41 protein-coding genes (1 of these 41 only partly in view) are annotated in these 48,677 nt (G+C 69.9%); 24 read left to right on the top strand and 17 right to left on the bottom strand.

The features are described from left to right. The first annotated feature begins 607 nt into the window (after positions 1-607). Complete coding sequence (locus tag FNH24_RS14455) at positions 608-2,428, top strand: hypothetical protein (RefSeq protein WP_152362897.1); 1,821 nt, start codon at positions 608-610, stop codon at positions 2,426-2,428. 36 nt (positions 2,429-2,464) lie between these two features. Here the strand turns inward: FNH24_RS14455 and FNH24_RS14450 are convergent, their stop codons facing one another. The 3 genes from FNH24_RS14450 to speD are packed head-to-tail and all read right to left on the bottom strand — an operon-like array spanning position 2,465 to position 4,895. Continuing rightward, the gene (locus tag FNH24_RS14450) at positions 2,465-3,622 is read right to left on the bottom strand and encodes a type III PLP-dependent enzyme (protein ID WP_152362896.1); all 1,158 of its coding nucleotides are present in this window, start codon (positions 3,620-3,622) and stop codon (positions 2,465-2,467) included. Then, entirely contained in the window at positions 3,619-4,524 is a 906-nt protein-coding gene (speE, locus tag FNH24_RS14445; protein WP_161606136.1) for a polyamine aminopropyltransferase, read from the bottom strand. The genes FNH24_RS14450 and speE overlap by 4 nt, the downstream gene beginning before the upstream one ends. Next, entirely contained in the window at positions 4,521-4,895 is a 375-nt protein-coding gene (speD, locus tag FNH24_RS31460; RefSeq protein ID WP_161606135.1) for an adenosylmethionine decarboxylase, read from the bottom strand. Before speD ends, speE begins: the two co-directional genes overlap by 4 nt. A gap of 161 nt (positions 4,896-5,056) precedes the next feature. Between speD and FNH24_RS14440 the strand changes: the two genes are divergently transcribed. From FNH24_RS14440 to FNH24_RS14420, 5 genes are read left to right on the top strand one after another with little or no spacing between them, the layout of a single operon-like run. Beyond that, the gene (locus tag FNH24_RS14440; protein WP_152362894.1) at positions 5,057-5,410 is read left to right on the top strand and encodes a hypothetical protein; all 354 of its coding nucleotides are present in this window, start codon (positions 5,057-5,059) and stop codon (positions 5,408-5,410) included. Beyond that, positions 5,410-6,783: a glutathionylspermidine synthase family protein gene (locus FNH24_RS14435; protein ID WP_152362893.1), complete on the top strand. Its 1,374-nt coding sequence runs from the start codon at positions 5,410-5,412 to the stop codon at positions 6,781-6,783. The genes FNH24_RS14440 and FNH24_RS14435 overlap by 1 nt, the downstream gene beginning before the upstream one ends. A gap of 9 nt (positions 6,784-6,792) precedes the next feature. Then, entirely contained in the window at positions 6,793-7,689 is an 897-nt protein-coding gene (locus FNH24_RS14430; RefSeq protein ID WP_152362892.1) for a DUF350 domain-containing protein, read from the top strand. 37 nt (positions 7,690-7,726) lie between these two features. Continuing rightward, a complete protein-coding gene (locus tag FNH24_RS14425) occupies positions 7,727-8,434 on the top strand; it encodes a DUF4178 domain-containing protein (protein ID WP_152362891.1) in 708 nt (235 codons plus the stop codon). 23 nt (positions 8,435-8,457) lie between these two features. Next, positions 8,458-9,000 carry a potassium channel family protein gene (locus tag FNH24_RS14420; protein ID WP_217428225.1) on the top strand — a complete coding sequence of 181 codons (543 nt, stop codon included), beginning with the start codon at positions 8,458-8,460 and terminating at the stop codon, positions 8,998-9,000. Here FNH24_RS14420 and FNH24_RS14415 read toward each other — a convergent pair. Both FNH24_RS14415 and FNH24_RS14410 read right to left on the bottom strand, forming a co-directional pair. Then, positions 8,997-10,964, bottom strand: coding sequence for a vWA domain-containing protein (locus FNH24_RS14415; protein WP_152362890.1), 1,968 nt, complete (start codon positions 10,962-10,964; stop codon positions 8,997-8,999). The genes FNH24_RS14420 and FNH24_RS14415 overlap by 4 nt on opposite strands. Continuing rightward, positions 10,961-12,367, bottom strand: coding sequence for a magnesium chelatase ATPase subunit I (locus tag FNH24_RS14410; RefSeq protein WP_152362889.1), 1,407 nt, complete (start codon positions 12,365-12,367; stop codon positions 10,961-10,963). The genes FNH24_RS14415 and FNH24_RS14410 overlap by 4 nt, the downstream gene beginning before the upstream one ends. A gap of 73 nt (positions 12,368-12,440) precedes the next feature. On the opposite strand from FNH24_RS14410, the gene nadE reads away from it, so the two are divergent. The 9 genes from nadE to FNH24_RS14365 all read left to right on the top strand — a co-directional run bounded on the left by nadE (position 12,441) and on the right by FNH24_RS14365 (position 23,631). Continuing rightward, a complete protein-coding gene (gene nadE / locus FNH24_RS14405) occupies positions 12,441-13,259 on the top strand; it encodes an ammonia-dependent NAD(+) synthetase (protein ID WP_152362888.1) in 819 nt (272 codons plus the stop codon). Positions 13,260-13,266: 7 nt separating this feature from the next. Further along, positions 13,267-15,516: a family 78 glycoside hydrolase catalytic domain gene (locus FNH24_RS14400; RefSeq protein ID WP_152362887.1), complete on the top strand. Its 2,250-nt coding sequence runs from the start codon at positions 13,267-13,269 to the stop codon at positions 15,514-15,516. 113 nt (positions 15,517-15,629) lie between these two features. Beyond that, positions 15,630-16,877 carry a septation protein SepH gene (sepH, locus tag FNH24_RS14395; protein ID WP_152362886.1) on the top strand — a complete coding sequence of 416 codons (1,248 nt, stop codon included), beginning with the start codon at positions 15,630-15,632 and terminating at the stop codon, positions 16,875-16,877. A 209-nt stretch (positions 16,878-17,086) separates the two neighbouring features. Next, entirely contained in the window at positions 17,087-18,910 is a 1,824-nt protein-coding gene (locus FNH24_RS14390) for an ABC transporter substrate-binding protein (RefSeq protein ID WP_152362885.1), read from the top strand. A gap of 30 nt (positions 18,911-18,940) precedes the next feature. Then, positions 18,941-19,951 (top strand): ABC transporter permease, encoded by a 1,011-nt coding sequence (locus FNH24_RS14385; RefSeq protein WP_152362884.1) that lies wholly within the window; start codon positions 18,941-18,943, stop codon positions 19,949-19,951. 2 nt (positions 19,952-19,953) lie between these two features. Further along, positions 19,954-20,856 carry an ABC transporter permease gene (locus FNH24_RS14380; protein WP_152362883.1) on the top strand — a complete coding sequence of 301 codons (903 nt, stop codon included), beginning with the start codon at positions 19,954-19,956 and terminating at the stop codon, positions 20,854-20,856. After that, complete coding sequence (locus tag FNH24_RS14375) at positions 20,853-21,779, top strand: ABC transporter ATP-binding protein (RefSeq protein ID WP_152362882.1); 927 nt, start codon at positions 20,853-20,855, stop codon at positions 21,777-21,779. Before FNH24_RS14380 ends, FNH24_RS14375 begins: the two co-directional genes overlap by 4 nt. Continuing rightward, on the top strand, positions 21,772-22,593 hold the full coding sequence (locus tag FNH24_RS14370; protein WP_152362881.1) for an ABC transporter ATP-binding protein: 822 nt from the start codon (positions 21,772-21,774) through the stop codon (positions 22,591-22,593). Before FNH24_RS14375 ends, FNH24_RS14370 begins: the two co-directional genes overlap by 8 nt. A gap of 15 nt (positions 22,594-22,608) precedes the next feature. Further along, a complete protein-coding gene (locus tag FNH24_RS14365) occupies positions 22,609-23,631 on the top strand; it encodes a LacI family DNA-binding transcriptional regulator (protein ID WP_152362880.1) in 1,023 nt (340 codons plus the stop codon). Positions 23,632-23,638: 7 nt separating this feature from the next. Here the strand turns inward: FNH24_RS14365 and FNH24_RS14360 are convergent, their stop codons facing one another. Continuing rightward, positions 23,639-24,961: a UDP-glucose dehydrogenase family protein gene (locus FNH24_RS14360; protein ID WP_152362879.1), complete on the bottom strand. Its 1,323-nt coding sequence runs from the start codon at positions 24,959-24,961 to the stop codon at positions 23,639-23,641. A 130-nt stretch (positions 24,962-25,091) separates the two neighbouring features. On the opposite strand from FNH24_RS14360, the gene FNH24_RS14355 reads away from it, so the two are divergent. The 6 genes from FNH24_RS14355 to FNH24_RS14330 are packed head-to-tail and all read left to right on the top strand — an operon-like array spanning position 25,092 to position 32,945. Next, the gene (locus FNH24_RS14355) at positions 25,092-26,273 is read left to right on the top strand and encodes a glycosyltransferase family protein (protein ID WP_152362878.1); all 1,182 of its coding nucleotides are present in this window, start codon (positions 25,092-25,094) and stop codon (positions 26,271-26,273) included. Next, a complete protein-coding gene (locus FNH24_RS14350) occupies positions 26,263-27,483 on the top strand; it encodes a glycosyltransferase (RefSeq protein WP_246186893.1) in 1,221 nt (406 codons plus the stop codon). The genes FNH24_RS14355 and FNH24_RS14350 overlap by 11 nt, the downstream gene beginning before the upstream one ends. Positions 27,484-27,485: 2 nt before the next feature. Next, complete coding sequence (locus FNH24_RS14345; RefSeq protein WP_152362876.1) at positions 27,486-28,637, top strand: glycosyltransferase family 4 protein; 1,152 nt, start codon at positions 27,486-27,488, stop codon at positions 28,635-28,637. After that, positions 28,637-30,457, top strand: coding sequence for an ABC transporter ATP-binding protein (locus FNH24_RS14340; protein WP_152362875.1), 1,821 nt, complete (start codon positions 28,637-28,639; stop codon positions 30,455-30,457). The genes FNH24_RS14345 and FNH24_RS14340 overlap by 1 nt, the downstream gene beginning before the upstream one ends. Continuing rightward, the gene (locus FNH24_RS14335; protein WP_152362874.1) at positions 30,454-31,647 is read left to right on the top strand and encodes an aminoglycoside phosphotransferase family protein; all 1,194 of its coding nucleotides are present in this window, start codon (positions 30,454-30,456) and stop codon (positions 31,645-31,647) included. Before FNH24_RS14340 ends, FNH24_RS14335 begins: the two co-directional genes overlap by 4 nt. After that, the gene (locus FNH24_RS14330; RefSeq protein WP_152362873.1) at positions 31,644-32,945 is read left to right on the top strand and encodes an aminoglycoside phosphotransferase family protein; all 1,302 of its coding nucleotides are present in this window, start codon (positions 31,644-31,646) and stop codon (positions 32,943-32,945) included. Before FNH24_RS14335 ends, FNH24_RS14330 begins: the two co-directional genes overlap by 4 nt. A gap of 453 nt (positions 32,946-33,398) precedes the next feature. Here the strand turns inward: FNH24_RS14330 and FNH24_RS14325 are convergent, their stop codons facing one another. Next, positions 33,399-34,040 carry a thymidine kinase gene (locus FNH24_RS14325; protein ID WP_152362872.1) on the bottom strand — a complete coding sequence of 214 codons (642 nt, stop codon included), beginning with the start codon at positions 34,038-34,040 and terminating at the stop codon, positions 33,399-33,401. A 77-nt stretch (positions 34,041-34,117) separates the two neighbouring features. Here FNH24_RS14325 and FNH24_RS14320 point away from each other — a divergent pair, with 77 nt between their 5' ends. After that, entirely contained in the window at positions 34,118-35,308 is a 1,191-nt protein-coding gene (locus tag FNH24_RS14320; protein WP_152362871.1) for an aminotransferase-like domain-containing protein, read from the top strand. A gap of 3 nt (positions 35,309-35,311) precedes the next feature. Here the strand turns inward: FNH24_RS14320 and FNH24_RS14315 are convergent, their stop codons facing one another. From FNH24_RS14315 to FNH24_RS14295, 5 genes are read right to left on the bottom strand one after another with little or no spacing between them, the layout of a single operon-like run. After that, positions 35,312-35,740, bottom strand: coding sequence for a hypothetical protein (locus FNH24_RS14315; RefSeq protein ID WP_152362870.1), 429 nt, complete (start codon positions 35,738-35,740; stop codon positions 35,312-35,314). A gap of 37 nt (positions 35,741-35,777) precedes the next feature. Next, positions 35,778-36,893, bottom strand: coding sequence for an alkaline phosphatase family protein (locus FNH24_RS14310; protein ID WP_152362869.1), 1,116 nt, complete (start codon positions 36,891-36,893; stop codon positions 35,778-35,780). Positions 36,894-36,925: 32 nt separating this feature from the next. Next, entirely contained in the window at positions 36,926-37,504 is a 579-nt protein-coding gene (locus FNH24_RS14305; RefSeq protein WP_152362868.1) for a DUF5998 family protein, read from the bottom strand. Positions 37,505-37,554: 50 nt separating this feature from the next. Beyond that, positions 37,555-40,197 carry a bifunctional acetate--CoA ligase family protein/GNAT family N-acetyltransferase gene (locus FNH24_RS14300; protein WP_161606134.1) on the bottom strand — a complete coding sequence of 881 codons (2,643 nt, stop codon included), beginning with the start codon at positions 40,195-40,197 and terminating at the stop codon, positions 37,555-37,557. Between the two features lie 10 nt (positions 40,198-40,207). Beyond that, the gene (locus FNH24_RS14295; RefSeq protein WP_152362866.1) at positions 40,208-41,059 is read right to left on the bottom strand and encodes a peptidyl-tRNA hydrolase; all 852 of its coding nucleotides are present in this window, start codon (positions 41,057-41,059) and stop codon (positions 40,208-40,210) included. A 66-nt stretch (positions 41,060-41,125) separates the two neighbouring features. On the opposite strand from FNH24_RS14295, the gene FNH24_RS14290 reads away from it, so the two are divergent. Then, entirely contained in the window at positions 41,126-42,772 is a 1,647-nt protein-coding gene (locus tag FNH24_RS14290; protein ID WP_152362865.1) for a class I SAM-dependent methyltransferase, read from the top strand. A 46-nt stretch (positions 42,773-42,818) separates the two neighbouring features. Further along, the gene (locus tag FNH24_RS14285; RefSeq protein ID WP_152362864.1) at positions 42,819-43,343 is read left to right on the top strand and encodes a mycothiol transferase; all 525 of its coding nucleotides are present in this window, start codon (positions 42,819-42,821) and stop codon (positions 43,341-43,343) included. A 1-nt stretch (position 43,344) separates the two neighbouring features. Here the strand turns inward: FNH24_RS14285 and FNH24_RS14280 are convergent, their stop codons facing one another. From FNH24_RS14280 to FNH24_RS14260, 5 genes are all read right to left on the bottom strand, one after another. Further along, entirely contained in the window at positions 43,345-44,307 is a 963-nt protein-coding gene (locus FNH24_RS14280) for a phosphotransferase family protein (protein WP_161606133.1), read from the bottom strand. A gap of 39 nt (positions 44,308-44,346) precedes the next feature. Further along, positions 44,347-45,189 (bottom strand): carbohydrate ABC transporter permease, encoded by an 843-nt coding sequence (locus FNH24_RS14275; protein ID WP_152362862.1) that lies wholly within the window; start codon positions 45,187-45,189, stop codon positions 44,347-44,349. Next, a complete protein-coding gene (locus FNH24_RS14270; RefSeq protein WP_161606132.1) occupies positions 45,186-46,091 on the bottom strand; it encodes a carbohydrate ABC transporter permease in 906 nt (301 codons plus the stop codon). The genes FNH24_RS14275 and FNH24_RS14270 overlap by 4 nt, the downstream gene beginning before the upstream one ends. Next, on the bottom strand, positions 46,088-47,347 hold the full coding sequence (locus FNH24_RS14265; protein WP_152362860.1) for an ABC transporter substrate-binding protein: 1,260 nt from the start codon (positions 47,345-47,347) through the stop codon (positions 46,088-46,090). Before FNH24_RS14265 ends, FNH24_RS14270 begins: the two co-directional genes overlap by 4 nt. 198 nt (positions 47,348-47,545) lie before the next feature. Then, positions 47,546-48,677: the 3' portion of an FdhF/YdeP family oxidoreductase gene (locus tag FNH24_RS14260; RefSeq protein WP_152362859.1), read on the bottom strand. The gene runs 1,169 nt beyond the window's last position; only the last 1,132 of its 2,301 coding nucleotides appear in the window; its start codon lies beyond the right edge, outside the window — the gene reads right to left on this strand; its stop codon occupies positions 47,546-47,548.

The following is a 48,677-nucleotide window of genomic DNA, read 5'->3' as shown; positions in this document are numbered from 1 at the left end:
GCTCCGGTCCGCCCGCTCGCGTTCCGCTGCGGACGTTGAGTCGGCACGGTGCGTGGCCGAGCTTGCGTCGAGAGTGCACTTTTCCACCTGAATTCGTCCAACTCGCGTGGATAAGGTCACACTCGGCGCAGTCGGCGCCGATCCGCAACCGAGATCGCTGCCGGCCTGCGTCGAGTGGACAGTTTGGGCAGGTCCAGGCGAGGATCCGCGCCCAAAGTGACCACTCGCGGAGTCCTTGGTGCGTCTTTCCGTCCGACAGGCCGAAACTCCCAGGAGAGGCGCACGGTCCTGGCTTGCCCCCTTCGACAGGCTCAGACATGCTTCGACAGGCTCAGGGAACGAACATGCGGCAGCTCCGCCCGAACAGGGGATGCAACACGACAGTTCCAAGATCATCGGTGGATCCCAGGCTGAGCCTGTCGAAGGGGCAGGCCCTATGGGTTCTGCTCAATATCAAGTCACGCGCAGTTCAGATCGCCGAATTCGGCCTCGAACCCGTTCGCGGATGCGATAGGCACTACCCGAGTTCAAGATCATCGGTGGGATCCGGCTGAACCGGAACCGCGGTCGTCCTGGAGTGTCAGTGGTGGCGGATAGCGTTGTGGGTATGGAATCGGGGGCTGAACTGATCGATGGCGACGGGGTCGTCGTCGATCTTCCCGAGCTCGATTCCGATCAGGCGTTGGAGTTCCTGAAAGGCGCGTTCGCGCTCGAAACCCGGGCCGAGTCCAACCAGCTGCAGATCGCGGCTCATTGGGCCGATCTGCACTCCGGCGACGCGCTCGCCCGAAACACGACCGCCCGGCCGGGCCGAGAACGCGCCCGGACGATCGGCGGCGACGGTACCCCGGCGATCGGTGAATTCTGCGTCGGCGAGTTCGCCGCCGTCGCCGGTGTGTCGACCTATGTCGGGACGAGGCTGATTGCCGACGCGCTCGATCTGCGACACCGCTTCCCGCAGACCTGGGCTCGGATCGGCCGCTATGAAGTCCCGATCTGGGTCTGCCGCCGGGTTGCCGACAAGACCCGAATCCTGTCACTGGAGGCGGCTCGGTATGTCGACGCGGCGATCGCACCCTACCTGTCCTCGCTGCCCGCACCGCGGCTGTTCGCGCTGCTCGAGGCCAAGATCATCGAGGCCGACCCGGCCGACGCCGAAGCCCGCGCCAGGTTCTACCAGGCCCAACGCTTCGTCCGGACGGGCCGGACCACCGACTGCGGGATCAAGACCCTGATCGCCCGAGCCGAGGCCGGCGACGTGATCATGTTCACCGCTCTCTGCGACCGGATCGCCCAGATCCTGAAGTTGAACGGCGACACCACCCCACTCGACCTCCGCCGATCCAAAGCCATCGGCATCATCGCCAACCCCCTGCGCACCATCGCCCTCCTCGCCCAGTACGAGGGTCGCAACGTCACCGACGCAGCCGAACCCACCACTCACGCCGTAGATCACGAAACCCAGATCCGGCTCACCGAGGAGACATCCGGCGATCCGTTGCCCGAGCCCGCCGAAACGCCAGACCAGTCACGCCCGGCTTCCGGTGATCATCCGGCCTGCCCTTCGACAAGCTCAGGGAACGAACACCTCGACCGACCCGGACGACCGACCTCGCTCCCTGAGCCTGTCGAAGGGCAAACCGGACCGTGGCCAGCACCCGGTCCGGATGATCATCCGAACCGGCCGTCCCCAACCTCAGGGAACGAACACGACGAGGAGGTGGTGATCACCGAAGCTGATCTGCATCCGGCCGAGATCGAGCCCTATCATCCGGTCGACTACGCCGCCGACCTGCAAGCGATCCTGAACCGCTACCGGATCACGCCGCGTGACCTGCTACCCAAGACCGTGATCTACCTGCACGTCGACCGCGACACGATCCTCAACGACTCCGGCGTAGTCCGGGTCGAAGACGTTGGACCGATCACCGCCGAACAGTTCCAACACTGGATCCGCGGCAAACACGTCACCATCACCCCCGTCATCGACCCCGCGAATACGCCCGCAGTCGACGGCTACCAGACCTCGGACCGGATCAAGGACGCTTTGCGGATGATCACCCCCGCGGAGGCCTTTCCCTACGGCACCAACACGTCCCGTCGGATCGATCACGATCATGCCGTCCCCTACCGGCCACCCCCAGACGGTCCGCCGGGTCAGACCTCGATCAAGAAGGTGATCCGGCTCGGCCGAACAGGCCACCGCCTCAAGACCCACGGCGGCTGGCAGGTCCGCACGCCCGAAGTCGGCACCCAGCTCTGGCGCAGCCCACACGGCTGGCACTTTCTCATCAACCCGGCCGGCACCCTGTCCCTGGGCAAGAGCGAGTATGCCCGCACGATCTGGGACACCATGATCAACGACTTCACCGCCACCCACCATCCCGACGAAATCGACGATGCCGACGAGGAAGAGCCCGCCGGCTGATCCAGGCCCCGCGGATCACCGACCCGCTCGGACGGCTCAGACCGCCTTGTGGGTCTCGAGGTCGATCACGGTCGGGCGGGGGATGCCGTTGAAGTCGGAGGCGTAGGCCAGGGTGTAGGCGCCGGCTCCGGTGATCATCAGGCGGTCGCCGGTGCGGGTGCCCGCCGGCAACCGTACGTCGTGGCTGAGCACGTCGTCGCCGTCGCAGGTCGGGCCGGCGACGGTGAAGCGGGTCAGGGGTTCCGTGGTCGGGGCAATGGGTTCGATCCGCTGCAGCAGCCGGCCGAATTCGAGGGTCTCCAGCAGGGACTGGAAGACACCGGTGTCCAGATAGAGCCACTCCTCGTCGTCGCGGGTCTCCCTGCCGATCACGTTGGTCAAGATCACCGCGCTGTCGGCCACCAGGGCACGGCCGGGCTCCGCGATGGCGTCGACTCCGGCCGGAAGGTGATCATCCAGGGCCGCCCGGATCTCGGCTGTGACCGATTCCAGCGCGGCGTCGCCGGCCTCGGCATAGTCGACCGGCAGGCCGCCGCCGAGATCCAGCGTGGTGAGGGGGATGCCGGCCGAGCGCAGGTCGTCGATCAAGGTCGAACAGATCCGGATCGCTTCGGTCCACAGCTTCGGCACGCTGCTCTGCGAGCCGACGTGGAAGGTCAGGCCGAACGGCTGCAGACCCACAGCTTGCGCGTAGGCCACCAGCTCAGGAACCGCCGCCGGATCCGCGCCGAATTTCGCCGACATCCGCTGGCCGTCGACGTTGAGATCGTCGGGCACCCGGACTCGGCACTGCACTTGAGCCCCGGGCGCCAGCCGGGCCAACTTGTCCACCTCGTCGCGGGACTGGAATGCGTAACCGAGCACGCCGAGCCGCTCCGCGTACGCGATGTGATCGGGAATCTTCACCGGGTTCGCGAACAGCAGCCGCCCCGGCTCGATGCCGGCCGTCACCAACTCGCGGCACTCCTGGGCGCTGGCCACGGTGTACCCGGCCAGCCACGGATCCAGGGCCCGGACCACCGACCCGTGGCCGAAGCACTTGTAGGCGTAGTACAGCCCGACGCCGGGCAGCTCGGCCCGCAGCTTCCGGGCCCGTTCGGCAGCCCGGTCGGCGTCGACGAGCAGCACCGGGCCGGCGAGCTCGTTCCGCTCGAGCCAGTCGCCCGCGGCCTCGGACCAGGACACGGCGGTCATGCCGGACCGAGCAGTTGCCGGCGCAGGTACGGCGGCAGCGTCATCGACGCCCGATAGCTGTCGTAGTCGAGATAGCCGGACTCCCCCGTGACACCACCCAACCGCGCCTCGAACTCCGCCCGATCCAGCCGGTCGAGCTCCGCGGCCGAGGCCATCACGAAGCCGAAGCTGGTCAGCTGATAGGACGGCACGACGGCCTGGTGCAGCCGGACGTGGGGAAAGACCCGGCTCAGCCGTTCGACCTGTTGCCGGACCTCGTCCGGCTGGAAGATCAACGACCCGCACTGCGTCATCACGATCCCGTCCGGCGTCAGCCGCCCCGCGACCAGCTTCAGGAAATCGGCGTCGAAGAGCCGCTCCGCCGGGCTGCCCTCGACCGGATCGGTCAGGTCCAGCACGATCACGTCGAACCGCTGGTCGGTCTCCGCCACGAAGGCGTACGCGTCCTGCCACACCAGCCGCGTCCGCGGATCCTCGAACGCCCCCGAGCTGACCGACGGCAGGTAGCGGCGGCAGACCCGTGACACCGCCTCGTCGATCTCGACCTGGGTCACGGATGCCAAGCCACCGAAGCGAAGCGCCTGGCGCAGCGCACCACCGTCACCGCCGCCGGTGATCAACACCGAGCTGGGCGCGCCGTGCTGCACGCCGGGCAGGGTGACCATCAGCTCGTGATAGATGAACTCGTCGCTCTCGGTCACCTGGACGATCCCGTCGATCGCCAGCAGCCGGCCGAAGAAGGGCGTATCGAAGACCTGCAGCAGTCCCCACTCGGAGCGCTCGTCGACCAGCACCTCGGCGACCTCGATGTTGATCTTCAGGCCCCGCCGGCCGTGCGGCAGCTCGACCTCGGTGAACCACGTCCGCCCGTCCGACTCGTGCACCGTGCCCAAAAGGCTCACCGCTCGCCGCCCCGGGCGATCGTCGTCGGCGCGTAGCTCTCCGCCCGCAGCCCCTCGGCGACGATCTCGGCAGCCGCCTCGGGCCGCATCGTGTCGCCGCAGGTGAAGATGTCCATCGCCGCGAACCGCTCCTCCGGCCAGGTGTGGATGGCCAGATGAGACTCCGCCAGCAGCAGCACCATCGTCACCCCGTGCGGCTCGAAGCGGTGCGAACTGACCTCTAACACGTGGGCCCCGGCTTCGGTCGCGGCCCGGGTCAGTAGGCTGCGTAGGGAGGTCGGGTTGTCCAACAGTCCAGGATCGCAACCGAACAGGTCCAGGACCAGGTGACGCCCCGAGACACTCCGGTGGTTGGTTCCTACCGATGACACTTCGGCAGGCTAGCATTCCGGCGTGTCGGGCGACGGAGCGCGCGGGTCGCACCCATGATCAACTTCCGCCAGGCACGGGAAAGGGACGACTTGTGACACGGCGAATGTCGGGCTTCAACAAGGCGCCGCGTATAGTCACCGCGGCCGCGGTCGGAATCTCCATGACCGGTGTCCTCAGCGCCTGCTCCCTGGGCGGCCAGGAGGACGTCTACTGCGTCGACAAGGACAACGTGGTCGTCGACGAGAGCAAGTGCGACGACTCGGGCGGCGGTGGCGGCGGGTTCTTCTTCCTGATCGGCGCCTTCGGTGGGGGGTACGGCCCAGGCACCCGGCTGGACGGCAGCCGCGGCCAGCGGATCAGCTCCACCGACCGGGCGGGCCGCGAGCGCGCCGGGCTGCCAGGGTCGGGGCGGGTTTCCAACGGTTCGAAGAGTACTTCGGGGTTCGGCAAGAGCGGCTCGGGAGACTCCGGCAACAAGGGCGGCTGGGGCGGCGGCAGCAAGTCCGGTGGCTGATGCAACGCTGCAGCGGTAAACCCCGGCAGGACTGGCAGAACATCATCCTGACCGACGGTCTGGTCTATTCGCCGACCGAGAAGCCCAACGGCACGATCATGCAGTACTGGAAGGAATCGGCCTTTTACTCGATCCCGCTGGACGAGGTGCTGCTGCTCGAGCGGGCCGCGGTCGAGATCTTCGACATGTTCATCGCCGCCGGGGACTACATCGTCGAGCACCCCGAGATCATGACCAAGATGGGCATTCCCGAGTACGCCTGGCGGCAGGTGATCAAGACCTGGAACGACGAGCCGGCCTGCCAGAGTGTGTACGGCCGCTACGACCTCCGGTTCGGCGGTCTTGATCATCCGGACCCGGGGATGCGGGTGCCGAAGGTGTACGAGTTCAACGCCGACACCCCGACCTGCCTGCTCGAATCCGCTTGGGTGCAATGGAACTGGCTCGAGCACACCGGCCAGGGCACCGACCAGTGGAACTCCATGTTCGAACGGCTGATCCAGGCCTGGACCCGCAACCTCGGCCTGATCGAGCAGCGGCTCGGCCACCGGCCGCTGGTCCATTTCGCCTGCAGCAACGAAGAGGAGTCCGGCGAGGACGTCCTCAACACCTGGTATCTGCGCGACGCCTGCGAGGACGCGGGCTATGCGACCAAGGGCATCTTCATGGAGACGATCGAGCTCGGCGACGACGGCCGCTTCTACGATCCCGACGGCGTCCATATCGACGTGATCTTCAAGCTCTATCCCTGGGAATACATGGTCAACGAGGAGTACGGCGAGCCCTGCTTCCGGGACATGGAGACGATCGGCCGGCGGGACGAGAGTGACAGCTACACCGGCGGCACGATCTGGATCGAGCCGCCGTACAAGATGCTCTGGAGCAACAAGGGCGTACTGGCCGTGCTGTGGCAGCTCTACGCCGGCACCGAGCAGGCCAAATACCTGATCCCGACCTGGTTCGACGGCGAGCAGCCGGCGGGCCTGACCGACTACGTCCGCAAGCCGCTGCTCGGCCGGGAAGGCGCCAACGTCGTGATCTATCGCGACGGCGAGGCCACGCTGGAGGTGCCGGGCGACTACGGCGACGAGGGCTTCGTGGTGCAGGAGTTCGTGCCGCTGCCGGAGTTCCCCGATCCCGACGGCGACAGCAGCGTGCATCCGGTCCTCGGGGTCTGGATGATCGACGGCGATCCGGCCGGATTGGCGGTGCGGGAGAGCTCGGGGTTCGTGACCGATAACCTCAGCTTCTTCGTACCGCACTCGATCCCGGACAACGCCGATTCGACCTACACCCCACAGGAGCCGGTGCGACGTTACGAGCCGCCGGTTCCTGCGGGAATCAGCCGGGTCACCGTCGCCACGTTCCGCTAAGGAGACTCGATGGTTCTCGACAATCTCGTCGGGTACGCCGCCCGGATGCCCGAGATCGCGCTGGCCGGCGCGATCTTCGTGTTCTGGCTGGCCGCGCTGTGGCTGACGATCAACCTGATCACCCGCTTCGACGACAACGACGAGATCACCCGGCGTGACAACCGGGCCTACGCGGTCAGCCGGGGCAGCCTGGTCGCCGCCCACGCGATCGCGCTCACGTTCTCGATCACCGACTACACCTACCAGCCCGGAGTCTTCATCCAGTGGGAGTTCCTCGGCTGGATGATGGCCGAGGGCCTCTACATCTATCTGGTGCTGCTGCTCAGCCGCCCGATCGTCGACCGGCTGGTGCTGTGGAAGGCGAACAACCTCGAACTGCTGCGGGAGGGCAACCTCGCGGTCGGCTTCGCCGAGGCCGGCGCCTACCTCGGCATCGGGGTGATGCTCGGCTCGTCGCTGGTCGGGACCGCCGCGGGCGGCGTCTGGCTGACGATCGTCAGCTCGTTCGTCTTCTACTGTCTCGGCATCGGCTGGCAGTTCGCCGGCTTCTGGATCCACGAGGGGATCACCCGCTACAACCTGCGGGCCCGGCTGATCGAAGGGCGCCCCAGCACCGGCCTGGAGACCGGCGGCCTGTTGCTGGCCATGTCGCTCGCGGTCAGCCCGGCGGTCGCCGGCGACCTCGACGGCTGGGGCATGGGGATCGCGCTGTTCGTGCTGGTGGCGGTGTGCTCGTTCGTGCTGCTCTACCCGATCTGGCTGTTGCTGCGCACCTTCGGCCCCGGGCGTAGCCTTCACGACAGCAGCGACGCCGGATCGACCGGGCTGGCCGGATCGATCGTGAATTCGATCATGGTGGTGATGCTGGGGTTCTGCGTCAACCAGCTGATCACCGTGATGTTGTGACGGCACGAGCCGTCGAATCGACCGAGGGAGAACCGACGTGGACGTGCTGGGCGTGATCTTCGTGATCATCTTGATCATCATCGCGATTGTGGCCGGGCTGTTGTTCTGGCGGCACTACATCAAGCAGAAGGTGGAGAAGGAACGCGCCGAGAGCCGCGCCGACTACCTGAAGGCGTCCCGCGAGGCCGACGCGTACATGGGTCCGGACGACCTGTCACCGAACAGCGACCTGACCCGGATGCAGCCGGGCGACTGGCTGTCCTATCTCGACCTGCCCGGCAACAAGCGGATGGTCAAGGGCGTGATCGAGTGCACGGTCGACTCGACCGGCTATGTCTGGTACGAGGTGCACCTCGAGGACAACGCCTGGATCTCGGTCGAGCCGGGCAGCAATGCCGAGGTCACCGAATGGCGCAACATCCCGGCCGGCGACGTGCAGGGCTTCGCGATCGGCGTGATGGACATCCGCTACCAGGACGTGACCTACTCGCGGAACGAGGCCGGCTACGGCTCGTTCGCGGCGCGTGGCAACACCGACACGCCGACCCGCGGCCGGGTCGAGTTCGCCGAGTTCAAGACCTCCGACGGCGAGAAGTACATCTCGTTCGAGCGGTTCGCGCTCTCCGACGAGGCCCTGGACCAGGTCGAGTTCGCGGTGACGCACGGCGAGAAGCTGGCCCACACGTTGCTTACGCTCTACCCCGGCGGCAACGAGGGTTCCGAGGTCGCCGACGAGCTGAAGTAGCCAGTCCGACCGAGGGGGCGACGATGCCGAACGAACGCAGGGATCCCGGCCATCCGATGGTGGCCGCGGTGCGCCGGATCATGAACCGGCTGCGCTGGGTGATGTTGCTGATGGTGATCGTCTTCGTGGCCAACGCCGCCCTCTTCGCCCTGGTCGAGCCGGACCGGGACTTCGGCGACGGCCTGTGGTGGGCGGTGGTCACCTTCTTCACCGTCGGGTACGGCGACCTCTACCCGACCACCGACCTGGGCCGGCTGTTCGGCGGCGTGTTCATCGCCGTCGCGGCCGTGCTCTGGTTGATCACCGGCGCCCACATCATCGCGTTGATCTTGGAAGCCAAGAACGTCTACACCCATGCCGAGCAGGAACGCAACGAGGCGGCGACGCTGGCGATCCTCAAGTCGCTGAAGATCGTCGAGGCCGACCGGACCGAGCTGCCTGATCTTGAATGGTGGGTGGACAAGCAGCACTTCCATCCGAGCCAGGATGTCGACGACGACGAGGCGGAGCTGGCGGCGATCGAGGACGAGCTCGCGGCCGAGAGTCAGGACTCCCGGCGCGACTAGCGGTTTCGGCCGCGCCGGGCGCTCAGGTAGTCGGCGACCACGTACTCCCCCAGCCGGTCGGTGTCGGGGGTGAAGACGCGGCCGCCGCAGCGACGGGCGATGGCGTCGACGAACCGGGCCAGGCCGGGATCGTCGCCGAGCATGAAGGTGTTGATCACCGCGCCGTAGCGGGCCAGTTCGTCCACCTCCGCGACCGTGACCCGGACCGTCTCCGCCGTCGTCGGGTACGCGAACCGCGCCGAACCGTCACCGGTGAGATGGGCGGTCGGTTCGCCGTCGGTGATCACCAGCACCACCGGCTCCGCCTCCGGATGCCGGCGCAGATGCCGGCCGGCGATCATCAACGCGTGCTGCAGGTTCGTGCCCTGGATCCATTCCGGCTCGATCTCGGCCAGTTCCACCCCGTTCAGCTGCCGGGCCAGCCGGTTGAACCCGATCACCTGCAGCGCGTCCTGCCGGAACCGGGTCTCGATCAGCTGGCTCAGCGCCAGGGCGGTCTGCTTCATCGGCGCCCAGCGGCCGTCCTGCAGCATCGAGAACGACAGGTCGACGCAGAGCGCGACCGCGGCGGCGGTGCGCCGCTCGGTCTCGGCCACCTCGAAGTCGGCCACGTCCAACCGGAGTCGGTCACCCGGGCCGGTCGGCCGGCCGCGTTCGGCCGTGCGGAGGTAGGCGTTGGTCACCGTCCGCGGTACGTCGATCGGCAGCTCGTCGCCGAACGTCCACGGCCGGGTGGAGCCGATCAGTTCGTCGGCCGCGCCGGTCCGGTGATCATCGTGATCACCGAGTCCGGAAGCGGCCAGCTGCTGGAACACCCGGCGCAGTGCCGTCTGACCCATCCGGCGAACCGCCCGCGGGGTCAGCCGCAGCCCGTCGGCGTCGCGGCGCAGGAAGCCCTGCCGCTCCAGCTCCCGTTCCAACTGCCGCAGCCCGTCCAGGTCGCTCACGGCCTCCCGGCCGAGGTGCCGCTCCAGCGCGTCCACGTCGATGTCGTCCAGGGTCGCGCCCGGATAGGCCTGGCCGAGCTGGGAGCCGAGGTCCTCGAGCTCGGCCAGCTCCGACACCGCCTGGACCGCCTCCGAGTAGCCCATCGGCTGGTCGCCGCGCATCCGGACCGCCGACTCGCGGTCGAGCCCGGGCCGCAGGTTGCGCAGGTTGTCCGACAGCTGCGCCATCGCCGAGGCGAGATCGGCATCGCCCAGCGCCTGGTTGATCAACTGGCCGAGTTGATCACGTTGCTCCGGGCTGAGTGAGTTCATCATCCGTTGCGCCGCTGCCTGGCGCCGGGCCAGGGCGTCGATCAACTCCTCGACGTTCTGCGGGTTCTCCGGGAAGAACTGGCCGTGCTTGGCCATGAAGTCGGCGAACCGCTCGGTGGTGTCCTCGGACCGGGCATGGGCGGCGAGCAGCGCGTTCAGGTCGGCCAGCATGTCCTTGATCGCCGCCATCGCCGCCGGGTCCGGTGACTCCATCGCCTGTTTCAGCCCCGCGAACTGGGCGTCCAGCACCTCCCGGCGCAACTGCTGGGTGATCGACTCGAAGATCTCCTTGGCCTCCGGCGAGGTCCACTGGTAGTCAGCCAGTGCCCGGATCGCGCCGGCGGCGTTGTCGGGCAGGGTGGCCAGCTCCAGCTCGGCCAGCCGGGCGTCCGGGCTGTCGGACCGGGCCAGCGCGTCCCGCTCGGTGGCCAGCGCCTGGTCCAGGGCGGCCCGGACCTGATCAAGGGTGCCGCCGAGATCGCCGCGCCGGCGGGCCAGCTCACGCAGCCGGCGGAGCCGCTCGGCCAGCCGATCCAGCCCCGACCTTCCGTCCAGGCCCTGGCGGAGCAGCTCCCGCATCGCCTCGTCGATGCTGGATGCGTTGAGCACGTCGTCGCCGATCTTGTCGATCGCCGCCCGGAGGTCGAACGGCGGCGCCAGCGGATCGGGCCCGCCGCGCCACGGCCCGTACCGGAACTTGCTCATTCCAGCCCGCCCCGCGGTTCGGTCGGACCGTAGACGGCACGGCCGTCGATCAGGTCCTTGTCGATCCGCCGGGTCAGGTGCAGACCTTCGAGCACGAACTCGACCGCCGCCGCAGCCTGACCGCGGTCGGCGCCGTCGTGGTAGCCCAGCCGGTCCAGCACCCGGGCCAACCCGGCTACCGGCCCGACCTGGTCCAGCAGCCGGTCGGCGGTGGTCTGATCACCGGTCTCGATCAAGGTGCCCTCGCCGATCACGGCGGTGAACCCGGACAGATCCTCACCGGCCAGCCGATCCCGGAAGGTCGTCGCCACCGCCAGCCGGAGCAGATGATCAAGCAGCGCCCGTTCCCGGCCCTCCTCCCCCAGCTCGAACTCGATCTTGCCCAGCAGCGTCGGCACCACCGGAGCAAGATCACCGACCCGGGCCACCGCCGTCGAGTCGCCGAGCCGCGCCGAGCGGCGCAGGGCCGCCGCGGCCACCGACTCGGCCGCGGCGATCGCAAACCGGGCCGAGATGCCGGACCGCTGGTCGATCGACGACGACTCGCGCAGGTTGGCCGTCAGGTGCGCGATCACCTCGAGCAGATGATCACCGACCTCGGCCGCCACCTGGGCCTCCTGCCGGAGCAGCGCCACCTCGTCGGTGATCTCGGACAGGTAGTGGGTCCTGATCTCGGCGCCGAACCGGTCCTTCAACGGCGTGATGATCCGGCCCCGGTTGGTGTAGTCCTCCGGGTTCGCGGTCGCGATCAGGAACAGGTCCAGCGGCAGCCGCAGCGAGTACCCGCGGATCTGGATGTCCCGCTCCTCGAGCACGTTGAACAGCGCCACCTGGATCCGTTCGGCCAGGTCGGGCAGCTCGTTCAGGCCGAAGATGCCGCGGTTGCCGCGCGGCACCAGGCCGTAGTGCACGGTCTCCGGATCGCCCAGGGTGCGGCCCTCGGCGACCTTGACCGGGTCGACGTCGCCGATCAGGTCACCGACCGAGGTGTCCGGCGTCGCCAGCTTCTCGGCGTACCGGTCGTCGCGGTGCAGCCAGCTCACCGGCAGGTCGTCGCCACGTTCGTCGGCCAGCCGGCGGCAGCGGACACAGACCGGCCGCAGCGGGTCGTCGTTGATCTCGCAGCCGGCGATCACCGGCACCCACTCGTCGAGCAGACCGGCGACGGTGCGCATCAGCCGAGTCTTGCCCTGGCCGCGCTCGCCGAGCAGCACCAGGTCGTGGCCGGCCAGCAGCGCGGTCTCCAGGTCGGGCAGCACCGTGTCGCCGAAGCCGACGATGCCGGGAAACGGTTCCTCGTTGGACCTGAGCCGGTGCAGCAGATTGTCTCGAAGTTCTTCCTTGACGGTTCGTGCTTCGTAGCCAGTCGCGCGGAGCGACCCGAGGTTGTGTGCCAGGGTCATGTTTCGACCCTACGACCGCGCCGCAAGACCGGTTCCCTAGGCTGAGCGATCGAACCGTCCGCGAGGGAGCCCGATGAACGACGAACAGCGCTACCTGCAGGAACTGATCATCGCCGAGCTCGGCGTGCCGGCCTCCTTCGACCCGGACGGCGAGCTCGAGCGCCGGACCGAGTTCCTCGCCGACCGGCTCCGGAGCACCCACGCGACGTCGTACGTGCTCGGCATCAGCGGCGGCGTCGACTCCAGCACCGCCGGCCGGCTGTGTCAGCTCGCGGTGGAACGGATCCGGGCCGAGGGCGGCCGGGCGACCTTCATCGCCATGCGACTCCCGTACGGCGTCCAGGCCGACGAGGCCGACGCGCAGCGGGCGCTGGAGTTCATCCGGCCCGACGAGACGCTGACGGTCGACGTGCAGCCGGCCACCGACGCGATGGTCGAGTCCGCGCGGCACGCCGGGCTGGGTGAACGCGAGGACTTCCACATCGGCAACGTCAAGGCCCGGCAGCGGATGGTCGCGCAGTATCTGGTGGCCGGGGCGCGCAACGGGCTGGTGGTCGGCACCGATCATGCGGCCGAAGCGGTGATGGGCTTCTACACCAAGCACGGCGACGGCGCGTGCGACCTGACCCCGCTGTCCGGGCTGTCCAAGCGCCGGGTCCGGGCGCTCGGGGAACGACTGGGCGCAACGCCGGAGATCACCGGCAAGGTGCCGACGGCCGACCTGGAGACCAACAACCCGGGGCTGCCGGACGAGGCCGCCCTCGGCGTCAGCTACGACGAGATCGACGACTTCCTCGAAGGCCGCGACGTCGACGAGAAGGCGGCCGCGACGATCATCGCCACCCATCGCCGGACCGTCCACAAACGGGCGATGCCGCCGGGGGTCGGCTGAGGCGGGCATGGACTCGACCCCGATCTGGGCAGCCGGCGATCCCGTACCGGACTGGTGTTTCGTCCGGCACACCTTCGAGCTCGACGATCGGCCGATCGCCCGCGCGACCCTGCTGATCACCGCCTCCTCGACCCTCCCCTCGCTGCAGTACGTCTACCGCGCGCACCTCAACGGCACTGTCCTCGGAGTCGGCCCGACCCGGCCGATCGCCGACGAGACCCGTTACGACCACTACGACGTGACCGGTCTGATCACGCCGGGCCGCAACGCCATCGGTGCCCTGCTCTACACCACGGATGATCATCGGTTCCAGGCCGAACTGCGGATCGAACCGGTCGACGGGGCCATGATCACGATCGGCACCGGCCAGGACTGGCGGGCCCGGTCGGCGACCGACTGCTTCCCCGAGGCCGGCAGCATCGGCACGAAGGTGTTCGCCGCGCCGGTGGAGGACCTGGACGCGCGGGTCTATCCGCACGGTTTCGACGCCGCGGACTTCCCGGACCGCTGGCCCGCCGCGATGCCGCGGGCTCCGTTCGAGCGGCTGGTCGCCTCGCCGCTCGCGCCGGTCGAGCGACACCTGGCCGAGCCGGCCGCGATCCTGGTCGACGACGCCGCGGGGATGGTGATCGACTTCGGCCGCGCCTGGGCCGGTGGTGCGCTGCTCCGGGCCGTCGCGACCGCCGGCGACCGGATCGAGCTGCGCTACGGCGAGGTGCTCGAGGCCGGCGACCGGCCGTCCGTCCGGTATCGGCTGACCACCGGCAACGTCTACCGCGACGTCTGGACCCTGACCGACGGGCCGCAGGAACTCGCGAGCTGGGGGCTCCGGGTGTTCCGTTATCTGGAGCTGCGCTACCTCGACGGCGCCCCGGAGCTGAGCGGCATCCGGGCTGCTGCCCTGCGCTACCGGTACGACACCGAGGCGTCCACCTTCGCCTCCTCCGATCCCGTCCTGGACCGGGTCTGGCAGCTGTCGGCCGACACGATCGAGGCGCTGAACCTCAACCTGTACGTGGATTCCTGGACCCGGGAGCGGCTGCCGTACGAGGCCGACGCCTACCTTCAGCAGCGGGCCCACCTGGCCCTGGACCGGGATCCGGCGCTGGCCCGCTATTCGGTCGACTTCACCCTGGCCAACCGGACCTGGCCGACCGAGTGGCCGCTGTTCGCGCTGCTGGCCGTGCACGATCTGTGGTGGACCACCGGCGACCTCGGCCAGGTCCGGGAGCAGTACCACCGGCTGGCCGGGTTGCTGCCGACCCGTTGGCTCGACCCGGCGACCGGGCTCGTCCGCAAGCCGAGCGACGGCGGCGCCGCCGGCGACCTGGACCGCGGCGGGTTCGACCGGGATCTGGTCGACTGGCCGCCGAGCGAACGGGACGGCTACCGGTTCGGCGAGGTCAACACGGTGATCAACGCGCTGGCGTACCGCTGCTATCGGGCGGCGGCCGAGCTGGCCCGGGCGGTCGGCGAGCAGGTCGATGCCGGACGGTACGACAGCACGGCCGACCGGCTGGCCGCGGCGATCGACCGGCACCTGTTCGATCCCGACGCCGGCCGCTACGTCGACGGGCTCGATCCGGACGGGACCAGGATCGATCATCATGCGATCCACGCCCAGCTGTATCCGCTCTGGGCCGGCGCCGTCCCGGCGACCCGTGTGGCCGGGGTGATCGCCGACCTGGCCGGGCGCGGCATGGCCTGCAGCGTCTACTCGGCGGCGTTCCTGCTCGAGGGACTGTTCGAGCACGCCGCCGGTGCGGTCGCGCTGCCGCTGATCACCGCGCCGGGCCGGCGGAGCTGGCGGCACATGCTCGACCTCGGCGCCGGCGCGACGATGGAGGCCTGGGACGTCGAGTTCAAGCCCAACCTGAGCCACTCCCATCCGTGGGGCGCCTCGCCCGCGTTCCTGCTGCCGCAGGGCCTGTTCGGGCTGCGGCCGTTGCAACCCGGCTACCGGTCGTTCACCATCCGGCCGCAGCCCGACCGTGGTCCGGAGCGGGCCGAGGTCCGGTTGCCGGTGCCCGATGGCACCATCGTGGCCTCGTACCAACGGACCGATGATCGACTGGAGCTCCTGGTCGACGTGCCGCCGGGCCGCACCGCGCAGCTGGCCCTGCCGGCCGGGACGGGGTCATCCGACGAGGTCGAGATCGACGGTCGGACCTGCCGGCTCCGACCCGATGGCCGGTGGCTGACGGCCCCCGAGCCGCTGCCCGCCGGGCAGCATCGGGTCGCGGTGAATCTCAGGTAGAGGTCGAAGTATCGCCGGACATCAGTGCGTCCTCGCGTCGCCTCCCGCGCCGGTCCCAGACGGCGGAGTAGGTTAACGTCGAACGAATACCACGGGGAGGATCGGCTGAGGCGATGCGCACGGCGCGACTGGTGGGACTGAGTCAGGACGGACAGTCCCTTGTCGTCGCGACGGATGCTGGAGAGGAGCTTGCGCTTCCGGTCGACGATCGACTGCGTGCGACGTTGCGCGGTGATCGTCCCCGACTCGGACAACTGGAGATCGAGATGGAGAGCGTACTGAGCCCACGCGATATTCAGGCACGGATCCGGGCCGGGGCGAGTTTGGAGGAGGTCGCCCGGATCTCGGGGATGCCGGCCGACCGGGTCGAACGATTCGCCGGACCGGTGCTGTTGGAACGAGATCACATGGCCGGTCAGGCGATGGCCTCCTCGGTCCGGCGCCGCGGCGAGACCTCGGGCCACAAGAACCTCCGCCTCGCGGTGACCGAACGCCTGGCCGACCGCGGCATCGATCCCGACAAGGTCGACTGGGACGCTCGCCGGATGGACGACGGACGCTGGGCGGTGACCGCCGAATACCGCTCCGGTGAGAACGCCCGGCTGGCCGAATTCCACTTCGATCCGCGCGGCCGCTACTCACTCGCCGGCAACGAGGAGGCCCGCTGGGTGCTGGGCGAGGCCAGCCCGGCGACGGACCCGCAGCCGGGCCGGCGCCGCCCCGTCCGAGCCGTCGAGGACAGCTACGAGAACGAGGCGGCCGAGCCGACCCTCGACCTCAACGACGAGCTCGCCCTGGTCCGCGCGGTCCAGGTCGATGAGCCCGATCCCCCGATCGAGTCCGAGGACACCGAGATCGGCGACTCCGAGGGCGGCATCCCGGATCGGCACCAGGCCGCCGCGTTCGAGGAGGCCGAGTCCGACTCCGGCCTGGAGACCCTGTACGGGATGCTCGGCGGCGAGGGCTATGCCGAGGACTCCGTCGCCGTCTACTCCGGGCTGCGCGAGGAGAGCCACGGTCCGGTCGGCTGGGAGCCGGAGATCGTGGTCGACCATCCGGCCGCCACCGACCAGCCGTCGCCCGCCAACAACCGCCGCGGTCTCCGCCCGGCGCCCGATCCGGAGCCCGAGGTCGACGCCGAGCCCGACTTCCGGCCCGAGCCGGTCGAGGAGGAGTGGGCCGAGGTCCCCGAGGCCGAGCCGAGCTTCGAGCAGGAGCAGCTGGTCGCGGCCGAGCCGGATCCTGAGCCTGAGCCCGAACCCGCACCGGAGCCGGTCAAGCCGAAGCGGACCAAGAAGAAGCGGGCCTCCATCCCCAGCTGGGACGAGATCATGTTCGGCGGCCCCCCGCGCAAGGACTGAGCGGATCGTTCGTTCCCTGAGCCTGTCGAAGGGCGTCTGTTTCGTTCCCTGAGCCTGTCGAAGGGACCGAATTCATGATCATCCCGTTGCCACGGGCGGGTGCGTCGGGCATACTCACTATCGATTTGCGTAAACGCTTCCGCACGGACCGCGAAGCGCTACGTGCACCGAGATCAATTTGCTCGCAGCCCCAACGGAGGTAGGCCCCGATGAGCAGAACGACTCCGATCCCCGAACCCCTCGCGACCTCCGGATCGCGACGCTCCTTCCTGCGCGCCGCGGCCGCCACCGGCGTCGCCGCCGGCTCCGGCGGGGTGCTGCTCACCGGCTGCGAGGGCTCGATCAACGAGACGCCCGATGACGGCAACAGCGAGCGGGCGCGGACGGTGATGTTCGACCACGACGGCGGCCGGGTCCAGTCGCCGGACCTGTGGAACCCGTTCGTGCCGGGATTCCGGACCGGGGCCGGCTTCCACCAGGCGATCATGGAACCGCTGTTCATCCTCGACTACGAGAGCGGACAGATCGAGGGCTGGCTGGGTGAGAAGTTCGAGCCGAACGCCGGCCAGGATCTCTGGACGCTGACTCTGCGACCGGGCATCACCTGGGCCGACGGCGAGGTGTTCGACGCCGACGACGTGGTGTTCACCCTGGAGTTGTTGATCAAGGGCGGCGCCGAGATGACCAACGCCGCCGCGATGCAGGAGTGGGTCAAGGGCGTCAAGAAGGTCTCCGACCTGGTGGTCGAATTCACCTTGCTGAAGCCGAATCCCCGCTTCCTGCTCGACTACTTCTCGGTCAAGGCCTACAACAGCTTCCCGATCGTGCCCGAGCACATCTGGCAGGGCAAGGATCCGTTGCAGTTCAAGAACTACGACAAGGCGAAGGGCTGGCCGATCTTCACCGGGCCCTACCGGCTGGAGTCGGCCGAGCCGACCCGCTTCGTCTACACCCGGCGGGACGACTGGTGGGGGGCCAAGGCCGAGTTCAAGCCGCTGCCCAAGCCGGAGCGGTTGGAGTGGTCGGCGATCGAGACCGAGGAGATCCGGGTCGCCCGGGCCAGTGATCATCAACTGGACAGCGTCGCCGACCTCACCGCCGGCGCGTTCGAGAGCCTGAAGTCGCGCAACCCCGACATGGTCACCTGGCTGCCGGACCGGCCGTTCGCCTGGACCGACCCGTGCACCCGGCTGCTCTCGTTCAACAACGCCCTGGAGCCGTGGAACGACCGCGAGATGCGCTGGGCGATCAACTACGCGATCGACCGGGACGAGGTGGTGCGGATCGCGTACGAGGGCACCACGACGCCGGCCCGGTTCTTCTTCCCCGACTATCCGCCGATGCAGAAGTACGTCGACCTGCTCGACTCCGAGGGCCTCTTCGACGAGTTCCCGATCTTGACCCACGACCCGGACCGGGCCAAGTCCATGATCGAATCGAAGGGCTACACCCGGTCCGGCGACGGCTTCTACACCAAGGGCGGCAAGGAACTGCGGCTGCAGATCGACGCCCCGACCGAATACATCGAGATCTGGCGCTACGCCCAGGTGGTCGGTGAGCAACTGCAGCGGATCGGCATCAACGCGACGGTCCGCAAACTGGCCAGCGGCACCTGGGGTGACAACATCGCCAGCGGCAAGTTCGAGGCGATCTCCGACTGGGGCGCCTGCGGGTCGGTCACCGAGCCGTGGCTGTCGATGAGCCTGTACAACGCCGCCGACGTGGTGCCGATCGGCAAGACCGCCGCCGGCAACGGGATCCGCTGGAAGAACGAGGATTACACCCGCCAGGTGCTGTCCTTCGCCGACATCCCGCTCGGTGACGCGGCGATCGACGGCCCGTTCGTCGCCGCGGCCAAGCTGTGGCTGCGGGATCTCCCGTTCCTGCCGATCGCCCACGCCCGCAAGCTCTACGCCTTCGACACCACCTACTGGACCGGCTGGCCGAGCAAGGAGAACAACTTCCTGCAGCCGACCCTGGAGTGGGGCAACGCCCACAAGATCATCCACAACCTGCAGCCCGCGAACGCCTAGACCGGCTGACAATCCCTCGGGAGGACGCGTATGCGGGGAATCACGCTCGGCTATCTGGTGCGCCGGATCGGAGTGTTCCTCTTCACCATCTGGGCCAGTACGACGATCATGTTCGTCATCCCTCGGCTGGCGCCGGGCGACCCGGTCCAGTCCATGATCACCCGGATGCAGGCCCAGGGCGGCCACGTCGAGGGCAGCGCCAAGCTGGTGGCCGCCTGGCGGGAACGCTTCGGCCTCGACGATCCGCTCTACGTGCAGTATTTCAGCTACCTGAAGAGCATGATCACCTTCGACTTCGGCTACTCGTTGTCGCAGTTCCCGGCCGAGGTCGGCACCATGATCGGCCGGTCGCTGCCCTGGACCCTGGGCCTGCTCACCGTCGCCACCGTGTTGTCCTTCCTGATCGGGTCGGTGATCGGCGCGCTGATGGCCTGGCGGCGGACGCCGCGGCTGCTCCGGGCGCTGCTGCCGGTCTCGCTCACCTTCACCGCGATCCCGTTCTACATCCTCGGCATCGTGTTGATCTACATCTTCGTGTTCACCATCGGGCTGTTTCCGGTCTCCGGCGGCTATCGCAGCGGGCTGGAACCCGGCTTCAACCTCCGGTTCATCAACAGCGTGATCCAGCACGGCACCCTGCCGGCGCTGTCGATCGTGCTGGCCAGCATGGGCTTCTGGGCCCTCGGCATGCGCGGGATGATGATCACCGTGGCCGGCGAGGACTACCTGACGCTGGCCCGGGCGAAGGGCATCCGGCCGCTGCAGGTGCTGTTCAGCTACGAGGTGCGTAACGCCATCCTGCCTCAGGTGACGGCGCTGGTGATCGGTCTCGGCGGCATCGTCGGCGGCACCATCCTGGTCGAATACCTGTTCGGCTATCCGGGGATGGGCGCGCTGCTCTACCAGGCGATCAGCAACTCCGACTTCACCGTGATCCAGGGCATCGTCTTCATCCTGGTGCTGACCACGGTCACCGCCGTGCTCGCCATCGACCTGATCTATCCGCTGCTCGATCCGCGGATCACCTACGAGGGGAGGTAGCGATGGATCCCACCGTGCTCCCCCACCTGCCGGCGGACTCCGGCACCAAGGCCCGACCGCCGTGGCAGAACGTGAAGCTGATCGCCGGGTTGATCATGGTCGCCGCCGTGCTGCTGGTGGCCCTGATCGGCCACCTGGTCTGGGACACCGAGCTGGCCCGGGCGGCCAGCTCGCCGCTGAACCTGCCGCCGGTCTGGGCCGGCGGCAGCCCGAACCATCCACTCGGCACCGAGAACAGCGGCCGCGATCTGCTGGCCCTGCTGGTCGTCGGCGGCCCGACGACGCTGCAGGTCGGGTTGATCGTCGGCACCTCGAGCATGTTGATCGGCGTCGTCCTCGGCTTCACCGGCGGCTATCTCGGCGGGCCGGCGGACGTCGTGATCAGGACGCTGTCGGACACGGCGCTGACCATTCCGTCGCTGGCGATCCTGATCGTGATCTCCGCCTACGTGCGGGAGATGGACGTGACGACCATGGCGTTGATCGTGGCCCTCTTCGCCTGGGCCGGGCCGACCCGGCTGATCCGGGCCCAGGTGCTCACGATGCGTGAGCAGGGCTACGTCCGGATGGCCCGGCTGACCGCGCAGTCGACGCCCCGGATCATGTTCGCCGAGATGCTGCCCAACCTGCTGCCGTTCCTCGCGGCCGGCTTCATCGGCGCGGCCTCCGGCGGCATCCTCGCCGCGGTCGGGCTGGAGGCCCTCGGCCTCGGCCCGCAGCGGATCCCGACGCTCGGAATGACCGTGTCCAACGCGATCCAGGGCTCGGCCATCCTGCGCGGGATGTGGTGGTGGTGGGGGGCTCCGTCGCTGGTGCTGATGATCATCTTCATCGGCCTGTTCCTGGTCGCGGTCGGGCTGGACGAGGTGGCCAATCCGCGGCTGCGCGGGAGGTTGGCGTCATGACCGCTCCCGTACTGCAGGTCAGCGGCCTGCGGGTGCACTACCGCACCGAGGGCGGCGACGTGATCGCCGTCAACGGCGTCGACTTCGACGTCGCGCCGGGCGAGACGCTCGGCCTGGTCGGCGAATCCGGGTCCGGCAAGTCGACCGTGGCGATGGCCATCCTGCGGCTCACCACTCCGCCCGGACGGATCGTCGACGGATCGATCAAGCTCGCCGGCGAGGACATCGCGAGCCTGTCGGAGGAGCAGCTGCGGCGCCGCCGGTGGACCGAGATCTCGCTGATCCCGCAGGGGTCGATGAACTCGCTGAACCCGGTGATGCGGGTCCGGGATCAGCTCCGGGACGCGATCGAGACCCACGAGGGCAAGCAGTCCACCCGGGTGCTGAAGCCGCGGATCCTGCAACTGCTGGAAACGGTCAAGCTGCCGGCGAAGGTGTACGACCTCTTCCCGCACGAGCTGTCCGGCGGGATGAAGCAGCGGGTCTGCATCGCGATGTCGATCGCCCTCAGCCCGTCGGTGATCATCGCCGACGAGCCGACCAGCGCCCTCGACGTGGTCGTCCAGCGGACCGTGGCGCAGACCCTGCTCGAGGTGAAGTCCCGGCTGAACAGCTCGATGATCTTGATCGGTCACGACATGGCGCTGCAGGCGCAGCTGGTCGACCGGCTGGCGGTGATGTTTGCCGGCAACATCGTCGAGATCGGCCCGGTCCGGGAGCTGTTCCGCAACCCACACCATCCGTACACCCGGCATCTGATCGCCTCCATCCCGTCGATCCGGGAACGCAAACCACTGGTGATCAGCGGGCTGCAGTCCCCCGACCTGCGGATCCCCCGGCCGACGCCGGTGATGGCCGAGATCTCGCCGGGCCACTTCGCCGCCGTCGTCGATGATCACGAGGAGGCCGTCGCCCATGGCTGAGCCGCTGCTGGAGGTCCGCGACGCGACCAAGATCTACAAGAAGGGCAAGGAGGAGACGACCGCGCTCGACCAGGTCAGCCTGATCCTGTCCGAGGAGCCGGCCGCGATCACCACGATCGCCGGTGAGAGCGGCAGCGGCAAGACCACGCTGGCCGATGCGGTGCTCGGCTTCACCAAACTGAGCTCCGGCGAGATCCGCTACCGCGGTCGGGAGCTGTCGACGCTGGACCGGCGGCAGCAACTGGAATATCGCCGGGAGGTGCAGGCGATCTTCCAGGACCCGTTCGGCGTCTACAACCCGTTCTACCGGATCAAGCACGTCTTCAACACGGCGATCAAGCGGTTCCGGCTGACGTCGGACCCGGCCGAGGCGCGGCGGATGATCGAGGAAGCGCTGGAGATGGTCGGCCTGCGCGGCGACGAGGTGCTGGAGAAGCACCCGCACCAGCTGTCCGGCGGGCAGCGACAACGGATGATGATGGCCCGGGCCTACCTGCTCAAGCCGCGGCTGATCGTGGCCGACGAGCCGGTGTCCATGGTGGATGCGTCGCTTCGTGCGATGATCCTGGACATCATGCTGCGGCTACGCGACGAGCTCGGGATCTCGTTCCTCTACATCACCCACGACCTGAGCACCGCCTATCAGGTCGGCGACGAGATCTGCGTGCTCTACAAAGGTTCCATCGTCGAGCGCGGCGACACCCGGCGGGTGATCGACGCGCCGCAGCATCCGTACTCCAAACTGTTGATCAGCTCGATCCCGGTGCCGGATCCGGACGTCCGGTGGCAGCTGGCCGACGATGACGACGGCTGATCCGAGAGGTCGTTGATGGTCACGGTGCACGATGTGGCTCGCCATGCGGGAGTCTCGATCGCCACCGTGTCCCGCGCCCTCAACGACCGGTCCCGGGTGTCTGCCGCGACCCGCGACCGGGTGCTCCGGATCGCGACCGAACTCGGCTATCACCCCAACGACCTGGCCCGCGGCCTGGCCGGCATGGCCACCCGGACCATCGCGCTGCTGCTGCCCGACATCACCAACCCGTTCTTCCCCGAGCTGGTCAAGGGTGTGCAGACGGTCGCCGACGAGCGCGGCCACCTGCTGCTGATGTGCCACAACGCCGACGACGAGGACAAGGCGATCGCCGACCTCGTCCTGCTGCGCCGGAAACGGGTCGACGGCATCCTGCTGGTCGCCGGCACCCTGCCCGGCGTCGGCGTCGTCGCGGCCTCGGCCGGGATCCCGACCGTCGTGCTGGACCGCCGGGTGCCCGGGCTGGACGCGGACCTGGTGACCGTCGATCACCGTGCCGGCGCCCGGCTCGGCGTGGAGCATCTGCTCGGGCTCGGCCATCGCCGGATCGCGTATCTGACCGGCCCGGCGGACGTGGTCAGCAGTCAGGAACGGAGCGAGGGCTGGCGCGAGGCGCTGGTGGCTGCGGGCGTCGAGCCGACGCCGGACCTGGTCGTCGGCGGAGACTTCACCGAGGACGGCGGGTATGCGGCCGGTCGGGAGTTGCTCACCCGGCCCGCCGGGATCACCGCCGTGTTCGCGGCCAACGATCTCGGGGCGATCGGCCTGCTGCGGGCGCTGACGGAGGCCGGCCTGCGCGTCCCCGACGACGTCAGCGTGGTCGGCTTCGACGGGGTGCACCTGGCCGCGTACACGTCGCCGCGGCTGACCACCGTGGCCCAGCCGATCTTCGACCTGGGCCGGACCGCGGCCGAGCTGCTGCTCAACCGCCTCGCCGCCGCCCCGGCTCCCGGCAGCGAGCCGCAGACCCTGGTGCTCCCCACCCGCCTCGAGATCCGCAACAGCACCGCCTCCTACCCGCTGAGTTGCCAGGTCTGACCGGGTCTCACCTCTGGCGGGTCGGAGACGGGCGGCCGGGGGCGCGGTAGTGCCAGCCTGCTTCGCGCCAGGTCGTGGGGTCGAGGGCGTTGCGGCCGTCGATGATCACCGGGCGCCGGACGCCGGTGAGGTCGGCCGGGCGAAGGTCGCGGTACTGCTGCCATTCGGTCAGCAGCAGGACGGCTTCGGCGTCGTCCACGGCCTCGGCGACGGAGTCGACCACGGTCAACTCCGGGCTGCGCTTGCGGGCGTTGTCGCCGGCCTGTGGATCGGTGACCCGAACGTGGGCGCCGCGGCGCTGCAGGTCGAGTGCCACCGCCAGGGCCGGTGAGTCCCGCACGTCGTCGCTGTTGGGCTTGAAGGCGGCGCCGAGGATGGCGATCCGACGGCCGATCACGCTGCCCTCGCAGGCCTCAGTCGCGAGCCGGGTCAGGTGATCGCGGCGGGCGAGGTTGATCTCGTCCACCCGGGCCAGCAGATCGGCGACCCGATCGGCGCCCAACTCGGCGGCGCGGGCGCCGAAGGCGCGGATGTCCTTGGGCAGGCAGCCGCCGCCGAAGCCGAGGCCGGCGCCCAGGAACTGGCGGCCGATCCGCTCGTCGTGACCGATCGCGTCGGCCAGCACGGTGACGTCCGCGCCCGCCGCCTCGCACACCTCGGCCATCGCGTTGATGAAGGAGATCTTCGTGGCCAGGAAGGAGTTGGCGGCCACCTTGACCAGCTCGGCGGTGGCCAGGTCGGTGGCGATCACCGGGGTGCCGGCGGCCACCACCGAGGCGTAGACCCGGTTCAGGATCGCGGTCGCCCGCTCGTCGTCGGGCGCGCTGCCGTAGACCAGGCGGTCCGGGCGCAGGGTGTCCGCGACGGCGTGGCCCTCGCGCAGGAACTCCGGGTTCCAGGCGCAGCTCGCGCCCGGCACGGCGGCGGCGATCCGGTCGTTGAGCCGTTCGGCGGTGCCGACCGGGACGGTCGACTTGCCGACCACAAGATCACCGGGCGTCAGGTACGGCAGCAGGGCGTCGACCGCGGAGTCCAGCGCGGCCAGGTCGGCGGCCGGACGATCCGGCAGCTGGGGCGTGCCGACGCAGAGGAAATGGACTTCCGCACCGGCGGCGGCGGAGGGATCCGCGGTGAAGCGGAGCCGGCCGGTGGCCAGGGTCGCGGTCAACAGCGACTCCAGCTCAGGTTCGTAGACCGACGGCCGACCGGAGTCGAGCCGGGCGGCCAGTTCGCGGTCCGAGTCGATGCCGACGACCGTGTGACCGAGGTGGGCGAGACAGGTGGCGTGGACGGCACCGAGGTAGCCGCAACCGATGACGGAGATCAACATGACCCCGAGCCTGTCGGATGAAGTTGATCAACGCCACCTTGATGAAAGCATCCTCATCCGCGGCTCATCGCGGGTTAACCAGTCGTGATCAGAGTATGAACGCGAAGTAACCCGAGCTCAGGAGTTGATCATGCGTCCACTGCGAGTCGCCCTGTATTCCCATGACACGGTCGGTCTCGGCCACACCCGGCGGAATCTGACCATCGCCGCGGCGTTGGCCCAACGCTCCGCCGACCTCGTCATGATCACCGGAAATCCGGAGGCGACCGTGCTGCCGAAGCCGCACCGCACGGACGTGATCACCATGCCGGCGATCGCCAAGGATCCGGCCGGCGACTACCGCGCCCGGTCGCTGTCGCTGCCGTACCGGGAAGTGATCGGGATCCGGCGCGCGCTGCTCAGCTCGGTGATAGGTGAGTTCCGGCCGGACCTGTTGATCGTCGACAAGGTGCCCCGCGGCGCCGGCGGTGAGCTCGAGCCGGCCTTGATCAAACTGGCGGCGCAGGGCGGCCGCGCCGTGCTCGGGTTGCGCGAGGTGCTGGACGACCCGGTCTCGACCACGGCGGAGTGGCTCGCCGACCGGACCGCGCAGGCGATCGATGATCACTACCACGCGGTCTGGGTCTACGGGGATCCCCGGGTCTACGATCCGCGGACGGAGTACGGGCTGCCCGCCTCGGTGACCGACAAGATCGAATTCACCGGCTATCTGAGCCGTGGCAGGGCGCGTGGTCTCACCGCCGGCCGGAACGACTTGGCACTCGACCCGGGGCGGCCCTACGTCGCCTGCCTGGTCGGCGGCGGCCAGGACGGTGACGACCTGGCCCTGACCTTCGCCCGGGCGACGCTGCCGGATGATCATCTCGGGGTGATCATCTGCGGCCCCTATCTGGCCGCCGAGCAGCGGGCCCGGCTGCGCAAGATCGCCGCCGGCCGGTCCGACCTGGTGCTGATCGATGTCGCCCCCGGCGCCGACGCGGTGATCGACCGGGCCGCCGCCGTGGTCTCGATGGCCGGCTACAACACGGTCTGCGAGATCCTCGCCACCGGCACCCCGGCGCTGCTGGTGCCGCGCACCCGGCCACGGACCGAGCAGCTGATCCGGGCCGGCCGGTTCGCCGCCCTCGGCCTGGTCGACCTGCTCGAGCCGACGGACCTCTCCCCCGGCCGGATCGCCGACTGGCTCCGGTCCGCCGTCGCCGGCTCGGCCCAGGCCACGCTGCGTGGCTCCACCGAGATCCGGTTGGACGGGCTGCGCCGGATCCCGGAGCTCGCCGACGCGCTGTTGGCGGTGGATGATCATGCGGCGTGATCAGGAGCGGATCGGCTACGTCGTCAAGATGTATCCCCGGTTCTCCGAGACCTTCATCGTCACCGAGATCCTCGAGCTGGAGCGGCTCGGACTGGACCTGACGATCTTCTCCCTCCGGCTGCCGAACGACGGCCGGTTCCATCCCGCGCTGGCCGAGGTGGCCGCGCCGGTGCACTACCTGCGGCACTCCGGCATCCGGGCCGAGGAGCTGTGGCGGGCCGCCGCCGGGGCGACCGGACTGCCCGGCTTCACCGCCGCGCTGCCGATCCTGCTCGAGCTCGACCACGCCTCGGCGCACCAGGCGATCGAGCTGGCCCAGGCGGTACGGCAGCAGCGGGTCACCCACCTGCATGCCCACTTCGCTTCCATCTCGGCAGCGGTGGCCCGGGTCGCGACCCGGCTGGCCGGCATCGACTACACCGTCACCGCCCACGCCAAGGACATCTTCCACGCCGAGGTCGACCATGATCGACTTCGGGAACGGGTCGCCGACGCCCGGCGGGTGATCACCGTCAGCGACTTCAATCTCGATCACCTGCGGCGGACCTTCGGCACCGACGCCGACCGGGTCGGCCGGATCTACAACGGCATCGACCTGACCCGATTCCCGTTCACCTCACCGGCCGATCGACTCGACGACCCGGCGAGCGTGCCGGTGATCGCGGCCGTCGGACGGCTGGTGCCGAAGAAGGGATTCGGCGACCTGATCGACGCCGCAGCGCTGCTCCGCGACGCCGGTCACACCTTCCGGGTCGACCTGGCCGGGACCGGGCCGCTGGCCGTGGCCCTGGCCGAACAGGTCCGCCGGCTCGGTCTGGAGGATCGGGTGCGACTGCTCGGCGCGCTGCCGCAGACGGCGGTTGCCCGGCTGGTCGGCTCGGCCGCGGCGTTCGCCGCGCCCTGTGTGATCGGCGACGACGGCAACCGGGACGGCCTGCCGACCGTGGTGCTGGAGGCGATGGCCCTGGGCACGCCGGTCGTCGCCACCGGGGTCACCGGCCTGCCGGAGATCCTCGACGACGGCCGGACCGGGCTGTTGATCGATCAGCACGACCCGGCCGGTCTGGCCGCAGCGCTGGCCCGGCTGCTGCACCAGCCCGACCTGCGGAGCGGCCTGGCCAAGGCGGCCCGGGAGCTGATCGAGCTGGAGTTCGACGCCTCCCGGCAGGCCACCAAGATCGCCGACGTCCTCGTACCGAGCAGGAGTTGATCATGCGCATCGCCTATGTCTGCACCGATCCCGGGATCGAGATCTTCGGCACCAAGGGCGCGGCGATCCACGTCCGGGCGGTGATCACCGAGCTGCTCCGGCAGGGTCACGAGGTGCAGTTGATCACGCCCCGGCCGGGCGACCGGCCGACGCTGCCGGTGCCGATCCACCAGTTGCCGGCGGTGTCCGGTAACGCGGCGGCCGAGCGCGAACGGTCGGCCCAGGCCAGCGATGCCGCCGTGGCCGCCGCGCTCGACGCGGTCGCGCCGGATCTGGTCTACGAGCGGTACGCGTTGTGGGGCAGGACCGGCACGGCCTGGGCAGCGGCGCACGGCGTGCCCAGCCTGCTCGAGGTGAACGCGCCGCTGACCATCGAGCAGGCGACCTTCCGCAGCCTGGTCGACCAGGGCGGCGCCGAACGGGTGGCCGAGGATGCCCTGAGCACTGCGTCGGCCGTGGTCTGTGTCAGCGCCGGCGTGGCCGACTGGGCCCGGGTCGTCAGCCGGCGGTCGGACCGGATCGCGGTGATCGGCAACGGGGTCGACCCGGCCCGGATCAGCCCGGCCCGGCGCCCGGTCGCGGCGGCCGAAGCGACCGACTTCACGGTCGGCTTCATCGGCTCGCTCAAGGCCTGGCACGGCGTCGACACCCTGATCCGGGCGCTGGCCCGGCTGCGCGGCGATCGGCATCCCTGGCGCGGACTGATCGTCGGCGACGGGCCGATGCGGCAGGATCTCGCCCGCCTCGCCGACGACCTCGGCGTGGCCGAGGCGATCGAGTTCACCGGCGCCGTGACCGGCGACCGGGTGGCCGGTCAGCTGCGGCGATTCGACATCGCCTGCGCGCCCTACCCGGCGCTCGGCCGGTTCTACTTCTCCCCGCTCAAGGTGTACGAGTACCTCGCGGCCGGGCTGCCGGTGATCGGCAGCGCGATCGGCGAGATCCCCGACGTTCTCGATCATGGTCGGCTCGGCCGACTGGCCCCGCCCGGGGATCCGGCCGCGCTGGCCGACGAGCTGGTGCTGCTGCGCCGTGATCATGATGAGCGGCGGCGGCTGCGGGCCCGCACCCGCGAAGCCGCGCTGACCCGGCACAGTTGGGCCGGAGTGGTCAACCGGTCGCTGGCGCTGCTCGACCTCGCGGCGGTCGCCTGATGAGCCGGACCGCCGCCACCGCCGGTAGACGGACCGGTGGTCTGACCCGGGCGCTGCCCGGTCTGCGTCGCACCCTGCACCGGTTCCGGCACCAGATCGCGGCCGAGCGGCGGCTGATCGCGCTCGGCCTGCTGGCCCTGTTCGCGGAGGTCGGCCTGCGGCTGCTGGAGCCGTGGCCGCTGGCGTACGTGCTGGACGCGATCGTCGCCGCCACCGGCGCCGACCTGACCACCCGGACCAGCCCGATCCCCGCCATCCCCGGCCTGGCCGACATCACCGCGTTGATCATCGTCTGTGCCGTCGCGGTGGTCGGCGCCGTGGCGCTCCGGGCCGCCGCCGCGTACGCGATGACGATCTGTTTCGCGCTGGCCGGCAACCGGGTGTTGACCCGGGTCCGGACCGAGCTGTACAGCCACCTGAACCGGCTGTCGATGCGGTTCCACGAGTCCCGCCGGACCGGCGACCTGGTCACCCGGGTGACCGGTGACATCGGTCGGTTGCAGGAGGCCACGGTCACCGCGGCTATCCCGTTGGCCGGCAACGTGATCACCCTGCTCGGGATGTTCGTGGTGATCGTGATCATGGACTGGCAGCTGGCCCTGGCGGTGGCGGTGGTGTTTCCGCTGTTCCTGCTGCTCGGCGGCCGGCTCAGCCGCAAGATCAACCACGTATCCCGCGGACAGCGGAAGGCCGAGGGTGAGCTCGCCTCACTGGCCACCGAGTCGCTCGGCGCGATGGCCGTGGTGCAGAGCTACTCGCTCGAGTCGCGGATGGAGCAGCGGTTCGGCGGCAACAACGAACGCACCCTGACCGACGGGGTCCAGGCCAAGAAGCTGTCGGCCGGGCTGGAACGCAAGACCGACGTGCTGGTCGGCCTCGCCACCGGCGTGGTGTTGCTGCTCGGGGCCCACCGGGTGTTGGCCGGCGCGCTCACCCCGGGTGAGTTGACGGTCTTCCTGACCTACCTGAAGACCGCCTTCCGGCCGCTGCGCGACATCGCCAAATACACCGGCCGGCTGGCCAAGGCCGCCGCCTCCGGGGAGCGGATCGTCGACGTGCTGGACGCGCAGCCGGAGATCACCGACGCCAGCTGGGCCCGGCCGGCACCGCGGCTCCGGGGCATGATCGAACTCCGCGAGGTCGAGCTCAGCTACCGGCGCGGCCAGCGCGCGTTGGCCGGGGTCAACCTGATCATCCCGGCCGGCCGCCGGGTGGCGCTGGTCGGGCCGTCCGGCTCGGGCAAGTCCTCGATCGCCACCCTGCTCTGCCGGCTCCGCGATCCGGACTCGGGGCAGATTCTGTTGGACGGCTGGGATCTGCGCGACCTGACCGTCGACTCGGTCCGATCGCAGATCGCGGTCGTCCTCCAGGACAGCGTGCTGTTCGCCGACACCATCCGGGCCAACATCGCCTTCGGTGCCACGGAACCGGTCGGTGACGAATGGATCCGCTGGGCCGCCCGGCTGGCCGGCGCCGACGAGTTCATCGACCGGCTGCCGCAGGGCTACGACACGGTGGTCGGGGAACGCGGCGCCACCCTGTCCGGCGGGCAGCGGCAGCGGATCGCGATCGCCCGGGCGGCGATCCGGAACGCCCCGATCGTGATCTTGGACGAGGCGATGACCGGGCTCGACCCGGGCACCGAGGCCGACGTCGCGGCCGCACTGCGCCGGCTCACCGAGGGCCGGACCACCTTGGTGATCACCCACGATCTGGCCGCGGCCCGAGACGCCGATCTGGTGCTCTGGCTCGAGGGTGGCCGGGTCGTGCGCGGCGGGGCCCCGGCCGCCGTGCTGGGCGAACGGACGGCGATCCGATGAGCGCGACGTCGACCATGATCATCGACGCCGGGTTGCGAGGGCTGGCCGCGCTGCTCGATCCGGACCGGCTGAGCTCCGTCCTCGAGCGGGCCGGCGTCCGGTTGGCCCGACGCAGCCATCTGCGCTACAAGCCTGGGACCAGTTGTCTGGCCGGCATCGTCCTGGACGACGGCGTCGCTTTCGGCTATGCCGTGGCCGACTCGGCCGGGCCCAAGTTGGACAAGATCATCCGGAAGACCGATCCGGCGGCCGTCCTGGTCCATGATCGAGACCGGAATCTGATCATCGCCCGGGCCCGGGCCGATCGCGACCTGCCCGCCCTGGCCGATCCGCACGCTGCGTTGGCGGCGATCCGGCCCGGCCCGTCGGCGACGCTGCGGACGCTGGCGTACAAGCCGCAGCGGCGCTGGGTCGGCCTGGCCAGCCGTGCCGGCGAACCACCGCTGCTGCTGCGGGCGTACCGACCGGCGACCGTCGCCGACGCCCATCGACGCCTGACCTGGTACGAGCACCTCACCGGCGGCCGGCGGATCGTCGGCTGGCAGCCCCGGTCCGGCGTGATCGCCACCTCGTTCCAACCCGGAGCCAGCCTGGCCGACCTGATCGACCACGGCACAGCCACGGACACCAATCTGCACGACACAGGCGTGGCCCTGGCCCGGCTCCATGATCATCCGCCGCTGTCCGGCCCGACCGTCCGGCAGGCCGATCCGGCCGCCACCGTGGCCCTGATCGGCGTCCTGCTGCCGGAGCAATCGGCCCGGGCGGAGCGGATCCTGGCCCGGCTCCGAGCCACAGCGCCCGCCGCCGTCGCACCGCAACCCTGCCATGGCGACTTCTCCGCCGACCAAGTGATCATCCACAACCACCACGCCGACTTGTCAGAAATGAGTAGCCCTATGACACAACTGGGTTCTGACAAGTCGGTTGGGTTGATCGACTTCGACCGGTCGGGGCTCGGCGATCCCGCCGCCGACCTGGCCGGGTTGCCGGCCGCCGGTCTGGGACCCGCGGCGTTTGACCGGGTGCTGGCCGGCTACCGGACCGTACGCCCGATGCCGGCCGGGCTGGACTGGCACCTCGCCCACGCCCTGCTGCTCCGCGCCGCCGAGCCGTTCAGGTCCGGCGCCGCCGACTGGGCCGCTGCGATCCCCGAGCGACTCACCCGGATCGAGGAGGCCTTGTCGTGACGCACCCGGGGCTCGCCGAGATCACCGAACGCCTGACCCGGCACGGCTTTCGGCTGCACCGGTCCTGGCCGCGCGGGCCGGAGCGACTGCTGCTCGACCTCCAGCCGACGGACGGTGGCGAGCCGATCGCCGGGCAGTGGTTCGCGACGCCGCAGCGTGCTGCCGCGGTGGCGGCGGCGACCCCCGGCGCGACCATGATCGGCGAGTTCGTGCTGCAACCCGGCGGCGCCGACCGGCGACTGCCCACAGTCGCCGCCCGCCTCGCCGTCGCCGGCACCCGGCTGATCGGGCACCGACCGGAACGGCGCGCGGTGATCCGGGAGCCGGACGGCAGCTTCACCAAGTTCGTCCGGCCGGACCGCTGGAGCCGGCTGCTGGCCACGGCTCGACTGGCCGAGGCGCTGCCGCTGGCGACCCCGCGGCTGCTCGCCGCCGACCCGACCGCGGCGTCGATCACCGCCGCCGCCCTGCCGGGCCGCACCCTGACCGACCTGTTGTCAGACTCCGCGGCCGTCGACGCCTGCCGCGCCGCCGGCCGGACCCTGGCCGCCCTGCACCGGATCGACCCCCGCTCCGCCGCGTTCCGCGATCTCGCCGAGCACGATCTTCGGGCCGAACAGGCGGTCACCGACACCTGGCTGCGGCAGGCCCGCGAGCACCGCGCACCCCTCCGCCCGATCGACGGAGTCACCGGGACTTCGTCCCCTGAGCCTGTCGAAGGGCGGGCCCGATCCCACCCGCCGGCCCCATCGAACTTCGGTGCGCCCGGCCGCCATCGCCGGTCTCAGCCCGCCGCGCCGGTCGACCCGTCTCCCGCGCTGGTCGACGGCACCGACGCATTGAACAACTCGGTGACGGAGCTCTCTCCTCACCCGCCCGGCTCGGCGACGGAACTCCCCCCTCACCCGGCCAACCCAGCGACGGAACTCCCCCCTCACCCGGCCAACCCAGCGACGGAACTCCCCCCTCACCCGGCCAACCCAGCGGAACTCACCCTGATCCATCGCGACCTGCACGACGGTCAACTCCTGATCGACGACGACGGCCGCGCCGGTCTGCTCGACTTCGACCTGCTGGCAATCGGCGACCCGGCCCTCGACCTGGCCAACCTGATCACCCACCTCGAGCTGCGCGCCGCCCAAGGCCTCCTGTCCGATCCCGTCCCGCTGGTCGCCACCGTCCTCGCCGGCTACGACCCGACCCCCGCGATCACCTCCCGCCTCCCCACCTACCGAGCCCTCACCCACCAGCGCCTAGCCGCCGTCTACGCCTTCCGCCCAACCAGCTCCCAAACCTGACCGCCCGCCCCAAGCCCACCGCCGGTGCTACCGCCTTCGCCCCACTTTCTGCGCCTCCGCGGCCTCTATAACGGGGGCGAAGGCCGAGAAGGTGGGGCGAAGGCGGACTGGGTGCGGCGCGGGGCCGGCTCGGCGGAACTGCCGGCACCTACTCCGGTCCGGCTGCTGCCTTCGCCCCACCTTCCCCGACTCCGCGACCTCTACAGCGGGGGCGAAGACGAAGAAACTGCCGCGAAGACGGGACCGCGCGCGCCGGCGACCGAGCACGACGCACTTCGCCGCAGATCCAACCCTCCCCGGCGCCGAGTCGACCCCACGTCCACCTTCGCCCCACCCACTTCACCTTCGCCCCACCAGAAAGCGGCCGCGAAGCCTCAGAAGTGGGGCGAAGGTGGATGAGGGTGCTCGTGCCTACCGGCGCCGGGCGGTGGTTGGTGATCGCGGGGATGGGGGTCAGCGGACGGAGGCGGCTTCGGAGAGGGTTTCCTTGGCGATGGCACGGGTCAGGCGGCGGCGGTGGTGGGAGCGGCAGAGGGTTTCGTAGCCGATGTTCTCCGAGATCTCGGCCTCGGTGTCGCCGACCACCACCTGGGCGCCCTCGGTGATCATCTTCCCGTCGGCGGTCCGGGCGTTGTGGGTGGCGCGGGCGCCGCACCAGCAGAGTGGTTGCACCTGGAGCAGCTCGATCCGGTCGCAGAGTTCGACGAGTCGCTGCGATCCCGGGAAGAGAGTGGTGCGGAAGTCGGTCAGGATGCCGAAGGCGTACACGTCGATCTGCAGCTCGTCCACGATCCGGGCCAGGTCGTCGATCTGCTCCGGCTGGTAGAACTGCGTTTCGTCGCAGATCAGATAGTCGATCCGGCTGCCCTGGGTCAGCTGCCCGACGACGTAGCGCCAGAAGTCGAGCCCCTCGACCACTTCGATCGCCGGCCGGTCCAGCCCGAGGCGTGAGGAGATGGTCGCTTCCCCCGCCCGGTCCTGGCTGGTGAACAGCCGGCCGGCTCGGCCGCCGGCCGAGTGTGTGTGATCGAACTGCAGTGCCAGGGTCGACTTCCCGCAATCCATCGGCCCGGTGAAGTACACGAACTCGGCCACCGACGCAGTGTGCCAAACTTCGTGCCGCTCGGCGGACACCGCGCACGGCGAGTTGAGAATTTCCTTAAGATCGGTCCGTGACCACCCGCGTGCAGCCCCTTCCCGCCCTGTCCGAGCGGTTCGCAACGGTCAAGCCGTCGGTGGTCCGGGAGTTGCTCGCGCTGACCCAGCGGCCGGGAGTGATCTCGTTTGCCGGCGGGCTGCCGGCGCCGGAGTTCTTCGACCTGGAGGGCGCGCTGGCCGCGGTCCAGGAGGTGCTGACCTCGCCGTCGGTGCTGCAGTACTCCCCGACCGAGGGCAATGCCGAGCTGCGGGCCCGGATCGCCGAGCGGTACGCGAGCCTGGGGTTGGCCACCGATCCGGAGCAGATCGTGATCACCACCGGCTCGCAGCAGGGCATCAGCCTGCTCGCCTCGACCCTGGTCGACCCGGGTGACGTGGTGCTGGTCGAGCGGCCCAGCTATCTGGCCGCGCTGCAGTGCTTCACCCTGGCCGGCGCCCAGTTGATCGGGGTCCCCGGGTCGGTGGAGGCGGTCGATCTGGAGGCACTGGCCGACCTGGCCGAGCGGCACCGGCCGAAGGCGTTCTACACCGTGCCCAACTTCCACAACCCGACCGGCCGGACGCTGCCGCCGGAGAACCGGGCCGGGATCGTCGAGCTCGCCGACCGGTACGGCTTCCGGGTGATCGAGGACGACCCGTACCGGGAACTCAGCTACGGCAGCCCGGCCCCGCCCTCGCTGGCGATCGGTGCCGAGCCCGGCCGGGTGGTCAGCACCGGCAGCTTCTCCAAGATCCTGGCGCCGGGGCTGCGACTCGGCTGGATCCGGACCGACCCGTCGATCAAGCCGGCGGTGGTGATCGCCAAGCAGGCCGCCGACCTGCACACGTCGACGCTGGATCAGGCGGCCGCCGCCCGCTATCTGGCCTCGGGCCGGCTGGACCAGGCGGTGGAGCGGTCCCGGGCGGGCTACGCCGAACGCCGCGACGCCATGCTCGCGGCCCTGCCCGAAGCCCTGCCGGAGGGCAGCAGCTGGAACCGGCCGGCGGGCGGCATGTTCATCTGGGCGACGCTGCCGGAGGGCACGGACACGGCCGGGCTGCTCGGCGCCGCGATCGACCACGACGTCGCGTTCGTGCCCGGCGCACCGTTCTTCCCGGGGGACGCTCCGGCCAACACCATGCGGCTGTCCTTCGTCACCTACCCGCCGGAGCAGATCGCCGAGGGCGCCCGCCGGCTGGGCGAGGTGTTGCGCCGACGCACCTGATGGTCAGGCCTTGTCGCCTTCGGCGGGTCCGGACCGCGGCGGCTTCTCGCTGTCGTCACTCGTGGCGGATTCGTCGGGACGACCTGCTTCCGGCTCGGCGACAGTCGTGATCGGATGGTGCAGGAGGTACGCCAGGCGGGTCGAGTGCACATTGATGGCGTCAGCGATGACCGCGCCGACGAACTGGACGACCGCCGCCACGACGAAGATCCAGGCCCAGTTCCACCAGGTCACGAATTCCTGATCGAGGAACGCCTCGTAGGGTCCGTCTTCGGAGGTGTGGTCGGCCGCGCGCCGGTTGTACACAACGGTCGTGCTGAACCAACAGACCGCGGCGGCGGCAGACGACAGGGCACACAGCACGCCCAGGAACACCGAGTGCTTGGACCGGACCGTGTAGGGCTCCAGTTCCTCATCGAGTGGCACGGGCATGGCCGGGAGTCTAGGGGTGGACCGGGGTCGCGGTGTTTCAGTCGAGGAAGAGGGGCACGATCATCTCGGCCTCGGTGAGCGAGCCGTGCATGCCGACCAGGCCCATCTCCCGTTCCATCCGCCGGGTCATCACCGCCCAGTCGTCCCGCATCGCCACCAGCACGTGGCCGTAGCGCTCCCGGACCTCGTCGCGCACCGGGCCGAACCACCCCTCGTCGATCGCCTCGTCCCGGGTCCGGATCCAGGCCAGGTCGCCGAGCCGGTCCCGCCACCTCGCCGCGACTATCTCCGGCCGATCATGATCGACATAGACCTGGCGGAAGCGGCCCTCGCCCGCGAGATCGGAGACGCCGGCATCCAACTGCGGATCGTCTTCGACCACGATCCGATGATCATCGGGGATGTCGATCATGCCGTGATCACCGGTGATGATCATGCAGACATCGTCGTCCAGCCGGTCCCGGAGCCGGCTGCAGAAGTCATCGGCGGCAGCCAGCGCCTTGGTCCAGTCCGACGAACCGACGCCGTGCGCGTGCCCGGCATGATCAAGTCGCCGTTCGTAGGCGTAGACCAGGCTGCGATCGCCGCGTCGCGCCGCGGCGGCCACCATCCGGACCCGCAACTCGAGATCGCCCTCGTTGCGGAAGCCGTGGAAGTCCGAGCCGCGGAGCGCGGCCCGGGTCAGCCCGCTCTCGGCGAACCGCTCCAGCGACACGGTGGAGACGGCGACGCCGGCGGCTCGCGCCCGATCGAACACGGTCGGCAACGTCTGGTACGTCAGCGGATCGACGGCCGACTCCCAGAACAGGTGGTTCAGGATCTCGCCGGTCTCCGGCACCCGAGCCGTCCAGCCGACCATGCCGTGCCGGCCGGGCGGTGCGGCTGTGCCGAGACAGGTCAGGCTGGTCACCGTGGTGCTCGGCACCGCCGCGGTGATCTGTCGGGCGTCGCCGAGCAGCCCGGCCAGATACGGGGCCCGACTGATCGATCGCCGGACCAACTGGTAGCCGAGGCCGTCGATCACGATCACCACATAGCGCCGCGCGCTCGGCAGCCGCAGCGGGTCGGCGTCGAACGGGGCGACGCCGAGATGCGCGGCCACCCCGGACAGCAACTCGGCCAGGGTCGAGTCGCCGTACCGTGGCAAGATCATCTGCGGCGGCACGCTGCTCGGAGCCGGGCTGGTCAGGACGTGGCCCGTTGCAGGCTGGTCGCGAACTGGACCAACCGGGTGACGCTCTCGGTGCCCTCGATGGCCGCGCTGACCCGGACGGTCAGATCGTCGGCGGACAGGTTGCCGGTGTAGCCGTGATCGGCCTCGCAGTTCGGGTCGCTGCAGCCGGCCGGCTCCAGGTCGAGCCGGTTCATCGCGCCCCAGCCGACGGTCAGCCAGGTCTCCACCACCGCGTCGGCGGCACCGGTGTAGTGCTCCGGCCTGGTCACCACCCGGGTCACCACGACGTTGTTGATCTTGTCCAGCCGGATCGACTCGGTCGAGGCCGAGGCGTACGCGCCGTCGGTCGGCGGCTCCGCCGGATGATCATCGGTGTGGCCGACGATGAGCCGGGTCGGGGTCAGCGCCAGCACCGTGACATGCCGATGGATCTCGTCCCCGGAGAACGTCGGCGCGTGGTGCACGACGGAGTCGACGAGCTCCTCCTCGCCGAGGGCGAGCAGGACCGAATCCTCGACCAGGTCGGGGAAATATCCGCTGGCGTCGATCTCGGCGCGCAGCCCCTTGCGGGTGCCGGAATTGACCTTCATGGCGGTCATCCTGCCATGGAACGGAGCTCTCGTTGTCCGAGCCTCGACGGTCAGAGCGTCCGCGCCATCGGATCCCGCTGATCACCGGTCGGGGCGATCAGCACCCGGGCCCCGAGCACCCTCACGCCGGACAGCGAGGCGATCACCGGGCTCAGCGTCACCGACGCCAACTGGGGCAGATCGTCGGCCAGCTGGGCCAGCCGATGCAGCAGATCCTGGACCGCCGCGACGTCGACGCCGGGGCTGCCGTTGCGGCCGAACAGGGTCGGCGCGGCCCGCAGATCCCGGACCATCGCGGCCGCGTCGGCGGTGGTCAGGGGCGGCACCCGGTGCACGGTGTCGCCGAGCAGTTCGCTGGCGATCCCGTCCAGGCCGAGCGACAGCATCGGGCCGAACGCGGCGTCCTCCCGGCTGGTCATGATCAACGGGACGCCGGGCGGTGCCATCGGCTGGATCACCGGGTCGGCGACCGCCGGGTCGTCGCCCAGGCCGAGCTCGGCGGTCAGCTCCCCCAGGTCGGTCCAGGCCTCGCGCAGCGCGGCGGCCGTCTCCAGGTTGCGGTAGACGCCGGCCAGATCGGGCCGGCCGCGGACCGCCCGCGACCGCGCCTTCAGCACCACGTCCCAGCCGAGGCGGTCGGCCACCTCGATCGCCTCATTCAGGTCCGAAACCCGGTGCCGCGGCACCAGTTCGATGCCGTACACCGACAACAGCGTCATCGCCTCCGGCCCGGTCAGCTCGCGGCCGGCCCGATCCCGGGACAGGACCCGGTTCACCACCCGCTTCGCGGCCAGCTCGTCGACGTCGAGCAGCGGCACCGCGCCGGGATCGCGCTCGCGCCAGTGGGCGTACGCACTCAGCGCGGACAGGGCCTGGATCGCGTCCGCCGGCGAGTCGAACGTCGGCAGCCCGCCCGGCCCGTCGTCGTCGCCACCCGCGTCGGCGTACTCGTCGAAGTCGATCAGCACGCCGACCAGCGGCTTCTTCGCCTGCCGGGCCAGGTCATCCAGCGTGGCGTGCAGCGCGTCGGTGCCGCTGTCGAAGATCGCCACCGCCGCGCAGACGATCGCGTCGCAACCGTCGTCGGCCAGTGCCGCCCGGACCGCTTCGGCGTACTGCTCGTGCGGCGCGTCGCCCGGCAGCACCACCGGGTCGCCACCGGCCAGCAGTCCGACCGCGGTCACGGTGTGGATCAGCTGCTGCACCAGGGTGGCGGAGTTGGCGATCACCCGGACCCGCGGGCCGGCCGGCAACGGCTGCCGGGAGGCGATCTTGGCGATGTCGAACATGGCGCCGCGCCGGTGCACCACGATCACCCCGGCCTGCCGGAACAACGCGTCGACGGCCTGCTCCGGCGCGTGCCCGAGCCCGCCGCGGACGCCGATGTGGCTGGACCGCCGGGCCTGGCCCGGCGCGAAGACGATCACCGGCTTGCGCCGGGTCAACTGCCGGATGATCCGGAAGAACTTGCGCGGGTTGCCGAGCGAGTCCAGCATCAGCAGGCAGGCCCGGGTGGCCTCGTCGTCCTGCCAGAACTGCATCACGTCGTTGCCGGTGACGTCGGCGTAGGCGCCGGAGCTGATGAACGAGGACAGCCCGATGTTCTGCCGCAGGGCCCGGTTGATCAGCGCCACCCCGACGGCGGCGGACTGGCAGAAGATGCCGACGCCGCCGGTCCGCGGCATCGGGCCGGGGCTGGCGTTGAGCCCGATCGACGGGTCGGTGTTGATCAGGCCGAGGGCGTCCGGGCCGATCGCGCGCACCCCGTACGCCCGGGCCAGGCTGACCACGGTCCGGTTGTCGTGGGCGGAGTCGGTCCCGGTCAGCACGACCATGGCGTGCGCGCCCTTGTGTGCCGCGTCGATCACCACCGCGCCGAGCTCATTGGTCGGGATCGACACCACCACCAGGTCGAACGAGCCTTCGATGGTCGCGATCGAGGCCGCGGTCCGGACGCCGGAGACCGCGTCCGAGTCCGTACTCACGGCGGTCACCTCACCGCGGAAGCCGCCGCTGAGCAGCGAGTTGACCAGGCCCTGGACCCGGCGGCCGGGGCCGAGCACGACCACCCGCTCCGGGGTCAGCAGCCGCAGCATCGACGCCGCCTCGGCCCGGTGCTCCCGCCGCTCCATCACCCCGACCGACGTGTCGGTCGGCAGGATCGGGAACTCGACCGACAGCACGCCGTCCTCGACGTCCTTGGACACCCGATACCCGGCGTCGACGAAGACCTGCGCCATCCGCCGGTTCTCCGGCAGGATCTCCGCGACGAACTTGGTGATCCCCCGCTCCCGCGCCGCCTCGGCCAGGTGCTCCAGCAGCAGCTGCGCGATCCCCCGGCCCTGATGGGCGTCCTCGATCAGGAACGCGACCTCGGCCTGGTCGTTCTCCAGCCGGTCGTAGCGGCCGACGCCGATCATCAACTCGCCCAGGGTGAGGATGAACGCCACCCGGTCCACGTAGTCGACCTCGGTGAACCGCGACACGTCCTTCTGGCTCAGCCGCGGGTACGGCGCGAAGAACCGCAGATACTTCGATTCCGGCGACACCCGGTCGTAGAACTCGACCAGCCGGGTGGCATCGCTCGGCTTGATCGGCCGCAGTCGGGCGACCCGGCCGTCGGTGAGCAGCACATCGGCCTCCCACTGGGAGGGATAGCCCGGCGGATTGCCGCTCTGCTGTGCCGCTGACACAGGGTTGAGCCTATTCGCCCGGAACCGGTTGCCGAGAGTCGTTTTGGGAGATCTCGCTCTCACCGCCCGCGCCCGGCGCCTGAGCGATCACGGTGATCGTGCCCGGCGCGATCTCGGTGAAGCCGGCATCGCGGACCGCCAGCAGCCGGCTGCCGAGCCAGGCGCTGCCGCCGTCGCCGAGCCGGTCGCGCAGCGTCCGCCAGCCGCCGGCGTCGACCCGCCGGGCCACGACCGGACAACCGGCCGCCGCCCAGGCGGCCAGCGCGACCGGGTCGTGCTCCGACAACAGCGCCGCCGCGATCATCCCGGCATGCCCGGTCTGCGCCATCGCCTTGCCCAGCGTCATCACCGGCTCCGGCGGCAGCCACAGCCGCAGCGCTCCGGCCGGTTCGGACCCGCTCGGGGCCGGGTCGACCGGCAGGTCCGTGCCGCCGACCTGGAGCTTGGCCACCCGCTTGTCCAGGTCGGCGATCCGGCCCGGCAGCAGGGCCATCAGTTCGGTGGCGCCGTCGGACAGGGCCAGGCCGGGCAGGTCGGCCAGTGCCGCCCACTGGGCGCCCCTGGCCCGCCGGGTCACCTTGCGGATGTGGCCGGCACAGTAGGCGGCCATCGCCTCGTGCCACGGTCCGCCCGGCTCGGACCGCGGATCCAGGCAGAGCCGGGCCGCGGCGGTCGCGGCCAAGCCGATCGCCGTGTGCCAGGACGGCTCGGCGGCGCGCTCCAGCCGGATCACCAGCTGCATCGCCCGCACATCTTCGGCGGCCTCGTCCCGGTCGTCGACGATCTCGTCCTCGGACAGGCCGAGCCAGTGCAGGTAGCGCCGGCGCAGCGGCTCCAGCACCTGGCCGGTCGGTTCGGTCATGCGGATCATCCTGACAGGCGTGTCCGACACCGAAACTCTCATCAGCCACCGCTACGGTCCCCGATCATGGCGTCGCGAACACGATCACTGCTCGGGGGACTGCTGCGGCGAGGGCTCAGCCGCAGCCGGCGGTTGCCGACCGGCCACGAGGCCGGAGCAGCCGGGGTCGACGAGCTCGGCCGCGAACAGATCACCGGCTGGGTGCTGGTGCCACCGGAGACGGCGGAATCCCGGATCGCGCTCTGCCTCGGCGACGTCGTCGCCACCGAGGTCGTCGCGCAGCCGGCGGGCGAGGCCGGTGACGGGCTGCAGCGACGCCGGTTCCGGTTCGCGCTGTACGACTTCTGGCGCTTCGCCAAGACCTCCGACACCGTGTCCGTACGCTACGCGGGCCGGCCGATCCTGATCACCGACCGGCAGTCGTACGGCTATCGCCCGAAGACCGACGGGCTGTCCTCGGCGGCGGAGCTGAGCACGCTGCTGGCGGCCGGCCACATCTTCGGCCAGGGCGGCAAGATCCAGCTCGGCAAGATCATCGATCATGGCTGGCAGGACCAGGTGCTGCGGCTGCACCAGGCCGTGCACCGGGTGTTGGCCGACGAGTTCGGGCTGCGGACGTTCCTGGCCTACGGCACCCTGCTCGGCGCCGTTCGTGATCATGGCTTCATCGATCATGATCGGGACTTCGACAGTGCCTATCTGGCCCGGCACAGCGATCCGCGGGAAGCGGCGGCGGAGCTGGTCCGGGTGGCCGAGACGCTGATCGACGCCGGCTTCCAGGTGCTGCCGAAGTCGTCCTGCATCGCGATCCGGGACGCCGGGTCCGGCGATGCCCAGATCGACCTGTTCCACCTGATCGCCCGGCCCGACGGCACCGTCGGCTTCCCGTTCGGCACCGTCGCCGCCGACCCGATCGGCGTGGCCGCCTTCGAACCGCTGGCCGCGACGACGCTGGCCGGCCGGGAGGTGCTGGTGCCGGCCGACGCCGAGGCCGTCGTCGCCCATCTGTACGGCACCGGCTGGCGGGTCCCGGACCCGGGATTCAGCTGGCTCACCGCCCGGAAGCGGCGGGAAAGCCGGGCCCTGGTCGGCCTGGATCTGCAGGATTGGCTGTACTGGCGCGATTTCTACGCCCGAGCCCGTCCCCTGCCTCCGTCGCCGTTCCTGAGCTGGGTTCTTGATCATCCGGACCTGCCGGGACGCGCCGTCGATCTTGGTTGCGGCGACGGGCGGGACACGGCCGGGCTGACTGCCGGCGGCCGTACGGTGATCGGGATCGACCGGATCCCGGCCGCGCTGACCATCGCCCGGGACCGGGTGACCGGAGTCGACTTCCGGGAAGTTGATCTTGCCGATCGCGGCGCCGTGAGCGCGGTGCTGGACCAGGCCCGAGGCGAAGCGGGCGAGCCGTTGCTGAGCTACGCCCGGTTCCTGGTGCACACCCTGCCCGAGCCCGGCTGGCTGGCCCTGCTCGACCTGTTGGCCGAGCATGGTCGGGCCGGTGATGTGTTGGCGGCCGAATTGCGGATCGACGCCGACCAGAAGCGGCCCAAGGCCCATCTGCGGTCGTTCCGCCGGTTCCCGCCGCCGGCCGAGGTGATCGGCCAGCTCGGCGACCGCGGCTGGACGATCACCGATCAGCAGCAGGGCACCGGCCTCTCTCCCTACCGTAGCGAGGATCCCGCCCTGTTGCGGCTGCTGGCCAGGCGCTGAGATCCGGCGTTGACGAGGACGTCCGCGGCGGGCCAGCATGCCGCCCATGCCCTGGACCGCCCCTGCCGTCGACCGTACCGATGAGTTCGAGCTGGTGATCGCCGACGAACGCACCATGATCGACACCCGGCTCGAGATCCACCGCGAGACCCTGCTGCACAAGTGCGCCGGCCTCACCGCCGAGCAACTGGCCGAGCAGGCCCTGCCGCCGTCCAACCTGTCGCTGCTCGGCCTGCTGCGGCACCTGACCCAGGTCGAGCGGACCTGGTTCACCCTCGCCATGGACGGCCAGCAGGACCGGGCGCGGGCGTACCCGACCGGCGGTGCCGACTTCAACGGCGCCCGGCCGGACGTCGCGGCCGCCAGCTATGCCGCCTTCCTGGCCGAGCTGGAGGCGAGCCGGGAGATCGCCGCCCGATTCGCCCTGGACGACGAGTTCGGGGTCCCGATGTGGAACGGCCGCCCGGCCTCGGTCCGCTGGCAACTGCTGCACCTGATCGAGGAGTACGCCCGGCACAACGGCCACGCCGACCTGCTCCGGCAGAAGATCGACGGCACGACCGGCTGGTGAGTCAGCCCTCCAGGTCGGCGAGGGCGCCACGGAGCGCGGTGACGTAGTGGGCGGTGCCGTCGGCGTTGCCGATGCTCTCGTGCCAGGCGATGTGGCCGATCGCCTGAATGATCACCGAGCGGGCCAGCCGCTGCCGGAGCCCGGGCCCGTCGGCGCCGTCGGACCCGTGGCCGGCCAGGATCGCCTCGAAGTCCGGCCGGTCGTAACCCATCATCATCGTGGCCAGCTCACCGACCGCGCTGCCTCCGTGCCACAGGCCCCAGTCGATGATCCCGCACACCTCCAGGTCGTCGTCCACGAAGACGTGGGCGGAGTGCAGATCGCCGTGACACAGCACCGGGTCCGTCGCCGCCGGCGTATCGGGTGAAGTGCCGATCACGGCGATCGCCCGGTCCACCTCGGCCGGCGTCAGCCCCGCGCTGAGGAGCTGGGGGCGCTGGCCGGTGCGCTCGGCATTGAACGCCGCTCGCGCCGCTTCGCGATCCGGCCAACTACCGTCAGCGGCCGGTCGGCCCACGCCCGACGTCGCGACGGAGTGCAGGGCGGCCAGGACCTGACCGATGGCTGTCATCACGGTGCGACGCCGCGCCTCGGTCAGGGACGGCAGCACCTCGGCCAACTGGCGACCCGGTGAGGCGGTGATGATCATGATCGGGCGCGGACCGTGCTCGGAGTCGATCTCCTCGAGCGCGAGCACCTCGGGAATCGGCGTTCCGGCTGCGCGGGCCCGGTCCATCGCCCAGGACTCGGCCGCGAAGGTCCCCTCGCCGGGACGCCGGATCCGGGCGAAGACGACGGCGCCGTCGCTCAGCCGGGCGCGATAGACCTCGTTCTCGTCACCGAGGGTGAGCCGGTCCAACTCGGCGAGGTCGCGGTTCGCCGAGCGGGTGATCAGCTCGGCGACCGCCGCGCGCGGAGCGGCGAACCGATCATGCAACTCGGCCAGGAACTCGGAGTCTGCCACTCCCCCATTGATCCACGATTTCGGATCCGGTGCAAAGGCCTATTTCAGCCCGCTCATCATCACGCCGCGGATGAAGAAGCGCTGCAGCAGGATGAAGACCAGGAAAGCCGGCAGGAACGTGACGGTCGCGGCCGCCATCACGGTGGCCAGCAGGCTTTCCTGGGCCTGCAGGGAGTTCAGTCCGACGGTCAGCATGTAGTTGTTGGGGTCGCGCATGATCACCAACGGCCAGAGGAAGTCGTTCCAGTGCCAGAGGAAGACGAAGGTGCCGAGCGTGGCCAGGATCGGCAGGGTCTGCGGCAGGATGATCGACCAATAGATCCGCAACTCGCCGGCGCCGTCGAGTTTGGCCGCCTCGATCAGCTCGTCCGGGATGTCCATGATGAACTGCCGCATCAGGAACATCGCCTGCGCGTTGGCCAGCGTCGGCACCAGCACGCCCCACATCGTGTCCAGCCCGTCGAGGTTGCTGACGATCAGGAACAGCGGGATCAGGGTCAGGTGCGCCGGCACCATCAACATGGCGATGAACACCCAGAACATCAGCTCCCGGCCGAGGAATCGCTTCTTGGCAAAGGCATAGCCGGCCATCGAGGCGAACAGCAGCACCAAGATCACCGAGGCCACCGAATAGATGGTCGAGTTGGCGATCCAGCGACCGATCCGGTCCGAGCTCAGCGCCTCGGCGTACGCGGACAGGTTGAGCCCGCCGGGGATCAGCGACTGCGGCAACTCGATCGGCTGCCCCGGCCGGAGCGAGATGATCACCATCGCGTAGAACGGAAACAGGGTGAGCAGTGCGGCCAACGCCAGCGGGAAGTGCCAGAACAGCTGTTTGCGGCCGCGGCGGAGCGGCCGTCGGGACAGCACCGGGGCGCTCATCGGCGCCGCCCCACGATCACGTTCTGGAGCAGCGAGATCAGCAGGATCAACACCAGCAACACCATTCCGGCCGCCGCCCCGTAGCCGAACTCCGAATAGTTGAAGGCCTGGTCATAGATCATGTACGTCAGCGAATAGGACGCCCGGACCGGACCGCCGGCGGTCATCACCAGAATGTGATCGAACACCTGGAACGAGTTGATCGTCTCCAGCACCAGGACGAAGAACAGCGCCGGCCGGAGCAGCGGCAGGGTGATGTGCCAGAACCGTTGCCAGGCGGTGGTCCGGTCGATCTTGGCCGCTTCATAGTATTCCTCCGGAATGGCCAGCATCCCGGCGAGCAAGATCAACATGTCGTAGCCGAACCGGGTCCAGGCCTGCACGATCGCCAGCGACGGCAGCACCAGACTGGTCGAGCCCAGCCAGTCGGCGGGTGGCAGCCCGACCGCGGTCAGCACCGCGTTCAGCGGGCCGTCGCTGGTGTAGAGCCATTTGAAGATCACGCCCGACATCACCGAGCTGGTCACCACCGGGACGAAGAAGATCACCCGGTAGACGCTGATCCCGCGCAGCGGCCGGTTCACCAGCGACGCCATCACCAGCGCGACGGCCAGGCAGAGCGGGATCGCGATCACCGTGTAGAGCACGGTGACGCCGAGCGCCTGCCAGAACAGGCTGTCGCCGAACAGCCGCTGGAAGTTCGCCAGCCCGGCCCACTTCACCCGCCCGGACAGGCTGACGTCGGCCAGCGACAGCCCGATCCCGTACAGCGTGGGCGCGATCCGGAACACCGCGAACAGCAGCACGTACGGCAGCACGAAGACATAGGCGAACACCGCGGCGTTGGACCGCCACCACGGCCGCCGCCGGGTCGTGGCCCCCGACGCCGCGGTCGTCGTCACCGGGCGAGCAGCGCGTCGACCTCGGCCGCCGCGGCGGTCAGCGTGGCCGCCGGATCGGTCTTGCCCAGCAGGCATCCCTGCAGATGCGGCCGCACCGTGTCGATGATCTCGCGCGCCTTCGGGTGCAGCACGCCGATCTTGACCTGGTCGACGAACTGCAGCTTGAACGACTGGTCCTCGTTGTCGGCGTACATGTCCTTGAGCGAGGTCCGCGGCGGCAGGAAGCCGGCGGCATTGAGGAACTTCTGCATCGTCGTCTTCTCGGTGACGAACTTGGCCCAGGCGACCGCCGCCTCGGGCGACTTCGACATCTTGAAGATCGACAGGCCGCCGACCGACCCGTACACGACCTGTTGTTGATCTTTGAACGGTTGGCTGCCCTTGACCGAACCCTTGGCCATGATCGTTTCGGGCATCGGAGCGTCCAGGGTCAGGTTCATCAGCTCGGTGCCCCGGGCGAACCGGGTCTGCTCGACCTTGCCGACCGGCTGGGTCAGCCCCGCATTGTTCAACGCCTTCAGGTCGGCCAGCTCACGCAGGAACGTCAGCGCCCGGACCCCCGGCTCCTCCTGGAACGCCGCCTTGGTCAGGTCGTCACTGAGCACCTGACCGCCGGCCTGCCAGAGGAACGGGTAGTAGGTCAGGTTCAGCGAGCCGTCGCTGGCCTGGTAGTTGGCGAAGGTGAGATCCCGGGCGACGCACGCCTTGGCCGCGTCACGGATCTCATCCCAGCTCACCGGCGCCTGGGCCAGCCCCAGTTCCTTGAGCAGCTTCACGTTGTAGGCCGGATTGGCGATCGTCATCAGCAGCGGCAGGCCGTACAACTTGTCCTGGTACGTGAACGCGCTGAGCGCCGTCGGCACGTAGTCCGACCGGTCCTCACCGAGCGCGTCGTCCAGGCTCAGCAGCAGATCCTCCTCGACGAACCGCGGCACGAAGTCGGGGTTGAAATAGACGACGTCCGGCGCCGACTTGCCGGCGACGGCGGTGGTCAGCGCCTGTTCCCGGCCGGTCCAGGGCTGCTGCACCACCTGGACCTCGACCTTCGGGTATTTGGCGGTGAACTCCTGCACCAGCGGCTGCCACCAGGCGTCCTGCTGGGTCTCTCCCATCGGGTACGTCCAGTGCACCACCTTGCCCGACACCTGGCCGGGGTCCGTATTCGTGACATCGGGCTCGGCACCGCCACCGCACGCGGTCAGCAGGCCGCCCGCTCCCAGCGCCAATCCACCACCCAGCAATGACCGACGATCCACAGCGAGTTCCTTTCGGAAAGGGGTCTTCGTTGAGCCCCCGGACGCACGGCAGAAGCCCAGCTTCGCCGCTTTTGCTGGAGCATAATATCTACTTTCGGGCGGCCGTAAATGCTTCGGGGCGAAGTTGTGACCTTGCCCGTGTTCGTTCCCTGAGCCTGTCGAAGGGCAGGGGTGATCGGGCCTTGCCCTTCGACAGGCTCAGGGAGCGTTGGCGGCTGGTTCCAAGCGGATGATCACCGACTTCGAGGTGGGCGTGTTGCTCACCTCGGCGGTGGAGTCGACCGGCACCAGCACATTGGCCTCCGGGAAGTACGCGGCCGCGCACTCCCGCGCGGTCGGGTAGGCCACCACCCGGAACGCCTCCGCCCGCCGCTCCTCCACCTGATCACCGACCGGCCACTCCGAGACCAGGTCGACCAGCTGCCCGTCGGCGAATCCCAGCTGAGCAAGATCATCGGGGTTGACGAAGACGACCCGCCGACCGTCGGCGATGCCGCGGTAGCGATCATCCATCCCGTAGATCGTGGTGTTGTACTGATCATGGGACCGTACGGTCTGCAGGATCAGCCGGCCCGGCCCGGGCTCGATCACCTCGAGCCGGTTGACGGTGAAGTGGGCTCGGCCGGTGTCGGTGGCGAAGGTCCGCGAATCCCTGGGACCGTTGGGCAGCGCGAAGCCGCCGGCGGTGTCGATCTTGGTGTTCAGGTCGTCGAAGCCGGGCACCACCCGAGCGATCCGATCCCGGATCCGGTCGTAGTCGGCGCGGAACGTCAACCATGGCACGGCCGAGTCCGGCAGCGTCCGCCGGGCCAGCTCGCAGACGATCGCCACCTCGCTCAGCAGTTCCGCGGCCGGGGCGTTGCGGCCGCGGCTGGCGTGCACCATGCCCATCGAGTCCTCAACGGTGACCCGTTGATCGCCGGTCAGCTGCCGGTCCCGCTCGGTCCGGCCGAGGGTCGGCAGGATCAGCGCCTCCCGGCCGACCACGGCGTGCGACCCGTTGAGCTTGGTCGAGATCTGCACGGTCAGGTCGGCGCGCGCCATCGCCCGCTCGGTCAGCGCGGTGTCCGGGGTGGCCCGGACGAAGTTGCCGCCCATCCCGATGAAGATCCTGGCCTGGCCGTCCCGCAGCGCTCGGATGGAGTCGACGACGTCGTGGCCGGGCTCGCGCGGCGCGGTGATCCCGAACTCGGCATCGAGGGCGGCCAGGAAAGGCTCGGCCGGCTTCTCATAGATCCCCATCGTCCGGTCGCCCTGGACGTTGCTGTGCCCACGGACCGGGCAGGCGCCGGCGCCGGGCCGGCCGATGTTGCCGCCGAGCAGCAACAGG

It is taken from the genome of Microlunatus speluncae, assembly GCF_009299835.1.
Lineage (GTDB): Bacteria > Actinomycetota > Actinomycetes > Propionibacteriales > Propionibacteriaceae > Microlunatus > Microlunatus speluncae.
The sequence above is the reverse complement of the archived record's forward strand: the minus strand, read 5'-3'. Positions and strand labels throughout refer to the sequence as shown.

Bases quoted from the DNA above. Each gene is read 5' to 3' on its own strand.
- FNH24_RS14455 (WP_152362897.1), top strand. From the start codon at position 608: ATGGAATCGGGGGCTGAACTGATCGATGGCGACGGGGTCGTCGTCGAT.
- FNH24_RS14450 (WP_152362896.1), bottom strand. From the start codon at position 3,622: ATGACCGCCGTGTCCTGGTCCGAGGCCGCGGGCGACTGGCTCGAGCGG.
- FNH24_RS14440 (WP_152362894.1), top strand. From the start codon at position 5,057: ATGACCGGTGTCCTCAGCGCCTGCTCCCTGGGCGGCCAGGAGGACGTC.
- FNH24_RS14435 (WP_152362893.1), top strand. From the start codon at position 5,410: ATGCAACGCTGCAGCGGTAAACCCCGGCAGGACTGGCAGAACATCATC.
- FNH24_RS14430 (WP_152362892.1), top strand. From the start codon at position 6,793: ATGGTTCTCGACAATCTCGTCGGGTACGCCGCCCGGATGCCCGAGATC.
- FNH24_RS14420 (WP_217428225.1), top strand. From the start codon at position 8,458: ATGCCGAACGAACGCAGGGATCCCGGCCATCCGATGGTGGCCGCGGTG.
- FNH24_RS14415 (WP_152362890.1), bottom strand. From the start codon at position 10,964: ATGAGCAAGTTCCGGTACGGGCCGTGGCGCGGCGGGCCCGATCCGCTG.
- FNH24_RS14410 (WP_152362889.1), bottom strand. From the start codon at position 12,367: ATGACCCTGGCACACAACCTCGGGTCGCTCCGCGCGACTGGCTACGAA.
- nadE (WP_152362888.1), top strand. From the start codon at position 12,441: ATGAACGACGAACAGCGCTACCTGCAGGAACTGATCATCGCCGAGCTC.
- FNH24_RS14400 (WP_152362887.1), top strand. From the start codon at position 13,267: ATGGACTCGACCCCGATCTGGGCAGCCGGCGATCCCGTACCGGACTGG.
- sepH (WP_152362886.1), top strand. From the start codon at position 15,630: ATGCGCACGGCGCGACTGGTGGGACTGAGTCAGGACGGACAGTCCCTT.
- FNH24_RS14390 (WP_152362885.1), top strand. From the start codon at position 17,087: ATGAGCAGAACGACTCCGATCCCCGAACCCCTCGCGACCTCCGGATCG.
- FNH24_RS14385 (WP_152362884.1), top strand. From the start codon at position 18,941: ATGCGGGGAATCACGCTCGGCTATCTGGTGCGCCGGATCGGAGTGTTC.
- FNH24_RS14380 (WP_152362883.1), top strand. From the start codon at position 19,954: ATGGATCCCACCGTGCTCCCCCACCTGCCGGCGGACTCCGGCACCAAG.
- FNH24_RS14375 (WP_152362882.1), top strand. From the start codon at position 20,853: ATGACCGCTCCCGTACTGCAGGTCAGCGGCCTGCGGGTGCACTACCGC.
- FNH24_RS14370 (WP_152362881.1), top strand. From the start codon at position 21,772: ATGGCTGAGCCGCTGCTGGAGGTCCGCGACGCGACCAAGATCTACAAG.
- FNH24_RS14365 (WP_152362880.1), top strand. From the start codon at position 22,609: ATGGTCACGGTGCACGATGTGGCTCGCCATGCGGGAGTCTCGATCGCC.
- FNH24_RS14360 (WP_152362879.1), bottom strand. From the start codon at position 24,961: ATGTTGATCTCCGTCATCGGTTGCGGCTACCTCGGTGCCGTCCACGCC.
- FNH24_RS14355 (WP_152362878.1), top strand. From the start codon at position 25,092: ATGCGTCCACTGCGAGTCGCCCTGTATTCCCATGACACGGTCGGTCTC.
- FNH24_RS14350 (WP_246186893.1), top strand. From the start codon at position 26,263: ATGCGGCGTGATCAGGAGCGGATCGGCTACGTCGTCAAGATGTATCCC.
- FNH24_RS14345 (WP_152362876.1), top strand. From the start codon at position 27,486: ATGCGCATCGCCTATGTCTGCACCGATCCCGGGATCGAGATCTTCGGC.
- FNH24_RS14340 (WP_152362875.1), top strand. From the start codon at position 28,637: ATGAGCCGGACCGCCGCCACCGCCGGTAGACGGACCGGTGGTCTGACC.
- FNH24_RS14335 (WP_152362874.1), top strand. From the start codon at position 30,454: ATGAGCGCGACGTCGACCATGATCATCGACGCCGGGTTGCGAGGGCTG.
- FNH24_RS14315 (WP_152362870.1), bottom strand. From the start codon at position 35,740: ATGCCCGTGCCACTCGATGAGGAACTGGAGCCCTACACGGTCCGGTCC.
- FNH24_RS14310 (WP_152362869.1), bottom strand. From the start codon at position 36,893: ATGATCTTGCCACGGTACGGCGACTCGACCCTGGCCGAGTTGCTGTCC.
- FNH24_RS14305 (WP_152362868.1), bottom strand. From the start codon at position 37,504: ATGAAGGTCAATTCCGGCACCCGCAAGGGGCTGCGCGCCGAGATCGAC.
- FNH24_RS14295 (WP_152362866.1), bottom strand. From the start codon at position 41,059: ATGACCGAACCGACCGGCCAGGTGCTGGAGCCGCTGCGCCGGCGCTAC.
- FNH24_RS14290 (WP_152362865.1), top strand. From the start codon at position 41,126: ATGGCGTCGCGAACACGATCACTGCTCGGGGGACTGCTGCGGCGAGGG.
- FNH24_RS14285 (WP_152362864.1), top strand. From the start codon at position 42,819: ATGCCCTGGACCGCCCCTGCCGTCGACCGTACCGATGAGTTCGAGCTG.
- FNH24_RS14275 (WP_152362862.1), bottom strand. From the start codon at position 45,189: ATGAGCGCCCCGGTGCTGTCCCGACGGCCGCTCCGCCGCGGCCGCAAA.